43 protein-coding genes and 1 pseudogene (1 of these 44 only partly in view) are annotated in these 57,671 nt (G+C 32.8%); 23 read left to right on the forward strand and 21 right to left on the reverse strand.

Annotated elements, in window-relative coordinates; genetic code table 11:
• The 4 genes from ACXAHM_RS04075 to ACXAHM_RS04090 all read right to left on the reverse strand — a co-directional run.
• Positions 1 to 622: the 5' portion of a PKD domain-containing protein gene (locus tag ACXAHM_RS04075; protein ID WP_474959129.1), read on the reverse strand. The gene continues 140 nt to the left of window position 1, outside the view; 622 of the gene's 762 nt are visible here — the first part of the coding sequence; it begins with the start codon at positions 620 to 622; its stop codon lies beyond the left edge, outside the window.
• 116 nt (positions 623 to 738) lie between these two features.
• Positions 739 to 2,103 (reverse strand): RagB/SusD family nutrient uptake outer membrane protein, encoded by a 1,365-nt coding sequence (locus tag ACXAHM_RS04080; protein ID WP_474959130.1) that lies wholly within the window; start codon positions 2,101 to 2,103, stop codon positions 739 to 741.
• A gap of 6 nt (positions 2,104 to 2,109) precedes the next feature.
• On the reverse strand, positions 2,110 to 5,211 hold the full coding sequence (locus tag ACXAHM_RS04085; RefSeq protein WP_474959131.1) for a SusC/RagA family TonB-linked outer membrane protein: 3,102 nt from the start codon (positions 5,209 to 5,211) through the stop codon (positions 2,110 to 2,112).
• A gap of 299 nt (positions 5,212 to 5,510) precedes the next feature.
• Positions 5,511 to 6,215, reverse strand: coding sequence for a FadR/GntR family transcriptional regulator (locus ACXAHM_RS04090; RefSeq protein WP_474959132.1), 705 nt, complete (start codon positions 6,213 to 6,215; stop codon positions 5,511 to 5,513).
• 392 nt (positions 6,216 to 6,607) lie between these two features.
• Between ACXAHM_RS04090 and ACXAHM_RS04095 the strand changes: the two genes are divergently transcribed.
• Together ACXAHM_RS04095 and ACXAHM_RS04100 are read left to right on the forward strand one after the other, a co-directional pair.
• The gene (locus tag ACXAHM_RS04095; protein ID WP_474959133.1) at positions 6,608 to 8,221 is read left to right on the forward strand and encodes an aminopeptidase P N-terminal domain-containing protein; all 1,614 of its coding nucleotides are present in this window, start codon (positions 6,608 to 6,610) and stop codon (positions 8,219 to 8,221) included.
• 125 nt (positions 8,222 to 8,346) lie between these two features.
• Complete coding sequence (locus ACXAHM_RS04100; protein WP_474959134.1) at positions 8,347 to 8,988, forward strand: polysaccharide deacetylase family protein; 642 nt, start codon at positions 8,347 to 8,349, stop codon at positions 8,986 to 8,988.
• On the opposite strand, the gene ACXAHM_RS04105 is transcribed toward ACXAHM_RS04100, so the two are convergent.
• Complete coding sequence (locus ACXAHM_RS04105; protein WP_474959135.1) at positions 8,975 to 9,418, reverse strand: YkvA family protein; 444 nt, start codon at positions 9,416 to 9,418, stop codon at positions 8,975 to 8,977. The two genes, ACXAHM_RS04100 and ACXAHM_RS04105, sit on opposite strands and share 14 nt — an antisense overlap.
• Before the next feature lie 14 nt (positions 9,419 to 9,432).
• Positions 9,433 to 11,202: a M14 family metallopeptidase gene (locus ACXAHM_RS04110; RefSeq protein WP_474959136.1), complete on the reverse strand. Its 1,770-nt coding sequence runs from the start codon at positions 11,200 to 11,202 to the stop codon at positions 9,433 to 9,435.
• A 122-nt stretch (positions 11,203 to 11,324) separates the two neighbouring features.
• On the opposite strand from ACXAHM_RS04110, the gene ACXAHM_RS04115 reads away from it, so the two are divergent.
• The 8 genes from ACXAHM_RS04115 (at position 11,325) to ACXAHM_RS04150 (ending at position 19,547) form a co-directional block, all read left to right on the forward strand.
• Complete coding sequence (locus tag ACXAHM_RS04115; protein WP_474959137.1) at positions 11,325 to 12,269, forward strand: alpha/beta hydrolase; 945 nt, start codon at positions 11,325 to 11,327, stop codon at positions 12,267 to 12,269.
• 65 nt (positions 12,270 to 12,334) lie between these two features.
• Positions 12,335 to 12,760 carry an acyl-CoA thioesterase gene (locus tag ACXAHM_RS04120; protein WP_474959138.1) on the forward strand — a complete coding sequence of 142 codons (426 nt, stop codon included), beginning with the start codon at positions 12,335 to 12,337 and terminating at the stop codon, positions 12,758 to 12,760.
• A 53-nt stretch (positions 12,761 to 12,813) separates the two neighbouring features.
• Entirely contained in the window at positions 12,814 to 13,692 is an 879-nt protein-coding gene (locus ACXAHM_RS04125) for an alpha/beta hydrolase (protein WP_474959139.1), read from the forward strand.
• Between the two features lie 189 nt (positions 13,693 to 13,881).
• On the forward strand, positions 13,882 to 14,274 hold the full coding sequence (locus ACXAHM_RS04130) for a phasin family protein (RefSeq protein WP_474959140.1): 393 nt from the start codon (positions 13,882 to 13,884) through the stop codon (positions 14,272 to 14,274).
• Positions 14,275 to 14,452: 178 nt separating this feature from the next.
• Entirely contained in the window at positions 14,453 to 15,517 is a 1,065-nt protein-coding gene (gene fbp / locus ACXAHM_RS04135) for a class 1 fructose-bisphosphatase (RefSeq protein ID WP_474959141.1), read from the forward strand.
• Between the two features lie 211 nt (positions 15,518 to 15,728).
• Positions 15,729 to 16,970, forward strand: coding sequence for an MFS transporter (locus ACXAHM_RS04140; RefSeq protein WP_474959142.1), 1,242 nt, complete (start codon positions 15,729 to 15,731; stop codon positions 16,968 to 16,970).
• 4 nt (positions 16,971 to 16,974) lie between these two features.
• A complete protein-coding gene (gene mnmL, locus ACXAHM_RS04145) occupies positions 16,975 to 17,907 on the forward strand; it encodes a tRNA modification radical SAM protein MnmL/YtqA (protein WP_474959143.1) in 933 nt (310 codons plus the stop codon).
• A gap of 704 nt (positions 17,908 to 18,611) precedes the next feature.
• The gene (locus ACXAHM_RS04150) at positions 18,612 to 19,547 is read left to right on the forward strand and encodes a DnaJ C-terminal domain-containing protein (protein ID WP_474959144.1); all 936 of its coding nucleotides are present in this window, start codon (positions 18,612 to 18,614) and stop codon (positions 19,545 to 19,547) included.
• 381 nt (positions 19,548 to 19,928) lie between these two features.
• Here ACXAHM_RS04150 and ACXAHM_RS04155 read toward each other — a convergent pair.
• From ACXAHM_RS04155 to ACXAHM_RS04180, 6 genes and pseudogenes are all read right to left on the reverse strand, one after another.
• Positions 19,929 to 21,281 (reverse strand): annotated as a pseudogene (locus ACXAHM_RS04155) (sodium:solute symporter family protein); the annotation flags it as partial.
• A gap of 360 nt (positions 21,282 to 21,641) precedes the next feature.
• Positions 21,642 to 21,941, reverse strand: coding sequence for a helix-turn-helix domain-containing protein (locus tag ACXAHM_RS04160; RefSeq protein ID WP_474959302.1), 300 nt, complete (start codon positions 21,939 to 21,941; stop codon positions 21,642 to 21,644).
• A gap of 18 nt (positions 21,942 to 21,959) precedes the next feature.
• Complete coding sequence (locus ACXAHM_RS04165) at positions 21,960 to 22,598, reverse strand: hypothetical protein (RefSeq protein ID WP_474959145.1); 639 nt, start codon at positions 22,596 to 22,598, stop codon at positions 21,960 to 21,962.
• Positions 22,599 to 22,669: 71 nt separating this feature from the next.
• On the reverse strand, positions 22,670 to 22,984 hold the full coding sequence (locus ACXAHM_RS04170) for a hypothetical protein (RefSeq protein ID WP_474959146.1): 315 nt from the start codon (positions 22,982 to 22,984) through the stop codon (positions 22,670 to 22,672).
• Positions 22,985 to 23,307: 323 nt separating this feature from the next.
• Positions 23,308 to 23,826: a hypothetical protein gene (locus tag ACXAHM_RS04175; protein WP_474959147.1), complete on the reverse strand. Its 519-nt coding sequence runs from the start codon at positions 23,824 to 23,826 to the stop codon at positions 23,308 to 23,310.
• 157 nt (positions 23,827 to 23,983) lie between these two features.
• The gene (locus ACXAHM_RS04180; RefSeq protein WP_474959148.1) at positions 23,984 to 24,646 is read right to left on the reverse strand and encodes a hypothetical protein; all 663 of its coding nucleotides are present in this window, start codon (positions 24,644 to 24,646) and stop codon (positions 23,984 to 23,986) included.
• Between the two features lie 423 nt (positions 24,647 to 25,069).
• Between ACXAHM_RS04180 and ACXAHM_RS04185 the strand changes: the two genes are divergently transcribed.
• The 4 genes from ACXAHM_RS04185 (at position 25,070) to ACXAHM_RS04200 (ending at position 34,325) form a co-directional block, all read left to right on the forward strand.
• Positions 25,070 to 27,172 (forward strand): T9SS type A sorting domain-containing protein, encoded by a 2,103-nt coding sequence (locus ACXAHM_RS04185; RefSeq protein WP_474959149.1) that lies wholly within the window; start codon positions 25,070 to 25,072, stop codon positions 27,170 to 27,172.
• 677 nt (positions 27,173 to 27,849) lie between these two features.
• On the forward strand, positions 27,850 to 29,937 hold the full coding sequence (locus ACXAHM_RS04190; RefSeq protein WP_474959150.1) for a T9SS type A sorting domain-containing protein: 2,088 nt from the start codon (positions 27,850 to 27,852) through the stop codon (positions 29,935 to 29,937).
• A gap of 385 nt (positions 29,938 to 30,322) precedes the next feature.
• Positions 30,323 to 32,419 carry a T9SS type A sorting domain-containing protein gene (locus ACXAHM_RS04195; RefSeq protein ID WP_474959151.1) on the forward strand — a complete coding sequence of 699 codons (2,097 nt, stop codon included), beginning with the start codon at positions 30,323 to 30,325 and terminating at the stop codon, positions 32,417 to 32,419.
• Between the two features lie 349 nt (positions 32,420 to 32,768).
• On the forward strand, positions 32,769 to 34,325 hold the full coding sequence (locus ACXAHM_RS04200; RefSeq protein ID WP_474959152.1) for an arylsulfatase: 1,557 nt from the start codon (positions 32,769 to 32,771) through the stop codon (positions 34,323 to 34,325).
• Between the two features lie 80 nt (positions 34,326 to 34,405).
• Here ACXAHM_RS04200 and ACXAHM_RS04205 read toward each other — a convergent pair whose 3' ends face one another.
• The 5 genes from ACXAHM_RS04205 to ACXAHM_RS04225 form a co-directional block, all read right to left on the reverse strand.
• A complete protein-coding gene (locus ACXAHM_RS04205) occupies positions 34,406 to 34,858 on the reverse strand; it encodes a hypothetical protein (RefSeq protein WP_474959153.1) in 453 nt (150 codons plus the stop codon).
• Between the two features lie 357 nt (positions 34,859 to 35,215).
• Positions 35,216 to 35,623 carry a GntR family transcriptional regulator gene (locus ACXAHM_RS04210; protein ID WP_474959154.1) on the reverse strand — a complete coding sequence of 136 codons (408 nt, stop codon included), beginning with the start codon at positions 35,621 to 35,623 and terminating at the stop codon, positions 35,216 to 35,218.
• Positions 35,581 to 36,351: a hypothetical protein gene (locus tag ACXAHM_RS04215; protein ID WP_474959155.1), complete on the reverse strand. Its 771-nt coding sequence runs from the start codon at positions 36,349 to 36,351 to the stop codon at positions 35,581 to 35,583. Before ACXAHM_RS04215 ends, ACXAHM_RS04210 begins: the two co-directional genes overlap by 43 nt.
• A gap of 17 nt (positions 36,352 to 36,368) precedes the next feature.
• Positions 36,369 to 37,202 carry an ABC transporter ATP-binding protein gene (locus ACXAHM_RS04220; protein WP_474959156.1) on the reverse strand — a complete coding sequence of 278 codons (834 nt, stop codon included), beginning with the start codon at positions 37,200 to 37,202 and terminating at the stop codon, positions 36,369 to 36,371.
• Between the two features lie 134 nt (positions 37,203 to 37,336).
• On the reverse strand, positions 37,337 to 38,527 hold the full coding sequence (locus ACXAHM_RS04225; protein WP_474959157.1) for a tetratricopeptide repeat protein: 1,191 nt from the start codon (positions 38,525 to 38,527) through the stop codon (positions 37,337 to 37,339).
• Between the two features lie 180 nt (positions 38,528 to 38,707).
• Between ACXAHM_RS04225 and ACXAHM_RS04230 the strand changes: the two genes are divergently transcribed.
• The 5 genes from ACXAHM_RS04230 to ACXAHM_RS04250 all read left to right on the forward strand — a co-directional run bounded on the left by ACXAHM_RS04230 (position 38,708) and on the right by ACXAHM_RS04250 (position 45,165).
• On the forward strand, positions 38,708 to 40,432 hold the full coding sequence (locus tag ACXAHM_RS04230) for a phospho-sugar mutase (RefSeq protein WP_474959158.1): 1,725 nt from the start codon (positions 38,708 to 38,710) through the stop codon (positions 40,430 to 40,432).
• 196 nt (positions 40,433 to 40,628) lie between these two features.
• Complete coding sequence (locus ACXAHM_RS04235; RefSeq protein WP_474959159.1) at positions 40,629 to 40,943, forward strand: hypothetical protein; 315 nt, start codon at positions 40,629 to 40,631, stop codon at positions 40,941 to 40,943.
• A 68-nt stretch (positions 40,944 to 41,011) separates the two neighbouring features.
• A complete protein-coding gene (locus tag ACXAHM_RS04240; protein WP_474959160.1) occupies positions 41,012 to 41,890 on the forward strand; it encodes a hypothetical protein in 879 nt (292 codons plus the stop codon).
• A gap of 208 nt (positions 41,891 to 42,098) precedes the next feature.
• Complete coding sequence (locus ACXAHM_RS04245; protein WP_474959161.1) at positions 42,099 to 44,618, forward strand: family 20 glycosylhydrolase; 2,520 nt, start codon at positions 42,099 to 42,101, stop codon at positions 44,616 to 44,618.
• A 148-nt stretch (positions 44,619 to 44,766) separates the two neighbouring features.
• Positions 44,767 to 45,165, forward strand: a complete 399-nt coding sequence (locus ACXAHM_RS04250; protein WP_474959162.1) for a hypothetical protein — start codon at positions 44,767 to 44,769, stop codon at positions 45,163 to 45,165.
• 69 nt (positions 45,166 to 45,234) lie between these two features.
• On the opposite strand, the gene ACXAHM_RS04255 is transcribed toward ACXAHM_RS04250, so the two are convergent.
• The 3 genes from ACXAHM_RS04255 to ACXAHM_RS04265 all read right to left on the reverse strand — a co-directional run bounded on the left by ACXAHM_RS04255 (position 45,235) and on the right by ACXAHM_RS04265 (position 50,187).
• Positions 45,235 to 46,548: a transposase gene (locus ACXAHM_RS04255; protein ID WP_474959163.1), complete on the reverse strand. Its 1,314-nt coding sequence runs from the start codon at positions 46,546 to 46,548 to the stop codon at positions 45,235 to 45,237.
• 137 nt (positions 46,549 to 46,685) lie between these two features.
• Positions 46,686 to 47,927 (reverse strand): ornithine--oxo-acid transaminase, encoded by a 1,242-nt coding sequence (rocD, locus tag ACXAHM_RS04260; RefSeq protein WP_474959164.1) that lies wholly within the window; start codon positions 47,925 to 47,927, stop codon positions 46,686 to 46,688.
• A gap of 154 nt (positions 47,928 to 48,081) precedes the next feature.
• Positions 48,082 to 50,187 carry an OmpA family protein gene (locus ACXAHM_RS04265; protein ID WP_474959165.1) on the reverse strand — a complete coding sequence of 702 codons (2,106 nt, stop codon included), beginning with the start codon at positions 50,185 to 50,187 and terminating at the stop codon, positions 48,082 to 48,084.
• Positions 50,188 to 50,482: 295 nt separating this feature from the next.
• Between ACXAHM_RS04265 and lon the strand changes: the two genes are divergently transcribed.
• The 3 genes from lon (at position 50,483) to ACXAHM_RS04280 (ending at position 55,215) form a co-directional block, all read left to right on the forward strand.
• Positions 50,483 to 52,948 (forward strand): endopeptidase La, encoded by a 2,466-nt coding sequence (gene lon / locus ACXAHM_RS04270; RefSeq protein ID WP_474959166.1) that lies wholly within the window; start codon positions 50,483 to 50,485, stop codon positions 52,946 to 52,948.
• Between the two features lie 287 nt (positions 52,949 to 53,235).
• Positions 53,236 to 54,225, forward strand: coding sequence for a beta-ketoacyl-ACP synthase III (locus ACXAHM_RS04275; protein WP_474959167.1), 990 nt, complete (start codon positions 53,236 to 53,238; stop codon positions 54,223 to 54,225).
• Positions 54,226 to 54,321: 96 nt separating this feature from the next.
• Positions 54,322 to 55,215: a diacylglycerol/lipid kinase family protein gene (locus ACXAHM_RS04280; protein WP_474959168.1), complete on the forward strand. Its 894-nt coding sequence runs from the start codon at positions 54,322 to 54,324 to the stop codon at positions 55,213 to 55,215.
• A 2-nt stretch (positions 55,216 to 55,217) separates the two neighbouring features.
• On the opposite strand, the gene ACXAHM_RS04285 is transcribed toward ACXAHM_RS04280, so the two are convergent.
• Entirely contained in the window at positions 55,218 to 55,754 is a 537-nt protein-coding gene (locus ACXAHM_RS04285) for a hypothetical protein (protein ID WP_474959169.1), read from the reverse strand.
• Between the two features lie 358 nt (positions 55,755 to 56,112).
• On the opposite strand from ACXAHM_RS04285, the gene gltX reads away from it, so the two are divergent.
• The gene (gene gltX, locus ACXAHM_RS04290; RefSeq protein ID WP_474959170.1) at positions 56,113 to 57,663 is read left to right on the forward strand and encodes a glutamate--tRNA ligase; all 1,551 of its coding nucleotides are present in this window, start codon (positions 56,113 to 56,115) and stop codon (positions 57,661 to 57,663) included.
• Positions 57,664 to 57,671 lie beyond the last annotated feature (8 nt).

The raw sequence follows: 57,671 nt of genomic DNA on the forward strand, positions 1-57,671 counted from the left end.
ATTCTAAAGAAACGTCGTGGAATACAATACCATTATCAGGGTCTTCCAATACAAACTTACCTGCACTAGTTCCCCCAGCTTTACTCACATAATGGAAACTTACATTATAAGTTACACCACCTGTTACTTTAATCGTTTGATCTAAATATTGGCCATCATTTCCAATTTTAGCACCTGTATCTTGATCTGGAGGTGTAGGAGAACCAGATCCTGAAAAGCTTCCCCAAACACTTCTATCACTACATTCGAAACTTTTACAAAGAAACTCTGGTATAAACTCATCCACTACCGATACTGTTATTGTAGTATCTGAAGTTAAGTCATTTCCATCTTTTGCAATTAATCTTACTTCAAATTCACCTTCTCCTGCAAAGCTATGAACTGGGTTTCTTTCCGTCGAAGTATTTCCATCGCCAAAGTCCCATTCAAAAATCCCTGCAGAAATGGAAGTATTGGTAAATAAAATTTCTTTAAAGCTCGATTGACTTGACTTATAAGAGAAGTTTGCTGAAGGTGGTGTTAAATCCTCTATCGAACCAACACCTGGTAATTCATCAGTACACGCAAATAATGTTGCTGTCATAGCACCTGCGATACCTATATATTTTAATAATGATTTCATGATTCCTATTAATGTCTTTCGTAAAATGTAACTTTAGAAAGCAGGTTGGGAAAGTTTATTACTACACGTGCATACCATAAAATAATTCATTCCCAACACCGCTTATAGTAGGTATTTTAATAACCAGGGTTCTGTGTTAGTGCCCCGTAACTCGTATCAATTTCTCTCTGTGGAATTGGTAAAAGAAGTTTTGTACCATTGAATGTAAATCCATTTGCATCCGCAAAAGCACCCATTACTTCTTCTGCTACTCCAAATCGCACTAAGTCATGAAGACGATGGTTTTCAAAACCTAATTCTACTCTTCTTTCATTCAGTAAAAGATCTTTTGTTAAAGTACCTCCAGCTGCAATTGTTGACATCCCTGCTCTTGCTCTTACCATGTTGTAAGCATCAATTGCTCCAGCCTCTGTTGTGATTTCTCCACCGGCTAAGATAGCTTCAGCATACATCAAGTAAACATCTGCCATTCTCATCACTACCCAATCATTACCACATAACCTATTGTCTGCTGAAGAAGTGATATACTTACCATTTTCTTTTACATCATCAGGATTATAAAGAATACCTATTCTTTCAGTGTCTAGAGGATCTACATTTGCTTTGAAGTCATCCGTTACATAGTTTAAGCCACTGTTTTTACCCAATTTTGTAAACTCATAAGAGAAATCTTGTGACTCTTCTGCATTATCATTGATAAATTGAATAGCAAAGATGATTTCAGTATTTAATTCACTGTAGAATACATCACCATAATCCTCTACCAATGCATAACCTCCATTATTCATTACCTCTTCAAGTAATGTTTTAGCACCAGCATAATCGCCCGTAGTTAATTTTACTTTCGCTAAAATCGCTTGAGCAGCGGCTTTTGTTGCTCTACCTTCTTCAATGTTATCTCTAGAAGGTAAACCTGCAATTGCTTCCGTTAAATCTTGCTCGATTTGTTGATATACAGCACTTGTTGCTACTCTTTCTGTCGTTTCAGGATTACCAGGAACAACTACTGAAGTCACTAATGGCACTTCACCAAAACCTCTTGTTAGATTGAAATACATTAATGCTCTCGCAAATTTTGCTTCACTGATGAAGATTGATTTCTTCGCTTCATCTGTTATTACTTCCGCTGAAGCTAATACTTTATTTGCTCTGAAGATTACATTATATGAATCCGTCCAATAAGTGGAAAGTGTACCATTTGTTGGTGAAACAATCATGTGTTCAAACTGTGCCCATTCTCCTTCACTATTCTTTGTTTTAGAGTTATCTGAACGCATTTCTGTTAAAGCAAATTCTCTTTGCACTGTATTTTGCAAACCATCATAAATCGCAAAAACTGCTGCTTCAACTTCTGTTGTATTTTGGTAGAAACCATTGTCTCCAATTGCTGAAACTGGCTTCAAATCCAATTGACTTTCACAAGATGATAGTGTCATAGCACCTATCATCAGTGTTGAAATTATTTTGATATATTTTTTCATTATTTCTTAGAATGATAAGTTTACACCTGCTGAGAATGTTCTGTTGATTGGTGCAGCACCTCTTTGATAACCATATGTCAATGGAGAATTAAGTCCTTGGTTCACACCTTCAGGGTTGTAACCTCTATAATCTTCACCCATGATATAGATTAGATTTTGAGCTGCTACATATACTCTCAAGCTATTAATCCCCACTTTATCGATATACTTATTAGGCACTGTGTAACCAATGTTTAAGTTTCTCAAAGAGATGTAAGATGCATCCATTACAATATTATTTGTAAAGATTCTTTGTACTACTTTATCCGCATCTGGGAAGAAGTTTGGATTTGTTTCATCAGTAATGTAATCTTGGTTTGAGCTAAACTGATTATTAACATACTGAGGGTCCATATTTCTTACTTTAGCACCATGTGAACCTTGGAACATGAAGCTTAAATCAAAGTTTTTATAACTAAATGTGTTAGTAATTGACCAAATCATTTTTGGATATGGAGAACCTAATATTGTTCTATCATCTGGATCAATAATACCGTCACCATTCAAATCTTTTACATAAATATCCTGAGACTCACCATTGATTGGGAAGAATGGATTTTTGATATGATTTAATGGAATTTCCTTTTCAACAACATATCCATAGAAAGATGCTACTGGATGTCCTTCCTTTGCAATCCATTCAGCAGGACGCTTAGAATCTACAGTTGAAATTAAACCATCAGCACCAGCCATACTCACCAATTTATTTTCATTAAATGAAACATTACCAGTGGTAGTCCAAACAAAGCCATTAGAAGCATAATTTGTCGTCATTAATTCAATTTCAATACCTCTATTTTCTACTTCACCTAAATTCACAGTTGCTTCGCTGAAACCTGTCGCTGAAGGAATTGGTCTTTCTAATAAAAGATCTTGACTACTTCTTTGGTATAGATCTACACTTAAATTAATTCTATCTTGAAGGAAACCTAATTCTATACCAGGGTTAATTTCCACTGATTTTTCCCATCTTAATTCAGGATTTGAAAGTGTAGATTGGTTGAAACCAGTATAAACATTACCATCAAATACAGCACCTACAGGTTGTACTAAACCAATTGAAGGATAATTACCAATTGTTCTTAAATCACCATCACTACCCGTCACACCGTAACTAGCTCTGATTTTGAATTTACTGATAATATCATTGTCCTTTAAGAAATTTTCTTCTGATACATTCCAACCAATTGAAGCAGCTGGGAAAACACCATACTTATTATCTTTACCAAACTTAGAACTACCATCTGCTCTCATACTCAAAGAAACAAGATATTTGTTTTCAAAAGCATAATTCACACGACCAAAATAAGAAACTAATGATCTTTGATCAGCTCCAGTTTGAGCACCTACCACATTGTTTGCCGGAATAGTTTGGATATAGTCAAAATTATAACCTGCTGCATCAATTTCACTCCAATTACGATCCCAGAATTCATATGCAAAACCTGCTACAGCATTAAAACTATGTTTCCCAATTTTTTTGTTATAATTTAAAGTTTGCTCTGAAACAATGTGGAATTGATTTAAACGATCATCTGTCGCAGAAGTACCGTTAGCTCCGTTTCTACTTGCATTGATTCCTGTGAAACGTTGGTTTCTTGTGTTTTTATAGTCACCACCTACTGTAGTTCTAAAAGTTAAACCATCTGCAATCTTATATTTTAAATAAAGACTTGTGAAAAGTTTAGTTTGATACTTTCTATATTCTCTTTCTAAAATCTTAGCAATAGGAGAAGCATTTGATGTTGTACTGATATCTGTTCCACCTGATTCTACTGGCATTCCTGCATCTAAATCATAATCATCAAACATTCTTTCCATAGTGTAATCACCTATTTGAGCATCGGCCCAGCGGCCTCCTTCTCTTTCTCTGTTGATAAATTGAGAATTGTATTCATCTACATATTGTGGTAACCAAGGTGACTGACGGATTGCATCATGAACACCTATCGGAAAACGTCTTTGATTACTGTAAGACGGATTTAATTTCAATCCAAAAGATAATTTTTTATTTACTTTAGTATCAACACTTAATCTAAAGTTAATTCTTTCGTAGCTATCTGTAAGAAGTACTCCTTCGTCTTTTAAGTAGTTACCAGAAGCTGAATATTTTGTTCTTTCAGATCCTCCTCTTGCTGATAGAGAGTGACTTTGAATTGTACCGCCATCCATGATGACATCTTGCCAATCCGTTTCTGTTCCTAACTCGTTGATGTATCTCATTTTGTCTGTTAATTCACCATCGTTATTTTCTCTAACGAAAGCATTCCACTCACCAACTGTTTTTAATACATCATTATTAGGCACTTCTTTGATACCGAAATAACCATTGTAGTTGAAAGAAGCTTTACCTTCTCTACCTTTCTTATTGGTAATTAAAATTACACCGTTTGCTCCTCTTGAACCATAAATAGCCGCAGAAGAAGCATCTTTTAAAACTTCGATTGATTCTACATCATTCATATCCAAAGTATTCATGTAATCTTGGTCTACCACCACTCCATCCACTACAATAAGTGGACTTGGGAATGAAGTGATCGAACCAACACCACGCACTCTAATTGTCGGTGCTTCACCCGCAGTAGGGTTTGTCATCTGAATGTTCACACCTGAAACTTGTCCAGAAAGTGCATCATCAATACGTGCAGAAGGTACATCCACCATCTTATCACTCGTCACTTTTGATACGGCACCTGTAAGATGTGATTTTTGAACTGAACCATAACCTACTACTACGATTTCATCCAATTGACTCGCCTCTTCTTCAAGTTCGATATTCAATTCCGTTTGAGTAGTAATTGCTACTTCTTTAGATTTACAACCAATGAATGAAAACAAAATCACATCCGACGGTTTCACCATAAGTTTATAATTTCCATCAAAATCAGTAATTGTTCCTTTGCTTGCCTCTGTTCCTTTTATTACAATTGTAACACCTGGTAGAGCTTGACCTTCTTGGTCTACCACCTGGCCTTTTAGCATATAAGCTTCTTGAGCATAAGTTTCAGATACAGTAAAAAGTATTAGAAAACCTACTGCTGCTAGTAGTATTCTAGATAAGTAATTCATTTTATTTCATTAAAGAGAGATAGCGTTAGACGTACAATGCATAAATCTAATAACGGTATTATTTATACACTAAAAAATGTCTAATTGCTTTAATTTAGATAATTGTATAGCTAGCAGGTATGAATAGGGGTAGATAAAAAATTTGTGTTTACTTTACTGAGTTATTATCTTTAACCCTAAGATAATTCTATGCGGATGATTTTGCCGATGACCCTGTATTGAAAAATCTTAACCTGCATGGATTAGCATTTTCTTTTGTTAATCCATTTTTTTGTATCCTTTCTTATATCATAGGCAGATTATATTTTTGTTTCTAGTATGTCTTTTAAGTGATTAAACATCGCCACTTCTGCTTTTTCGGGATCACGATTTGAGATATGTTCTAATATCGCATAATGTTCCTCAATGGCTTTATTTGGTTTACTTCCCACACAGATATCATTTTCTTTGAAGAAAGTAATGATGTCTGGAGCAACGATCATCATTAAGGATTTCAAAACACTGTTTTTACTAGCTTCAGCAATCTTCATGTGAAACATTAAGTCATGTTCGACTGTATCTTCACCTCTTTTTACCGCATTTTCATAAGCAGACAACGCACTTGAAATGGATACAATATCTTTTTCATCTCTACGCATTGCTGCAAATCTTGCTGTATTTTTTTCTAAGATCACCCTAGTTTCTACTAATGCTTGAAAATCATTTCCTTCAAGATCTAAAACATCAGTGATCAAACCTTCCAAGGCTGTGATTCCAAAACCCGCCACCACTGTTCCACTTTGTGGCAACGTTTTAAGAATTCCATAAAACTCTAATTTTCTAATCGCATCACGAACATGAGTTCTACCTATTCCAAAATGTTCACTTAGTTTACGTTCCGAAGGAAGTTTATCTCCAGGATTAAGTTGACCAGATGAGATCAGCGTTTTGATTTGCTTGATGATCTTATCGACTGGTCTTTCAATCTGAATTTTCTTAAATGTATTGAATACTGTTTGCTCCATTTTTCAATTCCTTATAAACTGGTAGACCAATTTACAAACATTTACATTTCACTTCCAAATTTATTCTCATTTTTCTTTCAAAACGATCTAAATTACTCTTCTACAGCTATTTTAATGTATTATTAGTTTTTATCATCAATAGAATAAGAGCGTGTAAATCTTGTATTTTACTACCTTAATAGCTTGTTTTTTTCTTATAATTCAATTTCAAACCTGTTTTGGTTTTCTTTTTATTAGTTTACCAAAAACTGGTTGACCAATTTTACGAGCTTTATTTTTCTTTTGCAAATATTTTATAAAAAATTGTCTGTTTCACACTTATATTTTGATAAATTAATCGAAATAATGAGGAATAAATTCTTTTTTCGCTTTACAAAAGCTAGATTTAGTCTATGAAATATTTAATCCTACTTTTTACCTTTTTTATCGCTAGCCAACTTACTTTCGGACAATATAAGGATGCTCCAAAAGATTATACTTCTGCTTCTTTTCATCAAAGTCGTAGAGATAGTCTTCGAGCAAAAATGCCAGATAACAGTGTAAGTATATTTTTTGCGAACCCTACGAGAAATAGAGCCAATGATGTCAATTATGTTTATCATCAAGATCCAGATTTCTTTTATTTAACAGGTTATAGAGAGCCCAATGCCGTTTTACTCTTATTTAAAGAAGAAGTTACGCTTAAGGATGGTTCATCTTGTCACGCCTTGATGTATGTGCAACCTAAAGATGAATATGATGAAATGTGGAATGGTGCTCGGTTAGGAACTGAAGGTGTTGCTCAAGAATTAGGTATTCAATGTGTGCGATCCAATCAATCATTACGAAATATAGAAATTGACTTTTCTACTTTTGATCAAATTTTGACTTTTGATCCTCCAAGAGATGTCAGAGATAATATATATAATCCTTATGAATTGTATGACTTTGTCAAAATCATCAAAAAGCAGATTAATTATCCTCAATATTTATCACCTGCAACAGAACATCTTTATAATATGATGCGAGGGGCTACATTACAAAATCAATCAAATGTGGCCAAGAAAATAGGTTCAGAACTTACGCAAGCTGCAATTTTAAGGCTAGATCAAAATATTATCAATTTTCTATCCGCACAGTCTCCTGAACAAAGAGTACAAGTAGGACAAAATTTAGCAACGACCAATATCAGCATCATGGTCTTAGATAGTTTGATGAAAGACTTACGTCAATTGAAAGAAAAAGAAGAAATTGATTTACTCAAGAAAGCTGTAACTATATCATGTGTGGGTCAAAAAGAAGTGATGAAAGCGATTAAGCCAGGGATGTCAGAAACTGAGATTCAAGGTATTCATGAGTTTATCTATAAAAAATATGGGGCTGAGTATGAAGGTTACCCAAGTATTGTGGGTGCAGGTGAAAATGCTTGTATGATGCATTATGTGGCCAATAACAAACCAAAAATGGAAGATGGTGAACTTATACTCATGGATTGTGGTGCTGAGTACAGAGGATATACAGCAGATGTTACGAGAACTATCCCGGTCAATGGGACTTTTTCAAAAGAACAAAAACAACTGTATAATTTAGTTTTAAAAGCACAAGAGGAAGCCATTAAGGCTTGTAAAGTAGGACGTTCCTTTGAAGAAGTTTATGAGATTGCTGCAACAATTATTGGCGAGGGATTATATAAATTAAAAATCACACCTTATCCAGAGGATTATTTTGGTTATTTTCCACATGGTTTAATGCATCATATTGGTTTAGATGTGCATGATAAAGGACATTATACTTCGTTACAAAAAAATATGGTCGTGACCGTAGAGCCGGGTATTTATATTCCAGAAAACAGTGAATGCGATGAGAAATGGTGGGGAATTGGTATCCGTATCGAAGATGATATCTTAATTACGGATGGAGATCCTATTAATTTATCAGCTTCTGCTCCTCGAAAAATTACAGATATTGAGAAGTTAATGAAAGAGGAAAGTGCGTTTGATAAAATTATTCTTCCTAACTTAGAATAATTCTTTAATCTAATACAATAATTTTTACCTCAATTGAGTTAAAAAAGTAGATAATAAAGTATATGAGACTTGTTACTCTTTTTTTAATTCTTATTCTCAACACATCTTTTTTAATTCCGCCTAATGTGTTGACTAACGCCCTTCCTCTCGGTAGCCTTGAAATCGAGAAGCAGGGGTTCAATAAACTCAATTCCTCTTTACATTACGAGCTTAATATTACTTATCCTTTTATTCGTTATGAAGATCAATTTGACATAGAACACAAAATCAACATTGATATTCAAAGTATAATGGCAAAAGCTATTTCTGATTTCATGAGCAAAATGCAAGATGTGAAAGACGAAAAAGGAGCTATTGGATTAAGTTTTCTTACGTTGAATTATGAAGTACATTACCAAGAATACGGTGTTTTAAGTATCACTTTTTCAAAAGACACTTATTATAATGGATTAGAAGATGTACGAAATATAAAACTAGCCTATAACTATGATTATCTCAATAAAAGAAAGATACAATTAGGAGATCTTTTTGTTGCTGATAGTGATTACAAAAATAAGTTATATCATATTTTAAAGGAGAAAGTTGGGCATAAAGGAAAGTTGAAAAAAGACTGTTACAGTATCTTTTCAATCACACATGAAGGGTTGTTATTTCCAATGGATTTCAATCGCTGTAAAGGAAAAAATTGCCCACAAAACGTCATTGTTCCGTGGGCAGAAATAAGTGATATTACTAGTGATTTTGTGAAGGAAATTAATCTTCTATAATTTCTACTTCACCTTCTTGATCTCTAAAAATCAATGCATTCAACTTTTCTACTTCACTTCTATTAAAGTCTTCAAACCATTTTTCCATTCTAGCCAAAGCTCTATCTCTATGTTCTGTTTTTAAGCAAACTGAAACATATCCAATTGCTGCAAATACAACAGAGAAGTCATCTGCAAAACCAATAACAGGAATAAAATCAGGGATTAAATCAAAAGGAACTAATAAGTAACCTAAAGCACCTGCAATAGCCATTTTTGCTTTACTCGGTGTTTCTTCATCGATATACATAAAGAACAATAAAAGCCCTAAATAAACGACCTTCTCCCCTGCTTTTTTGGCAATTTTGAACAGTTTTCTAAGGAATTTACTTTCTTTAAAAGCATCCACATACTTTTCTGTTTCTATATTTTTAAATTCAACTTTCTTCATAATCTCCTTTACATTTACTGTAGCTCACCATATAATTTATAGACTGGATACCTAAGGTAAGACTTTTCTTTTAAGTCTGACTGATCATAGATAAATTCTAATTGCTGGTAGGCTGAATTTTTAAAGTTTTTATCTTCTTTTTTCTTCTTTTCTAATTTACTTTTCAATTCCGGCTGCTCTTGTAACATCTTGTACGCTTTATCTTCAAATACATAAGCTGAGAAATGTTCCTTTTGCTGTAAAATTGGATCAAAGTAATTCCATGCAAAATAACTATCCTTAGCTTCAGGTGTTAAAACTTCCATTAAGAAACGAACGGCAGGTTGATTCGTACTGATCAATAAATCACCTTCATTAAAAGTGACAGTCTCTGTATGAGATGTTGTTTTAATAGTGTGGTGTAAATAATGTCCTTCGTAAGGTGCTCTTACAGTTTGATAGTCTTTGATATACTTTACTTCTACTTCAGCCGTTCTTTTCGTTTTTAAAGGACGCATTTTTACATGGTTTATTTTTAATGCTTTTACCACATTATCCCATGCTTTTGGAAGAATAAAGTATGCAGGTTTTTCTTCGTACTTTGTTACTTTTAACCCTGAGTAAAAAGGGATTTTAGCTTCATATGGAAGTGAACGATCATAATATAATCGAGGTAACCCACTTACATCACTATTTTTATATTTCCCCTCATACCCTTTGAATAATAAAGTATCGACTTTGGTAGAATCTATTGACCATTCAATTGGGAAAGAGGTTAAATGTAAATCATCTTCATTCTTACTTTCTTTTGCCTCTGAAAGAGCATCACCATTTTCTTCTAAAAATTCAATTGCCTTTTTCAAAAATTGATACGTTGCTTCTGTTCTATTTTTAAAAGGTTTCAACATATGCGTTTCAATCACATAACTTGGTGTATTGAACAAAGCCGTGTATCCTGATGAATATCTTGGTGAATCAAAAAACTGAACATATCCTTCTTTAGGGGTTGTTCCCCAAACATTTACATAAGGTACAATATCATACCCTGCCTCCTTCATTTTTTTCTCCATGTAAGGATTCATTTTATGCTTTAAAAAAGCACCAATATCACCCCCTAACTTTTCTTCATGTGTAGCCAAGTAAGTCAAAATATATTGGTAATCAGCTCCATTACTTACGTGTGTATCTATGAATAAATCAGGGTCAATCAAATGGAAAATTTCAGCAAATGCTTCCATATTTTTTGAATCCATTTTAATGAAATCACGATTTAGGTCAAGGTTTTTAGCATTACCTCTAAAACCGTATTCCATTGGTCCTTCTTGATTGGCACGAGTTGTCGAATTTCGATTTAATGCACCTCCAATATTATAAAAAGGAATCACAGCAATAATGGTATTTTCATCCTCAATATTGACTTTTCCTTGAAGCAAATCACGCAATAGCATCATTGATGCATCTACACCATCGGGTTCTCCTGGATGGATTGCATTATTAATTAATAATACATTTTTCTCTTTGATGTCAGAAGGAACAAAAGTGCCTTCAGAAGAATAAATACCTAAACGTAAAGGTTCTCCAATATCCGTTGTTCCATATTCTAAGACTCTAAATGCATCATATGCATCTCCTAGGCGATTAATATAAGCAATACCTTCCTCATAGGTGAAAGTTTCTAACCCTTTACTTCTTTCAAAAGGTGTCAGCCAATCTTCAATTGTTGTTGAAGCCGTTTGCTCTTTCTTCTCACTACAAGAAGCAAAAAATAAGAATAGAGCAGAAATAAAAAAAGTTACTGTTCTCACTATCACTATTTTGATAAATTATTTGTCATTATGCCCATGAATATCCATAAATTAATTGATTCCACAAAGATTATCTATATTGTATATAGAAGAACCAAAACCTATTTTACTATCCCTATTTAATGAAACACCTGTATAGAAAACTAAATATTGCAATTATCACTTTTACTGTGGTCTTGTATGTTGGCGTATCCTATTACTCCTATGATCAATCAGTATTAATTGAAACATATCAAGGAACAAGTAAATTAGAGGAAGAAATACAGGAACATACTTTTGATACTACATGGCTTTCAAAAACTGAACGAGAAGACTTTGTCCTTATTTCTGATTTAGGCTATGAGATTAAAGGCACTTTTTTAAAAGCTCCTATTGATTCATTGGATCTTACTGCTGTAATGGTTCATGGTGTAACTCACGATAGATGGAGAATGATGCGTTATGCTCAAATCTATTTAAAACATGGAATTGATGTTGTTTTATATGATCAAAGAAAACATGGTTTAAGTGGTGGAGATGCTGTTTCCTTTAGTTATTTTGAAAGTCAAGATTTAGAACAAGTTGCTCGATGGGCAAAAACAAAAAGACCAAAAGACACCATACTTGCCCATGGAGAATCATTAGGTGGTGCGACTGTTTGTACACATTCTGGAATAAATGAAGAGACACATACGGTGGATTTTTATATTGCAGATTGCCCTTTTTCGGATACCGAAGAATTATTGAATTTAAGAGCCAAAGAAGATTTTGGTATACCTGACGTAGGGTTTGTAAGTACAACTAGTTTGTTAGCAAAAATTAGATCAGGCTTTTTCTTTTCAGAATCATCACCAATCCAATATATTCGAGAATCAAAAGTACCCTTCTTATTTATTCATGGAAAAGCAGATACTTATATCCCCGTTCAAATGACGAAAGATTTATTTGACGCAAAAAAGAATGGAGAAAAGTATTTATGGTTAGTTGATAATGCCGAACACGCAAAATCTATTTCAACAGCTCCGCTTGAATACGAACGAACGGTGATGAATTATGTTCACACTATCATATCTCAATTAGCTGAGTAAATTTGTATACAGAATAAATGTATGTATATTCACTCAATAATAGTAAAACTTACAATTTAAACTCTATGTCTACCCTAGCAGAAAATAAAACAGGCAAAATCAGTACAACAAAAATCAAAGTTAGAAGTTATCATATTGACAGTTTTCAACATGTCAATAACATGAGATATATGGAATTTTTGGAGGAAGCACGTTGGTCTCACTTTGAAGACAACAAAACGATGATGCTTGCCAAGAAAGAAGATACAGCCTTTGTAATTGCCAATTATAATATCAATTTCTTGTATCCTGCTGTGATGAACCAAGTTTTAGAAATTCAAACTCAGGTCAAAAAAGTAGGAAAATCAAGTGTTACATTTCATCAAACTATTAATATCCAAGGAACTGAACACAAGGCATTGGAAGCGGATGTTGTTTTAGTTGCATTTGATATCAAAACACAGAAACCAAAAAGAATCTCAGAGACAATTATCGACGAGATTTATAATTAAACGATACTTAAATCCCCACATCTATGTCATCCATTCAGCACAGAATTTTAAAGATGGGATTAAACTTTTCATCGATTTTATTCCCTACTAAAGATGTCAACCTTACTTTACTTAGAGAATCAACTGAACTGATCTCTATTGTTGCCCTTTTACCTTGGGGTGTAAAAGCAACAAAATTTAAGATTGAACATTTAAGTGCTGAACGGATTACTCCTATTCGTACAAATCTGTCAAAAAGAGCCATATTATACCTTCATGGTGGAGGCTATGCTATAGGTTCATCACAAACACACCGTCACATGGTAGGTAAATTGGTCAAGGATACACAAGCAGAAGCTTTCTTGATTAATTATAGAAAAATTCCTGAAAATCCTTGTCCCGCGGCAGTTGAAGATGCTTTTCAGGCTTACCAATATATCAAAACACAAGGCTACAGTGATCATGATATTATAGTTGCTGGTGATTCTGCAGGTGGAGGATTGGTTTGTTCTTTATTTTTAATGCTTAAAAAGAAAAGAAAGAAGCTTCCTTTAGCAGGTGTTTGTCTCTCCCCATGGGTAGACCTTCTACATACTGGTGATACCTATGAAAAAAATAAATATGTTGATCCTTTTGTCAAAATTGATGAAATGAAAAGATGGGCCGAAGTGTATGCAGGAGACAAAGCATTGGATGATCCTTATGTATCGCCATTATATGGAAATTTAAAAGGCTTCCCTCCAATGTTGATTCAAACTTCTAAAAATGAGGTACTACATGCTGATAGTATTCGTCTCAAAGAAAAGTTAGAAGAAAAAGGCGCTCAAGTTACCTATCAAGAATGGGATGATTTGATTCATTGGTGGCAATTATTTTGGCGTTTTATCCCTGAATCTGATGAAGCATTGAAAAAAGTAGCGAATTATATCAACCTTCAATTCCCAACTCCGTAATACAATAGAAATACTTATCCATTATTATTTCTTAAAGAAAAAGAGTAAAATGTCTGAATATCTTAGAAATAAATCTTTTTATCAATAAAAAATGATTGTTCATTCATTAATTTTTCTTACCTTTGAAACAAATAATATAATTTAAGTGTTTGAACATTAGAGTTTAACCACAAAAAAATTAATAGCACCATGGAAGAACTATTAAAGAAAGTTGTATATACTGGCGTTGGTATTACAGCATTTACTATCGAAAAAATTACTGAAGTAGTAGACAAATTAGTTGCAGAGGAAAAACTTACTGCGGAAGAAGGTAAGAAAATCGTAGACGAATTTGTGGAAAACACTGAAGCAAAGAAAAACGAATTCGAAGATCAACTCAAAACATTAGCTGAGAAATTTACATCTTCATTGAACATTGACTTAGACAAGATCACTTCAATGTTTAAAGGAGGAGATTCTGAAGAAGTAGAGATTTTAAAAGCTCGTATTGAAGCTTTAGAAGCTGCTCAAGCAAAAGCCTCAGCTCCTAAAAAAGCACCTGCTAAGAAAACTACTGCATCTTCAGAAGCAACAGAAGCATAAGCATTCTGGTACTTTTGTGATGTGTGTGGGCCGACACTACTGTAAGATCTGCAGAATTGTCGGTCTTTTTTTTATACTAACTGCAACCGATTGCAATAATTCATAAATAAATACCTAATTTTACAAGACCAATAATAACACACCGTAATAAACACACATAACTTATTCACCAAATATTATGATGGATAAACTTACCGCTTCTGTCGGTACGGCCTTAGACCGATTCATTGCTCAAAAGCAGGAACAATTTCCTTATGCTACGGGCGAACTATCTCAATTGCTTCGTGATATTGCTTTGGCTTCAAAGATCATCAACCGTGAGATCAATAGAGCTGGACTTTCTGGAATTGAGGGAGGTGTAGGCGCTGATAACGTTCAGGGAGAAGCTCAGCAAAAACTTGACATGATTGCTGATGTTCGTTTTACAAGAGCACTTTCTAAAGGAGGTGAAACTTGTGGAATTATCTCTGAAGAAGTAAATGGTATCATCGATACCGGAAATCATCACGCAAAGTATATCGTAACTATTGACCCGTTGGATGGTTCCTCAAACATTGATGTCAATGTACTAGTCGGAACTATTTTTTCTATCTACAGAAGAAGATCCCCTATTGGTAGACCTCCTACAAAAGAAGATATGTTGCAACAAGGTACTGAACAAGTGGCTGCAGGATATGTATTGTATGGCTCGTCTACGATGCTTGTTTATTCAACAGGTTATGGCGTCAATGGCTTCACCTACGAACCTTCTCTAGGGGAGTATTTCCTTTCTCATCCAAATATGCAATGCAAAGCGGATGGATCTATCTACTCGATCAATGAAGGAGGGTACAATACTTTTAATGAAGGATTAAAAGAGTATATCATTCGTTGTAAAGAAAGAGAATATTCTAGCCGTTATATCGGATCTCTTGTCGGTGATTTTCATCGTAACATGCTGAAAGGTGGTATTTACATCTACCCTTCTACATCTAAATATGAGAATGGTAAGCTAAGGTTATTATACGAATGTAATGCATTGGCTTTCTTAGCAGAACAATCGGGAGCTATGGCAACGGATGGGCATCGTAGAATTCTTGAAATCAAGCCTACAGAATTCCATCAGCGTACTCCTTTTTATGTGGGTTCTCCTAAAATGGTGGAAGAAGCAATGGCTTGTCTAAAGGGAGAAAAAGTTAAAAAAACACTCTCTCCTCCTATCGATGATGAGTTGGTTGTGAAAGAAGCTCAAAATCAAAATTAATACGAGAAAAACGAAAAATTATAGAACGCCAGTTGATGTATTTCGACTGGCTTTTTTTTATTAAAATGATTCTTAATCAACAGATTACCTATTATCCTAATAAACGGTAAGCGATTCTATATTTCATTGTTTTAATTCTAACTTTACATTGAAAACACGCAAAATATGTTCAATTATGGGAACGTAGACTAAATTATCAGAGCAAAACTAAATGATATCAACTTTAAATAGAAAAGAGAAAGTAACACTATACATGCTAGCGGCAGTAAGTTTTACGAATATCTTAGATTTCGTTGTATTGATGCCATTAGGGCATACTTTACAAGAAACATTTTCCATGACACCCATCGAATGGAGTGCTGTGGTTTCTTCCTACACATTAGCAGCAGCCGTATCTGGTTTATTATCCATTTTCTTTATTGATAAATTCGAAAGAAAGAAAATGTTTTTAATGATATATGCCTTTTTTACCCTAGGGACAGTACTTTGCGGTATTGCTCCAACCTATCATTTCCTTCTTTTTGCAAGGTTATTTACTGGTATCTCAGGTGGATTGATTAATGCCGCATTATTTACGATCGTAGGTGATATGCTACCTGACGAAAAACGTGGACGTGGTATTGGTATTCTAATGACAGGTTTTGCGGTTTCCTCAGCTATAGGTGTTCCAATTGGACTCTATTTAGGCGTTACAATTGATTGGCATGCTCCATTTATCATCATTGCGATAATATCTGCTATCCTTTGGGTGGTCTGTTATAAGCGATTAGAGACCATGACTGATCATCTTAAGATTGCCAATAAGCATCCTAATTTCTTCCAACCTTTGATCAGTGTATTAAAAAATGGTCGCCAATTAAAAGGGCTTCTTGGATTGTTCTTGGTATTCTTTGGGCACTTCCTGATCATTCCTTTCTTCTCTCCTTATATGGTAAAGAATATTGGTTTTCTAGATCAACAGTTGACTTGGATTTACTTATTTGGAGGTATAGCGACCTTTTATTTTTCTCCTAAAATCGGCCAATGGTCTGATAAATATGGGAAATATATAGTATTTGTTATCATTTCCTTTGTGACAATTATCCCCACTTTGGTTTTGACAAACGTCCCTAATATGACCATTCCAGTGGTATTGGTATTTTCATCCTTGTTCTTTATTTGTGGAGCGAGATCAATCCCTGCCAATGCATTAATTCTAAATACTGCAGATCCTAAACAAAGAGGGAGTTTTATGAGTATCCGTTCATCGGTTCAAAATCTCGCTCAAGGTTTAGCTTCTTTTTCTGCAGGATTAGTAATCGTAGATAATCCTGTAACTGATAAATTGGAACATTATGATCAAGTGGGTATTTACAGTGTGATTGCGACAATGCTTGGTGTATTAATTTTCAGAAGCATAAGTGATTCTAAAGCACATAAAGAAAGAGAACTACAACAAACCGTAAAACAATAAAATCATGAACTTCCTGTCTAGAAGATATTTTCCGTATTCGCAGCAATTAAAAGACAAGTATGGTGGACGCATTCAAAAAGTTTCCATCCATGCTGAATTTACTTGTCCGAATCGGGATGGTTCTTTAGGCTATGGAGGTTGTACTTTTTGCAATAATGATAGCTTTGTTCCTAACTATCTTCATGATGGTATGAAAAGTATTACGGAACAAATTGATCATGGAATGGAGTTTCTACCTGGTCGCTATCATTCTGCAAAGGCATTTGTCGGGTATTTTCAAGCGTATTCAAATACATATGGTACTTTAGAGTATCTAAAAGAAATCTATTCTGAAGCATTAAGTCATCCTAAAATCGATGGTTTATTGATTGGTACTCGTCCTGACTGTCTTTCAGATGAACAATTGGATTACCTTCAAGAACTTGCTCAAGAGCATTTGATTTTCATTGAATTTGGTATTGAATCTTGCTACAATAAAACGCTAGATCGTGTCAACCGTGGTCATAGTTTTGAAGATTCTGTAGAAGCAATTCAGAAAGTAGTTGATCGTGGTATTTCTGTTGCAGGTCATATGTTATTTGGTTTACCTGGTGAATCGAGAGAAGAAACACTCGCACAGGCTGAAATCTTGAATAAATTACCTTTAGAATCTTTGAAATTCCATCAATTACAAATTGTCAAAGGAACAATCATGGCTAAACAGTTTAAGGAATATCCTTCACAGTTTCCGTTATTCCAACCTGACGAATATGTAGACTTTATGGTCGATTTCCTTGAACGATTACGTCCTGATATCGCTATCCAACGTTTCAGTAGTGATACGCCTATTCATCTTCGTATTGCACCTAATTGGGGTATTCGTCCGAATCAAATTCAATTAATGATTGAAAAAAGATTGAAGGAAAGAGATACTTTTCAAGGAGCTAAGTTTGTGTAAGAAATTGTGGAGGGTTTGTGGTTCGGGAGACACGATGAATCGTGCCTCTACTAGGGGTAGTTTTTCAAATGACTTTATCCATTTTTAACACTGCATTCTTCACTTTTAATTTTTATATGTTTCGGTTTGTGGTTCGGGAGACACGATGAATCGTGCCTTTACAAGGGGTAGTTTTTCAAGTAACTTTATCCGTTTTTACCACTGCATTCTTCACTTTTAATTTTTATATGTTTCGGTTTGTGGTTCGTGAGATACGATGAATCGTGCCTCTACTAGGGGTAGTTTTTCAAGTGACTTTATCCGTTTTTACCACTGCATTCTTCACTTTTAATTTTTATATGTTTCGGTTTGTGGTTCGTGAGACACGATGAATCGTGCCTCTACTAGGGGTAGTTTTTCAAGTGACTTTATCCGTTTTTACCACTGTATTCTTCACTTTTCATTCAAAAAAAGAATGTTTTTTCTAACGTTTGTTAATTTCTATTATACATAATATAAAACTTCCGTATACTATAATAACAGAACTATTGTGTATCATTTATTAAGAAAAATGGCTAAACGATACTATATTGTTTTCGTATACAATAAAACTGTGTATTTTTAGTATACAGTTAGCATTATGGACTAGATTTTACGCCCACATAGATTAAAAATGAACATAAAGAGTTCTATAGTATTAATATAAACTCGAGCAAAAAATAAATATGGAATATATAGATTATTATCAAGTACTAGGAATAGATAAAAGTGCCTCTCAGAGCGATATTAAGAAAGCATATAGAAAATTAGCTAGGAAGTATCATCCGGATAAAAATAAGGATAACGAAGAAGCAAAAAAGAAATTCCAACAGATCAATGAAGCCAATGAGGTTTTAGGTGATGAGGAAAAAAGAAAAAAATACGATAAATACGGTAAAGATTGGGAACACGCTGATCAATTCGAATCTCAAGGATTCGGAGGAGGTGGATTCGGCGGAGGCTTTGGTGGACAAGGTCAAGGCGGATTTGGCGGTTTCGGTGGTTTTGGCGGACAAGGTCAAGGTGGCGGAGACTTCTCTGATTTCTTTAATTCGATGTTTGGTGGCGGAGGAGGTTTCTCTTCTCAACCTAGACCTCAAAAAGGAGGTGACTTTAAAGTAAGCGTTACTTTAGATATCAAAGATATTTATAAGACAGAAAAACGTACTTATAAGATCAATGGTAAAAATATTCGTGTGACGGTTCCTGCTGGTATTGCGGATGGTCAGGTGATCAAAATTCCTGGACATGGTCAAGAGGGTAGAAATGGTGGAACTAAAGGTGATTTATTGATTACTTTCAATATTTCCAATTCTACAGAATTTGAGCGTAAAGGAAATGACCTTTACAAAACTGTGGATATTGATATGTACACTGCGTTATTGGGTGGTGATATTACAATCGATACTTTCGACAGTAAAGTGAAATTGAAAGTAAAAGAAGGTACACAGAATGGAACGAAGGTGAAATTAAGAGGTAAAGGTTTCCCTAAGTATAAACAAGATAATGCTTTCGGCGACTTGTATATCACTTATAATGTGACAGTTCCTACAAAGTTGACGGATAAGCAGAAAGAATTGGTAAAAGAGATCCAATCTTTATCAGAGAAAAAGAATGACTAAAATCAGCTCTTAAGTTGGATTAGGACTCACAATTGTTTAATATTGTGACGTTATAACAAAATTGCATTCACTTAACTCCAACGAGATGGTAGCAATAACTTATTTAGAAATTGCAGCAATGGGCTTTATGGTACCACCATTAGTAGGTGCTATTGCTTATGCTTTAATCACTTTAGGTAAAGACAAAGTATAATTCTTTATTTTACTATAAAGTTAAAAGGCGTTTGAGAAATTAGATCTCAAACGCCTTTTTTTATGTCTTGTATACTCTCAAATAAACTTATAAACGTTTATAGATAAAGTCATAAAGTTCTATTTAAGAAGAGGAATACCTTATTAGGTTAAAATATTTAATAATAATATAAAAAGTAAGGTCTATTTTTAAGCTGCTACCTTATTTGAAATTCCTTTTGCTTTTTGGATAAAATCAACCCCTTTATTCTTTCCATCTTTTGTAAAAAAACTAATGAATACAAACAAGATAAATGAGCAACTGATTCCAATAATAGCTTGATCTAAAGAAGCAATCTCATAAAAGACTGGTAAATCTACACCCAGAGCAACAATGAAATTATAGGATGAAAAACACAAACCAAAAAGCATCGATGCCATAGCACCTTTGCTATTTCCTTTTTTCCAGATAAACCCAAAAACCAAAGGAATGACTACTCCTGTTGTTAAAAAGTCAGAACCAATCCATGAAATCGTCAAGATACTTTTGATATTCATTGCAATTGCTAATGTCAATAAACTGCCGATTACTGTGGTTAATCTTCCCACCAATACCATGTTTTTGGGTGAACTTTTAGGAGCAATATATTTCTTATAAATATCAATTGTCATTGCTAAAGAGCATGTGTTTAGAAGGGAATCCATTGTTGATAAAATTGCTGAACACAATCCTAAAAACATCACTGCGCTCACAATAGGGTTGCTTACCTCACTTATTAAAGTTGCTACAATCCCTCCTTCAGGTAGAACATCATATGCTACACTACTAAACATTCCTGTAAACACGATCATCAGATATAAAGGAATAAAAACAAATAAGCTGTAAAGCATTACATTTTTAGATGATTTGACATCCTTTGCAGCAGAAATTCTTTGCCATACATTAGCTGAAATAACCCATGAAAAACCAAATGTAATAACATAAGCCAAATGATCGGTTACATTATGGAAGAAAGAAGTATATCCATAATTATTATTTGTTTCTGCTACTAGTTTTACATTTTCCCATGAACCCGCTTTACAATAAGAAAAATAACACAATGCAACACTTGTAAAAAGGAAAAATACAAATTGTAAGAAGTCCGTTAAAACCACTCCTTTAAATCCTCCTAGAGTAGCATAACTTAATACGATGACTACTCCTAAAACTGCTCCCATATCATAACTAATGGAGAAATAAGTACTGAAAAAATTTCCCATTACAATAACTTGTACAGAAGCAGCAATGATCATAAATATGATAATGAAAATCGTCAGCAATAATGAAACACTGGCGTTATAACGTTCTTCCATCAATTGTGATTGAGAGATAGTACCTATATTTCTAATGCTTTTTGCCATTAAAAACATTAAGAATGTAGAAAAAAGTACAGACATTCCATATATCCAAAAGGAACCTAACCCTACTTCATACGCTTGATCGACTAGATCAACAGCTGATCCTCCACCCCACCATGAAGCGATAAAAGTAATTGCTAAAAGACTAGTCGGTAATTTCCTAGAAGCAAGAAAAAAGTCTTCACTATTTTTATTTTATTGAATTTTAATCCAATCCCAATGATGGCAAGTACATACATCACCAACAATAAGATGGTTAAATTAGAAGGAGTCATACTGTAAAATTTGTTTGATAAGATAAAATGGTGTAGGTTCTATTCTGCAAATATATCAAATCGAAAATTATTAGTAATTACTAAATTTTAAAATCCTTTACCTACTCTCTCCTATGTTCTAAACATATGTTTATATTTGATATTTTTCATTAGGATCTACTTCTACTTAAGAAGCTATTAAAGAATATTGATCAATATAATTTGAAGAAATTCTATATCTCTTTTTCTAAATATTTTATTTTAAATATTCCTATAACACTGATTTCCTTAATTCAGTTGGTGTTTTTTTAAATGTTTTAATACAATCTTTTGAAAGGTGGTTGATATCTGTAAACCCATATTCATAGGCTATTTCAGTAAAACTTTTATTGGTTTCTGTTATTAGTTGATGAACTTTTATTATTCTGTGTTTTTTATAGAATTTGTAGATAGTCGTTTCAAAAATATTTTTAAAAATCACATTTAATTTGGTATAATTTATACCATATTCTTTTGCTAGTTCTTTTATGGATGGCTTAGTATGTAATGCTTTTAATATATCCTCTTTTATGTTGTGTACTGCTGATAATTAATGGGAGGAAAATAAAAGGTTTTCTACTTTGATATTCTCACTGATCTGATAAACAATATTTTTTGCTATTACACCTAATTCAAGAAGTTTTAAGTTTACCCATTCAAGTCTAAATTTAGGTTCTAGATTTTCGATTAAACGTTTTGTATATGAATTTTTCCAACTCATTAGGCTTACATCGCCAATATGATATATGAAATCATCCATTTCATTTAATTTCTGTATAGCATAATCATTTAATACTTGCTTCTTTACATAAAGTGTTATAAGATGATTGGGTACATCTTTTTTGAATTGTACTTGAATTTTCGCATCATTTTGAAGCATTACAAAACCGTTAGGTACATTGATGACTAAATCTTTTCCTTGACTTTTATAATGAACATCGTGCAAGAAAAAAGATAGCGTAATTTCAAAATTGGTATCTCTATTAAAATAGTGGACTTGGTCAACCTTAGGAGTAAAATAGAAATCTACAATACGATAATCTTCTCCTTCTAGAATAGTAATTATTCCACTACCTAATTCATCATCAATATTAAGTGTATTTCCAGAAATAGTACCTCCAAAAATACTTTTAAGGTATTCTAGATAATTTGTATTCCCTCTATTTTCATCTAGTTGAATAGTTTTCATCAAAATTCTTTTTTTAAAAGAAAATAGGAAAATGTTTTTCATGAAATTCTTTTGACTAAGAATATTAGAATTCAAGTTTTGAAATCCTGATTAGTGATGTAAATATCTCCTTTAAATATCGTTAAGGCAAACTCTTTTTGCTTAGAATTATAATCTATTGATGATGGAGTTCCTAACAAGCTAATAGGATATGTTTTTTGGATAGAAAGTATCGTATCTTCCTCTAATAATTGCCCCTCAATGCTTTTTATTTTCGTTCCAGTAATCAATTCAGGAAACTCTGTTCTACTAGGCCCAAAAAGGTGTGTTTCTCTTTCATAATGTTCCATAGACCAATCCCAATGTTCTGGATTAAATGTAAATCGATGAGGATTACCTACACCCATAAATGAGGTGGCCCAACATTGATAAAAACTTGAACAGCATTGGCTGAAGTTATGATAATGAACTTTATGGATTATGCATTGATTACTTTGTGTCCTTTTGTGATTTCATTACTTCAAAAACATAAGCTTTTTTAATATCCTTATTTCTATAGAATGAAGGTATTAAAATTACAGATCAGTAAAAAAGTTGTCGCACCTAGATTAGAGAAAGTCAAAGCATTGATCACTACTTTAAGTGAATAAGAAAAAGAGATGGTCAAATAGCGTTGTATTTGATCGTCTTTTTCTTTTGATAAAGATATTTATAATACTCTTTCAAGAGGTTAAATCTGATTTTGTATTAATGTAGTCTTTCTTTTTTCGATAATATCACTGATTGACTCCCCTTTTAGTCCAATCCAAACCTCTTGATCTGTTTTTTGAACAGGATCAAATATGTATTTTTTATGGTAGAATTGATCCTCTTTTTCTGATTTCTGAATATACAAAATCGCATATTCATGCTCACTAAATTTTGGTGTACCATAATGATCAAAAGCTATAAATGAAATGGTATCTGAGGCTAAATCATTAAATAAAGGTAGTTCAATTTTATAGACCGCTTTGAATTTCTGATCAAAATTGATATGTTGAAGAGCAACTTTTTTACCATCAAGGCCAATAATTGTATCAGCTGAAGCAGGTTCTCTTTCCATCTTTTCCACCGTAATTCTCCTTCCTATAAATGCGTAAAGGTTAACGTTTTCATCTTCTGAATAGAGACTATTCTCTTTCGTTACTTCAGAAGTGTTACAGCTTATTATGCTGAACAAAAGAACGATACAGAAAAGTAGTTTTTTCATTTGTTGAATTAATTTAAAGAGTGTAGAAATAGCATTAATTTAAAGTTTGTTAGCAAAGCAAAAATATTAATTGTAATTCTTTTTTCATAACTATAAAAAAAGAATTAATCCTTATCAATATAGACACAAATAAAGCCTAGTCCGTTGAAATTAAATTCTATAAAATAGGTAAAACAACTTCTTCTTCGAAAATATTCTTATTTGCTAATTTTTCTGTCACTTCTATTCTACAAGGCAATCTTCTTTTAATTAATTGAGAATATTCCTCTTTTGTTAGCTCACTTATTTTTTTATGATAGAGCAATTCACTTCCTTTTGCTCTGATCTTTTGTCTAATGACATCTAACTTCATTAACTCCTGCTCAAAGTTCTTTATTGGATATTCTTGATCATATTCTAAAAAAATTAAAGCTTTGGTTGGGTGATCTGAAAGATTTCTATTTACACCATTATTAAATACAAACTGTTCATATTCTTTTAAATTAATACTCTCCTTTTCATCAACCGTAACAACATTTTTACTTTTTATATAACAACAAGATGTATTTTCAGCACACCATTCTCTTCCTAATGACAAAGGAATCAAGTTTCCATTGTGCTGTTCAAATAAAAAAATATGATCATTTTCATAACTTTCATATTTCGGGAGGTGAATTAATCTTTTTACTTCAGTAACTAATTCTCCGTAGTTTTTAAAGTCATTTAGAGCAACAACAGAAGCATCTTTATAAACACTTTTAATAGTGTGCTGATTTGAAATACAAGTATGACATCTCACAGAAAGTATTAATATCAAAATGAAATAGAAAACATTTTTCATATCGTTAAAGTAATGAAGTTTAGCTTTTAGTACTAAGATTCTAAAAATCAGATTATACATTTTTGAATAATTATTGATTCAAATAATCCTTTTTCATGACTGAGAAAGGATTATTTAAGAGTATTAAGATTTCTGTACAATGAAAGAGAACAAGCAAAAACAGAAAAAAAGGTTAATTTTTACATTTATTTACATGAATTAACAGTATGTACTATTTTTAGTCAATTTCATAAAAAACTGATAATCAGCAATGTTTATGCAAAATAAAATTACTTCAATTGCTTAATTTATTACAACTTTTGTAGAGTCTATTATACTATTCTTTTATTTAATTCTAAAAACATACGTAGGTATTATACTAACAATAAAACAAAATTCACGGTTATTAACGTATAGAAAGGCAAACCTAATTACACTATTATCATGAAAAAAATACTATTATCTATCCTATTGACCTCAATTTTTTGTGGAGGTTATGCACAAGTTTTTTATAGCCCTAACGATATGTGGGAATCAATTGGATCAAGAGGTAATCTTGATGATTTAGATTCAAATGGCATGGAACCGGGAGGAGAAACATTGCCTTCATGGACAGGTAATTATAACATTATGATTCCAGATGGTGATTCATATACCATTACTGGTAATTATGATCATATGTATTTTGATACATTGATTTTAGCAGGTGAATTAAGGCAAACTGCTTACAATTCCCATTTACATATTAAGACTCTTATTATTACTGAAACAGGCCACTTTAATGGTAATGCCCATACCAATGGTAATTTAAGATTATATGTTGATAATTTAATTTTGCATGACAATTCTAAATTTGATGAACCTTCTCCAGGTCCATGGGATTTTGGTGAAATGACTCACAACGGAAACCTATATGTAGGTACTGGTGTGACATATAATCAACATGGTTCAGAAACAGATTTAATCTCTTATTCTGATATTCAGGGTCTTCCTGGTTCATTTCCAAAATATATTATTAAGGATAATGTAAATGGTGAAATCCCTTCAAAAGTTCATACAATTATTTTATCAGATGATGCTACTATTAATGCTCCTTTGGATCAAACCGATGGTGTATTTAGAATCAGAACACAAGGTCATAATTTGACGATCAATAGTAAAATGAGTAATGATATACGTTTATTTGGTCATTCAAATTCAACTTCTAACCCTTCAACAGTCATTACTTTAAGTAGCAATGCATCAGGTTATTTGCGAATGAGTAATAACAACAGAAGATTTAAAGGTTTAGTCATCAATACAGATTCTATTGTTACACTTGGATCACGTTTCGATATTTATAATAACACTTATAATACATCTGCTTTAACTTTGACCAAAGGTATATTATATACCACATCAACTAATTTATTGTATTTGGATAAAGAATCATTTGTATCAGGAGCCTCTTATGATTGGTCTAATCATAAATCTGGTGGTAGTGATGCTGCCCATATTAACGGTCCAATTGCTAAAGTTATTCATAATAATGCCGCAACAAGAATTGCCTTGGGTATTACAGACGGAAACTTTTATATGATGTTACCTACAGGTAAACATGGTAAATTAAGAGAAGCCGGTGTTGGTAATCCATCTAATATTATTACAACATTTAGAATTGAATATTTTGATGTTGCCCATACTGATTATATGAATCTAGATCCATTAGCTTCATCTAACGAGGTAAGTCCATACGAATATTGGGATGTAGACCGTGTTTCTGGTTCTGCTTCTGCGGAGGTTATTCTTAGTTTTACAGACTATAGTGGTATTGCTTCAGCAGGTTTACCGAATTCAGAAGTACTTCACTATGATGGTACAAAATGGGAATCAAAAGGTAAACAAACCTATTCTGAAAATGATAGTAAAGGATCATTTAGATCAAATGCAGCTTCATCATTTAGTCCATTTACACTTGGTGGTGATGGTTTCCAAAGTTTACCTGTTGAACTAATTTCATTTAAAGGTAAAATCAATGATGAAGAACATGTTGAATTAGAATGGGCCACTGCTGCAGAATATAATAATGATTATTTTGAAATTCAGGCGTCACACGATGGTCGTAATTTCAATAAAATTGGAGAAGTTGAAGGTGCTGGTACATCACATGTAAGAACAAATTATGATTTTATCGCCTTTCATGAAAATGCACATTATTCATTCTTTAGGTTAAAACAAATTGATTTTGATGGTCAATACTCATATTCAAATACGCTTGCCATCTCCAATGAAATTAATGATGGATTACATTTTACTTTATATCCAAACCCTGCCAGTGGTGATGAAATCAATACCTATTTTACTTTACAAAATAATGATCATATTCAAAGTTTAAGAATTTTAGATAGTCACGGTAGAACGATAAAGGAGTTGAGAGAAGAAGATGACGTTACAATGTTTACTCATATTAATATTCACTCTTTACATAACGGTATTTATTATCTGAATTTAAAAACTGCATCAGGTAAACAAGAAACTCAAAGATTTATTGTAAAAGACCATATATAAACCCTCTTTACCTAAACAGCCTGACCCAGGTTGGGCTATTTATTTTTTCACCCAAAACAACACTAGCTATGAAAAAGATATTAATCATATTATTTTTGATACTCATTGTAAAAATAGTATCAACTAAAAAAGTAAGTAATCATAATATTCAAACTTCAAGTATCACTTTAGTGAAAGCAGAGTGAAACTTTATAAATAGTATTCTTTTTAGGTTAAAAAAAATGAAGAAGGTCAAAGCTCTTCATTTTTTTTTGATTTCATATTCAAAAAGTTTCTCAAAGTATTATTACTTACATTTGATTTCTTCTCATAAAGTGCATTTTTCCTTACAGAACATATATTCCCTTCAAACTCATCAAAATCACTTCTACTTAAAATAATACAATATACAGGTTTCTTGATATCAGCACTTTTTCATAAATAAATCATCATTTTTTTGAAAATATATTACAATGTAAGTTTTTAGCTCTCTAGCTTATTTTACATGCATTTCATTGATTTTCAGTCACTTAAATTTATTTTTAATTCTATAAACTTACATGAAAAGATAGCGTAACAACTTGATTCTATGTCGATTAAAGAAAAAGTACGCATATAATATTTCTTAAACATATCCTTAATAATAGTTAAACCGTTACATCAACCAAACCTAATTTTTTAAATAACTCGCTGAAAAAATGAAAAAGATACTATTATTATTACTCCTAATTTTTATTACAAAAGTAAGTATGAATGCTCAAACTTACTCAGTTTCAAATTCTGCTTCTGGATTTATCTACATTGGTACTAAAGGAAGTTTATCTGATTTTGTTGATGAAGATGGAAATACACTACCATCATGGACAGGAAACTATAACATTAGAATCCAATCAGGAAAAAATGTTTACATCGGAAATAGTAGTTCAAACCATGCTCAACCAGTTATTGACACTTTGTTTGTGGATGGTACAATTAATAATACTGCTTACAGAACTACAGTAAACATTGGTACTATCATCGTTTCGGGTACAGGTAATTTTAATGCTGACAATCATTCAGGTGGTCGTTTATATGTCAATGTTGAGGATATTGTTTTAGAAGATGGTGCAGAGTTTGCTGTTCCTTCAGTTGGTTCAAATAGTTATAGTGGGTTAAACTGGTCGGGTAGTATTTCTGTTGCTGATAATGTTACCTTAACTACTTCAGGTGCTTCTAATAATTTAATTTCTCAATCTCAAATTAATGCTTTACCAGGTTCAAACCCAAAAGCTGTTGCTTCGGGTACTCTTTCAGGTGTAGCTTCAGATGTTAATTCAATTATCTTGAGTGGTAACACAGCCATTACTGCAGATTTATCTTCTTCCTCTGCTGATATTTATACTCAAGGAAACGATTTAGTGATTTCAAATGCGATCTCTTCAAACGTTACAATTTATGCTGACGCCTCTTCTGAAGCTTCACCTACTGTAAATTTATTCTTTAATGATAACGCCTCAGGTACAATTACTTTAGCTCCCAATAATAATAGGGTCAGATCTATTACTATGAATACTAATTCAACTGAAGGTATTACTTTAGGCCATCCAATAGATATAATTAATACATCATATAATAACAATGCTTTGACATTAACTAATGGTCGTTTAATTACTACAGAAACAAATGTTCTATTTTTAAATCAATACTCATTTGTCTCGAATGCTGTATATTCATGGTCTGGTCATGCATCAGGAGGAAGTAATAGCTCTTATATTGATGGACCTATTATGAAAACAATAAACTTTTCTGCTGCTTTAAAATCAGCTTTAAGCATTACAGGTAATAATTTCTATATGATGATGCCTGTAGGTAAAAATGGAATATTACGTGAAGCAGGAATAGGAATGCCTACCGCAGATACTCAAACAACATTTAGATTTGAATATATTAATAATACTCACCCTCAATATAGAGATATTCATGCTTCTTCAACTGTTTCACAAGTAAGTGAGTTTGAATATTGGAACATTGATAGAATTTTTGGTTCAGCAAGTGCAGCGGTTGTTTTAACGTATGATGCAAATTCAGGTATTAATAATACGCACGTTTCTAATGCACAAGTAATGCACTTTAACGGTACGCATTGGGAAGATCAAGGTAACCAAACACAACATACTGTTGGTGAAAATATAGGTGCTTTATTATCTACTTCAGCTTCAAGTTTCTCACCATTCACATTAGGTGGTGGTGGTGGTCACGACCTACCTGTAGAGTTAACTTACTTTGAAGCGGAGAAAAATAATGATAACACTATTAGCTTATACTGGGAAACTGCATCAGAAATTGATAACAGTCATTTCGAAATTGAAGCTTCAAATGATGGTAGAAACTTTGAAATGATTGGTGAAGTAAATGGTAATGGTAACTCAAATACAGTAATTGAATATGTTTATCATGTTACTGCTACCGTTGCGACTCAATACAAATGGTTTAGATTGAAACAAGTGGATTTTGATGGAGCTTATGAGTATTCGGAAACAATTCAAGTAGAAGTTTCTAACATTGAATTTACAGATTTAAATATCTTTCCAATCCCAGCCCAAAATACTATCCATACAACTATAGATAATGCAAGTGAAATTACTTCAGTAAATATTCACAATGCATACGGAATGCACGTGAAAGAAGTATCTCCACAAAACATAAATACAATTGATATTTCAAATTTATTAGATGGAGTATATTTCTTAACCGTAACGACAGCCTCAGGTCAAAAAGAAGTGAAAAGGTTTATCGTTAAAAATTAAAAATTAGTTTTTCAGTCGAGTATTAAAAAGACTACTATTTTAGTAGTCTTTTTTTTGTTTATATACTTCTTATGTTTTTCTATACAATGACTGTTTTACCTCATTTCATAAACTAAAGTGTCTTTATTTTATACAAAAATTTTAAATTATTCACATGTAAGATTTATGCTATTTGTAGACAAATCCTATATTATTAGATAATACAAGAGTTTAAATAGTTGCCACGAGTCTATTTTCTTACATAACTAATAAATACAAACTTAGAAATATCCTATTTATAGCAACTCAATTACACACGTTATATATCTTCAATAAAACTTATAATAGATGTAAATTCGTATATAAAGACACAAAACCTAATACACTACTATATACTACTTAACTCATGAAAAAGAATCTAATTTTATTCACATTAATACTGTTTTTTAAAACAGCATTATTCGCTCAAATTTATTCCTTACATAATACCAATACCTATTTAGGAACGAAAGGATCACTTTCTAATTTCAGAGATCCTGATGGTAACTTTCTTCCTTCATGGACTGGAAGACATAATTTAAAAATAGATGAAGGTCAAATTTGTAAGGTTGGAAATAATTCCTCTTGGGACAACGCTATATTAATTGATACATTATTTATTGATGGTACTTTAAGAAATACAGCATATCATGGAAGAATAGATTGTAATGTTATTGTTGTTAGTAGTACTGGATATTTTAAAGGTAAACATCATCATGCTGGAAGAATAAAAGTTACAGTAAAAGATATTATTTTAAAAAATAATGCAAAGTTTGATACTCCTAGTGTAGGTTCAAATGGATTTAGTAGATTAACATGGAATGGTACTTTTTATATTGGCCAGAATGTTACTTTGAATACTTCAGGAGCTCCTAATAACTTAATTTCTAAAGCTGAATTAGATGCTTTTCCTGGGAGTTACCCCAAATTCGGGGCAGGAGGAATTATTGAAAATGTTCCAGAAGATATATCAACTGTTATTTTAAATAGCCCTACCAACCTAAATGCAGATATTTCAGGAAGTGAAATTTCTATTGTTACGCAAGGTCATGATTTAGTGATTAATCAACCCGTAGGTGATGATCTAACTATTTATGCTGATTCATCAAACAATGGTAGTACTCCTTCAATGAATTTATTTTTTGTTGGAAATGCTAGTGGATCAATCACATTTGCTGAAAACACCCAAGCTATACATTCATTAACAATGGATACCCAACACCCTGCTGGTCTTACATTAAAGTCTGCTTTATATATTGCTGATTCAATGTACAACCCTGTTGCCTTAAACCTAAGAAATGGTATAATATTTTCATCAGAGATGAACCCATTAAGTTTAAATGAATATTCTTTTGTTGCAAACTCTGTTACTACTTGGAATGGTCATAGATCAGGTGGTTCTGACTCTTCTTATGTAAATGGAGCTATAATTAAGGAAATTGATTATAATAGTGATTTAACTTCATTTTTTGGGATTTTAGGAGCTGATTATTATTTAATGATGCCTGTAGGTAAAAATGGCCAACTTAGAGAGGCAGGTCTAGGAAGACCCTTACCTGGTTTGACTTCGTTTAGAATTGAATATTTCGAAAAATCACATCCTTACCATAATACAATTGATGAAATGTCTGTTGTAGAAAGAGTAAGTAATCGTGAATATTGGAATGTAGATAGAATTGCTGGTACTGCTGGTGCTAGTGTTATTTTAACTTATAACGAAAACAGTGGTATCCAAAATGATCATATTACGGATGCTCAAGTAATGCACTTTGATGGTACAAAATGGGAAGATCAAGGTAGAATTAATACAAGTTTAGATGGAGAAGATAAAGGTACTTTAGCATCATCTATTGCTATGAGTTTCTCGCCTTTTACTCTTGGAGGATCTGGTGACCATGACTTGCCAGTAGAATTGACTCACTTTATGGCCGAAATTCTTGACAATGGTAATTTATTCTTAAGATGGGAGACTGCTACCGAAATTAATAACAGTCACTTTGAAATTGAAGGTTCTTCTGATAATAGAAACTTCATGATTATCGGACAAGTTGAAGGTAATGGTAACTCAAATGTAAATATTGAATATGATCATGAAATGGAAGGTAACGATATTGAAAATTTCACTTATTTCAGATTGAAACAAGTTGACTTTGATGGAAGTTACGAATTCTCAACAACTATTCACCTTTATAGGAATCATATCGCTACGTTACATGCGAGAATGTACCCTAATCCAAGTCATGGATCATGTCATATTAGTTGTGATGATATTCATAATGATTATTTAGAAATTGTTCAAGTCTATAATAATCAGGGACAAGAAGTATTTCATATCTATCAATCTAATGAACATAGTACAGAGATGGATCTAAATACTTCAAATCTTGACGATGGTATTTACTTTGTCAAAATTAGAACTCACGAAGGACAATCATTGACTGAAAAACTAATGGTACGTAAATAGACTTCTAATCTATTTAGAATAAAATAGTATTTGTATTTTAATTAAATTTAGAAGTGCACTCATATTGAGTTGCACTTCTTTTTTTGTTTGCAATTTAACTTTTCACAAAACCAACTACAACAAACTTAAGGGTATCTCTTTGTTAAATTCATTGATATTTATCAAAAAATAATAGCTGAAATCACTAATTTTAGTTAAACATCAAACAAATTAAATTTTATTTTGTAAGTAAATATTAATGAGTTTAGTTTGTTTAATATCCAACATAGTATATTTGAAATGTAATAACAAAGCACTAATTACTATTGACACAGAATGGTGCAATTACACAAATAACAATTAGATTGATATGAAAAATATATTACTGACAGCCTTGGCCGTATTCGGTTTAATAGGGTCTACTGCTTTTGCAAAAAAAGCTCCAAGCAAACCAAATTTCTTAATCCTTTGGGGTGATGACATCGGAATGTACAACTTATCGTATTGGAACAAAGGTATGATGGGTTACAAAACACCTAACATCGATAGAATCGGTGAAGAAGGTATCGCATTTACAGATTATATGGCTGAGCAATCATGTACTGCAGGTCGTTCTTCTTTCATCACGGGCCAAGCAGGTATTCGTACAGGTATGACCAAAGTAGGTTTACCAGGTGCAGAAAAAGGGCTTACAGATGATACGCCTACGCTAGCAGAGTTGATGAAAGCACAAGGTTATGCGACAGGTCAATTTGGTAAAAATCACTTTGGTGATAGAGATGTTGATCTTCCAACAAACCATGGATTTGATGAGTTTTATGGTAATTTATACCACTTAAATGCAGAAGAAGAACCAGAATTACCTGATTATCCTAAAGATCCTGAATTCAAGAAAAAATTCGGTCCAAGAGGTGTAATCCACTCTTATGCTGATGGTCGTGTATCTGATACAGGTCCATTGACAAAGAAAAGAATGGAAACAATCGACAACGAAGTAATGGATGTTGCTCAAACATTTATCAAAAAGCAAGTGGATGCTGAAACTCCTTTCTTTGTATGGTTCAATACTACACGTATGCACTTCAGAACCCATATCAATAAGGAAGAGGAAGGACTTTCAAACGGACAAGGTATTTATGCTGACGCAATGGTTTCACATGACCAAGTGATCGGTAAAATGTTAGATTTCATTGAAAAGTTAGGTATAGAGGAAAACACTTTTGTAATGTATTCAACAGACAACGGTCCTCACTACAATTCATGGCCTGACGCAGCAGTTACACCATTCCGTGGAGAGAAAAACACAAACTGGGAAGGTGCTTATCGTGTACCATGTTTCGTGAAATATCCAGGACATATTCCTGCTGGCCAAGTTTCAAATGGTATGGTTTCTCACTTGGACTGGGTACCAACAATCTTACACTATGCTGGTAACTATCACATCAAAGAGGATCTTCTAAAAGGTGGTGTAAAAGCAAACGGTAAAGAATTTAAAGCTCACTTAGATGGATACGATTTGGCTGAACACCTTGCAGGTAAAGTAGAATCACCTCGTCATGAATTCTTGTACTTTAATGATGATGCTCAACTGACAGCTATTCGTATGGATGATTGGAAAGTTGTGTTCATGGAACAAAGAGCACATCAGATGGCTGTATGGTCTGAACCATTCGTAGAATTAAGGTTACCAAAAATCTTCAACTTACGACGTGATCCATACGAAAGAGCAGACATCGATTCAAATGCTTATTGGGATTGGTATTTCGATCACGTGCCTTACTTATACATGGCACAAGATAAAGTAGGTGCATTTATGGCAACACTAATGGAATATCCTCCAAAACAAAAAGCAGCTTCTTTCTCTGTTGATCAAATCATTGAAATGATTATGAAACAAACAGAAGCAACAAAAGCTGAACAAAACTAGTTCTGATCCAAGTTCTATTTCTTAGTTTATTATCCCAAAACACCTTCTTTCTAATCGATGAAAGAAGGTGTTTTTTTAGTTTATATTGAAGAATATTTTTCTGCATTAATAAGAATATCCTTCAGCTTAAATGCTTGAAAATAACTGAGTTTTGGATAGTCTATTTCTTGTGTAAGCTTGCGTGAATAAAGTTCTTTCGTATCTAAATGATATATCCAAATTGAAGGTATTGATAGATTTGAATGATCATTCTCAGAAGTTCCCAATAGCATTATTGTATTCTCATTCAACCAAAATGCCTCTTCAGGTGAACAACTTGTACCACAAATAAGTATTTCTATCGCCATAGTATCATCAGCCTCAGATCTTTTCACTAAATACACTTTACTATCTACTTCTCTTCCTCCAAATTCAAACTTATTTTCTTGATTTTTAAATAATTCAAATCCATAACTATCCATATCTACATAATAACTTGAATCTGGAGAGTAACTAAATGTTGAACTAAAGATCTTTTTCTGATCTTCAAGCAAACCATACCTTGATGTAGAAACTAAAGTATTTTCTAAATTTTCTTCTGAAAAATCATTAAAATTAATAGCATAATATGAAAGCCATTGATTGAGTTTCTTATCTTCAATCTGCGTTGAAGTATTACAAGAAAGTATGAAGGTAGTGACAATAAGGAAAAATACTTACTCATTTCTCATGAATTAAAATATAGTATAAAAAGTAATACATAATCAAATTCTGTTCTCATTTTATGTATTCAACAAATGAATCTGATAATATATAAAAAAGCCTATCCTGAAAAAGAATAGGCTTAGCATTATGTTAGTATAATTTGACACTTTGTTGTTTTCTTTATTGACACTAGTAGAAAACTTTAATTATTGATTATCATATTGTTGATATAAATCTGATAGTTCATTCCAAGAGATTCCTAATAATTGAATTTTCTTGAAAAAACTGGGTACATCTTCTTTCATAAATGTAGATTTCTCTACATTTTGAACCATTTTTGATGCCTCTTCTGAGATAAAGTAACCTATTCCTCTCTTATTGTATATGATCCCATCATCTTGCAAAGAAGAATATGATCTTGCTACTGTATTGGGATTGACTTCAAGCTCAACGGCTAATTGTCGTACTGAGGGGATTTTTTCACCTTCCCCCCAGGTTCCTTTCAATACTTTTTCGCAGATGAGGTCCATTATCTGTAGATAAATAGCTTTATTATTGGTAAACTCCATACTTACACCTCCTTCTTTTTGAATTTCATGAATGAAAATAGCCATAAGCCTATAATTAAGATTGCTGCTATACCTTGTATTGCATATCCAAAATTCTGCATAATAGTCTCATTATCAATTGAGAAATTAAAGCTTTGGTTATCCATTCCTTCAGCAAATGTACTAGCGAAAATTGTCCCGCCGATGATTACGATTAACCAAAACACAAATGATATAACTAAAAAGGCTACCGTCGTTTTTAAGAATGCATATTTCTTGAAAAGGATAGATCCTAAAAAGTAAAAAGCTTGATAAAATACAAAACCAAGTAATGAATACATTACAGCATTGATAGGTTCATCAGCAAAGGGTAAATACATATTAAATGTACCTCCAGATAATGACCAACCTAATTTTGCGATACCTTCACCCAATAGAAAAATAGCGGTTACGCCTACTGGATATAGAATGATTGACATTAAGAAAATCACTAAAAACTTCTCTTCTCTTGAAGCTGGTAACGATAAATAGTTTAACGCTCCTCCTTTTGTATTTACTCTATGAAATGACAAACTTGAAACAATTACTCCGCCTAAGAAAAAGAGTAAGGAGAAGATTGTTCCCATAGTTGAAGCATTTACTACTCCTTTATCACCAAAACTACTCGCCATAGCACTAATCGCTAAAATGAAAGCAACAATACCTAACGTACCAATCATGATTGGCTGTTTTAATAATACAATCTCGTATCTTAATAAATTACTTATTCTTCTGATGTTTATTTTTGAATCCATTGTGTTAGTTGATTTTATTAATTTGACAAAGCGGTTACCATTTCTGTTTTTTCACTTAAAACAGCATTGAATAGAAGCTCTAAATTTACTCGACTTACTTCTCTAGAGTTATTTTTTGCGACTACTTTATCTTCAGCAATTCCCTTTTCTACATAGATTACATCCTCACTTAAAACTTTATCGGATGTTGTGAAAATTAATTTTTCAGTGATACTATCTAATGTTTCATTAAAGACTACCTTTCCACTATCCACAATTACGATTGGATCAATTAAGCTTTCAAGATCTCTCACTTGGTGTGTAGAAATTAAGAAAACTCTATCATCACTCATATATTTTGCCACTAACTTTCTAAACTGACTTTTCGAAGGAATATCTAATCCATTCGTCGGTTCATCCATCAATAAAAGACGTGTATTACTTGCTAAACCAATAGAAATTAATGCCTTTTTCTTTTGACCGTATGACATTTGATGTAAGTTCATATTTGGTTCAAGACCAAATTCAGCTACCATTTCAAATAATGCTGTTTTATCAAACTTTGGATAAAATGGTGCTAATACATCTACATAATTTTCTATCGTGATATTTGGAAAAGTCATTTCCTCAGGAATAAAGAAAACTTCTTGCAAAAAGGCTGGAGATGCATCTGATGCATAATGTCCTCCTACTTCTACAGTACCATAGTGTGGTCTTTTCAAACCTGCAATAAGCATTAATAAAGTAGATTTACCTGCTCCGTTTTCTCCTAGTAAACCATATATATTCCCTTCTTTTAGCTCTAATTGAAGATTATCGTATAAAATTTTTCGTTTGGAATAGCCGAACGTTAGATTATTTATATTGATCATTGTTTTGATATTTTAGTGTACTAATTAACTATTACACTACAACATTAGAACATTAATATGATAATTCCAAATTTTGAATAAAAAAAATGTCTTTCCTTTAAGAAAAAGACATTTTAAAGAAATGAATATAAATATCACATACAATGCTTATCTAACATCGTAGAAGCCGAAAGATGTCCCAATCGAACAGCTTCTGACCAAGCTTCACATGCTTTCTGTTCTTTACCTACTTTTGCATATGTATTCCCCAAAATAAAATGAGCATTTTTATTTCTTGGTTGCAAACGTAAAGCCCAATTCAAATCTCGAATGACTTCATTGTACCTTTCTAATTGCATTAAAAGTCTCGCACGTAAGAAGTAAATATTAAAATGTGATTGTGGAATATCGTCTCCATTTAAAATAACTGCATAGGCAGCTCCGTAATTGGTTGTGTATTCTTCAACCGTCATCATTGCCCCTTCTGTTAGAATATCTATTGCTTTTTCAGGTTGATTTAATCCAGAAGAATAAATTTCTGAATAAGCCATATAAGCATTATAATCCCATTTATTCTTTTTCAATAAAGTTCTAAAAGTCACAGCACTGTGATCGTATTCTCTGATATTGAATTGAGAAAGAGCCAAATGCCAAAGCATTTCTTCTGTAAGTACATCATTTGTACTATCTCTTAAATCGGTCAACAGGTGATGTATTTTGTTATAATTTTTATTTTGAAAATATTCTAAAGAAGTGATTGTGAGTTCTTGATGTAGACTATCGTAAAGATTTCGATGGACAGAAGAAAAGTATTGCATATCAAACTTAATACTGTCTAATACAATAAAAGCTTTTACAAAATCTCCATCATCTGCTGCTACAATAGCCCCTTGTAATAAAGAAAATTCATGAGCAATACGCTCCTCATATTCTTTCTCTTTTAAATAGTTATTTGTAAAAATAAAGAGTAATACAACGACAAAAAAACCCATAACAGCTACTCCGCCCCATTTGATCACTTCTTCATCCTCTTTTTTGTGAGAATTCGTTGAATATGCAGGCTGATAATCCTTTGGAAGTGGTTTTCTCCGTTTTTTCTTTTGTTCTTTTCTAATGGTTTTTTCTTCTACATTTCTTTCCTTTTGCAACCAAGTATCATATAAAACTCTTTGATTTTCATCCGATAAGTTTTGATAAGCTGTAATAATTAATTTGAAATACTCCTCTGCGTTTTCTTGGACACTAACATCTGGATGATATTTTTTAGCCATCTTTTTATAGGCTTTTTTAATTTCATCAGCATTAGCATTTTCGTTTATTTCTAGTATTTGATAGTAGGTAAACATCTTAATATATAAACGTTTGTGGGCTGTTAATGTTATTTCAAACGGTTGAAATAAAAAAAATAATAAATTTTATCGATTATGGTCAGATAATAAAATTAATTGATTTAAATCACCTTAAAGATGTAATTGTTTTATGTTAATTTGCAATTATATTCCAATCATATCTTATATAAATTTATAATGGATCAAATAATAAACCAAAACGTTCAAGCTTGGTTAGAAGGACCTTTTGACGAAGCAACAAAAACAGAAATTAAAAGATTACAAGCTGAAGATGAACAGGAGCTAAAAGAAAGTTTCTATAAATCTTTAGATTTTGGGACTGGTGGACTTCGTGGAATTATGGGTGTAGGTACTAACAGAATGAATAAATACACTGTTGGTATGGCTACTCAAGGTTTAGCTAATTATGTAAAAGAACAAGTTAAAGAAGCTCCAAAGGCGGCAATTGCTTATGACTGTAGAAATAACAGTGCTTTCTTTGCTGAAGTTGCTGCAAACGTATTAGCTGCCAATGGTTTTACAGTTTATTTATTTGATGAATTAAGAGCTACTCCAGAATTATCTTTTGCAATTAGAGAATTAGGTTGTCATACAGGTATTGTTTTGACTGCATCTCATAACCCTAAAGAATACAATGGCTTTAAAGCATATTGGGCTGACGGTGGACAAGTTGTTCCTCCACATGATGGAAATATTGTTGCCGAAGTACGAAAAATCGCTTCTATTGAAGACGTGAATTGGGAAGGTGGTGAAGGAAAAGTTGTCAAAATCAACAAAGAAGTAGATGAACCTTACTTAAAAATGTTAGAAGGTTTATGTATTTCTCCTGAAGCAATTAAAGCACAAAAAGATTTAAAAATTGTTTTCACTTCTATTCATGGTACAGGTATTACAATGGTGCCTCGTATTTTAGAGAGACTAGGATTTGAAAATGTACATATAATTGAGGAACAAGCAGTAGTTGATGGTAACTTCCCAACTGTAGTTTATCCAAACCCTGAGGAATCTGAAGCATTATCTATGGCTTTAACCAAAGCAAAAGAAATTGATGCTGATATCCTTTTAGGTACTGACCCTGATGCTGACCGTGTTGGTATTGCCATTAAAAACCATAAAGGTGAATGGACTTTATTAAATGGTAATCAGACCGCTGCTTTATTATTTAATTATGTAATTTCTGCTCGTAAAAAATCAGGTAAAGCACAAGACAACGATTTCGTTTGTAAGACAATTGTAACAACGGACCTAATTGATCGTTTTGCAAAAGCAAATGGAATGCCTTGTTACAATGTATTGACTGGTTTCAAATACATTGCAGAAGTGATTCTTGAAAAAGAAGGTAAAGAAAACTTTATTGTAGGTGGTGAAGAATCTTATGGTTACCTGATTGGTGATGCTGTAAGAGATAAAGATGCCATTGCAGCTTCTTCAATGATCTGTGAGATGGCCGCTTACTATAAGAATGAAGGAAAATCTATGTTCGATCAATTGATTGATATTTATGTTGAACATGGTTACTTCAAAGAGAAATTAATCTCTATCACGAAAAAAGGAATGAGTGGTGCTGAGGAAATTGCAAATATGATGAAAGATCTTCGTGCAAACCCTCCTGCAACAATCAACGGTTCTACAGTTCTTGAAATGAGAGATTACCAATCTTCTATTGCGACAAATTTGGTAACAAAAGAAGAGTCTAAAATCGATCTTCCTAAATCTAATGTGTTACAATTCTTCTTAGAAGATGGTACAAAGATTTCGGCAAGACCTTCAGGTACTGAACCTAAAATTAAATTCTATTTTAGTGTAAATACTTCAATCGCTTCAGCTGATGAATTTGATGCTGCTGATGTAGTTCTTGAAGAAAGAGTTGCTAAAATTATCGAAGATATGAAGCTTAAATAAGCTAACTTATATTTTATAAATTGTAAGCCAATAGCAATGTACATTGTTATTGGCTTTCTTATTTGGAAGCATTAAAAAAAACTATAATTCCCAAAAGAAGTCTTAAGAAGAAGCCAAAAACATCAACTATTCTGTTTGAACAAACGTTTAATAAACTAACTAATAAAATGAATCTTACAGTCTAAATGGATGTGAAATGGTCAAGAAAATCATTCTAAGAGAAGTGAAATTCATACTACTTACACTTTTCCTTATCGCCATCGGTACTATACCTTTTCTCACTGGTTACCTTTCGACAAGTCCAAATAATAATAATCAAGTTCATGAACATATCATTGAATATGAACAACATGTAATTTCTGAAAGTAATATCACTTTCTTCGAAGAAGAGGAAAGTATGAAACCTGTTTTAAATGATTTCATACTCTTTAGCATTTATTGCTACCTCATTATTTTTTTAATATATCCAATTAGGTATTTTATCTATCTAACAAATATGTTACTAAAATAATATTCTCCTTAATTTCATTAATATTTGCAACAACAAACAACTGTTACACATTGTTATGTAACATATAAATGAGTAAATTAATAGTAGATCTATTCACCCAATTACCCTATATGACTACTCATTTCACTATCATTATAAGCAGTATTGTATTTTTTTTATTTACACTCCCCTCCTTTTGTCAAAATTCTCCAAAAACTAAAAGAAAAGGTTCAATATCCATTGCTTGGGGATGGAATTGGACAGATTATTCTGGTTCAGATATTCAATTTAAAGGTCAAGGACATAATTTTACACTTCACAATGTAAAGGCATCAAATCGTCCTTCTGATTTTAATTTCAATACCTACTTTGTTCATCTTACCACTCCACAATACAATCTAAAAATTAGTTATTTTTTAAATGAGCATTGGAATGTCTCTGTAGGAGTCGATCATATGAAATACGTAATGAATCAGAATCAATTTGTAAACATTTCTGGTGAGATCGATATGGACACTGAATATGATGGTCAATATAATAATACTCCTATCCAACTGACTACTGATTTTTTGACTTTTGAACATACCGACGGGCTAAATTATTTGTACTTGGGAATTAATCGGTTTGATGAACTGTTTAATTTAGAGGAAGTGGGTCTAGCAAATATTAGCTTTGGTCTGACCGAAGGATTTTCTGCAGGTATACATTTACCAAGAACAAATTCAAGATTATTAGGAGGAGAACGTCATGATGAATTTCATCTAGCAGGTTATGGATTTGATATCAATCTTGGGCTAAATATCACCTTTTATGATTATTTCTTTTTGGAAGGACAAATCAAAGTAGGATATGTCAATATGCCTGATATTAGATCGACTACGTCAACTTTAGACAGTGCAAATCAAACGTTTTTCTATAGTCATTACAGTATTATGATAGGGGCAAATATTCCTTTAATCAGGTATTAAGAAAGAATATCATAAGAAAAAGCGTAATAAAAAGATCGTCCAACGACGTGTTTTAATGTTCTGTTCATTTAACTACATTTTTATGTTGTTTAACTTAAAAAACATGCCTCTTAGCTAAAAGTTTTCTTTCTACACTTATTATATAATACTTTAGCTTAAACAGAAAACGAGAATATTGACTTTAGGTCAAATACAATACATATATCGTATGATGAAGAAATTTTACTACTACGCATTATTTTTTATATTCATGGCTTTGACTTCTTGTGTTGGAACAAAAGAGCAAAGTTCAAAAGAGCTTGCAATTCATTGGAAACAAAGAGCCAATGATGTAAACGATAAACATGAATCATTCGCAGAACTTACCATTAAGAATATTGGAAATACACAATTGTCAAATAAACATTGGGAATTGTATTTCAACAACAAACCTTGTACACAATTAAATGTAGATTTAGCAGGTAAAGATGTTAATATCGAACATATTAATGGAGACTTCTTTAAAATTACGCCTAAAGATACTTTTAAAGGATTAGCAAAAGGTGATAGTATAGTTGTTCCACTTTATACAAATAGCCCAGTAATAAAATATACGGATAGAGCGCAAGGTTTCTATTTTGTATTTAACAACAAGGACAAAGAATACTTTTATACTCCTGCATATTCATACAGTGATCTTGATCCTTCAATGGCTAAGATGTCTGAAACTGATGATTATGTAGTTGAAACAAAAGAAATTCGCTACACAAAGAATGGATTATTATCAAAAGTTGAATTATCAACTGCTGACAAAATCATCCCTACTCCTGTTTCAGTAAAAGAAGGAAAAGGTACTTTGGATCTTTCTACAATCAAACAAATTGAAGCTCCAAATGCTTTAGCTCCTCAAGCAACATTACTACAAAATTATATTAAGGAAGCAACTGGGCAAACGCTTAATATTGTCGAAAATGCTTCAGAAAAAGCTATTATTTTAAAAAATAAAAAGGTTAAAGCATCAGAAGAATCTTATTCTTTAGCGATCAATAATGATAATATTGAAATCTCAGGTCGTGAAAAAGGACTTGTATACGGTATTCAAACACTAAGAGGTTTATTACCAATTAAAGGTGAGTCAAATGAAATTAAAACAGCAAAAATTATTGACTCTCCTCGTTTTGAATACAGAGGTTTCATGCTTGATGTTGCTAGAAATTTCCAAACAAAAGAATCGATTAAAGATCTTTTAGATGTGATGTCATTCTATAAAATGAATAGATTACACTTCCATTTAACAGATGATGAAGGTTGGAGAATTGAATTAAAGAAATTTCCTGAGTTGACTGAGATCGGTAGTATTCGTAAACATCCTACTTCTGAATTTAGTAATATCCCATCCTACGGGTCTGGTGCGGAAGGTACTGAAAATGTATCCAATGGATATTACACAACAGAAGATTATATTGAGTTATTACAATATGCTGCAGCACGAAATATTACTATTATTCCTGAAGTAGATCTACCTGGTCATGCTCGAATTGCAATTAATGCAATGAAATTTAGAGCGAGTAATCTTAAAGGTGTAGAGCAAAAAGCGGAAGCAGAAAAATATAGACTTCATGATCCAAGCGATCAATCTGAATATTCATCGGTTCAAGGATTTGATGACAATACTATCTGTCCTTGCCAAGAATCTTCCTACACTTTTATTAGTGACCTAATTGGTGAGTTCAAAAGCATATATGCTCAAGCAGGAACTCCATTAGAGACAATGCACTTAGGTGGTGATGAAGTAGCACATGGAGTTTGGGAAAAATCACCAATGTGTAAAGAGTTTATGGTAAAGAATAATATTCCTAATATTGAAGCTTTAAAAGGGTATTATGCCTTGACGTTGGCTGGTATTGCAAAAGAGCAGAATATCAAACTTCAATTATGGGATGATATTTTACATCATGCAGAAGGAATGTCATCAGATAATTTAACGTTAAATGCATGGGACAATTCATGGGGTAATGGTACAGAAGACTTTGGTTACAAAAGAGCGAATGAAGGTTATGATGTAATCCTAACAAGTGTATCAAGCCTATATTTTGATATGGCGTATACTAAAGAAGTAAATGAGCCAGGTTTTTATTGGGGAGATTATAATGACACTAGAAATATCTTCAACTATTTACCAACAAATTTCTTTGCAATTAGCCACAAGTTAAGATTAGGAGGCGTAATCACAGTTGAAGATTTAAAAGATAAAGAAAGATTAACTTCTAAAGGCTTACGTCACATCAAAGGTATTCAAGGTGCACTTTGGGCTGAAACACTAAAAAGCCAACAAGATGAAGAATATTTATTGTACCCTAAATTATTAGCATTAGCAGAAAGGGGTTGGTCTCAATCTATCGTAAAAAGAGGTGACAAAGAAGAAGATATTACAAAACGACTAGATCAAAAATGGAATGTTTTTGCGAATGCAATCGGGCAAAGAGAAATGAACCGTTTGGCTTCTTGGGGTCGTAATTATAGAATTCCTCCAGTAGGTGTTGATCTTCAAGGCGATCAGTTATCTGCTAATGTTGCTTATCCTGGCTTAATCATTAGATATGCTTCAGTGAAGGATTCATTAGATAAAAATTCAAAAGAATTAGTTGCTCCAATCAGATTGGAAGGACCTGTACAAATTGCTGCTTTTGATAAGTTTGGCAATCATGGTCGTATTCAAACAATTTCATTGAGCAAAAAGGCACTATAATTAACTGACAAACAAATTTTCTTGAAACCATTTCTTCTCTATGAGAGGGAATGGTTTTCTTATTTCTAAGCTTCAAGTTAGAATGAAGGTTAATAAGATTTTGGATTACGCAATTATCTTATGAACTTTGTGAAAATTATTCATTGATATGCAAAATACGCCAGAATTAAATAGTCAAGGTAAATACTTAGGTACAATCACTAAGGATTTTATCAAAGTATATTCCGTACTACAAGAAGCTTCTTATCAAGTTAGAAAAAGAAATTTCTCTCAATATCCTATTTTCCCTGTAAGCAAAACAAAAGCTACAGTTGGTCAACATATTGTTGGACCTCAAGAAAAGGAATTCTTAGAGTGGAATTACGGTGTTTCTTTTGCTGAAGAATTTCTTCAAAAAGAACTTATTCTTGCAGATAAATATGAGGAGTTCAAAAAGAATTACAAAAACGCAGATGAATTCTGCTGCCTTTTTGTAATTGATGATGACTTTGTCAACTTTGTATTTATCCCATACCCTGTGGATGAAGAAGGAAACGAAGTGTTATAAATAGATAAACATGAGTCATCCCTTAAATATTGGATTAAACCTTGAATTAATTTCACAATAGGATTTCCATTAATTTAATATGACAGATAAGGCTTTACGAAGTCTGTAAAAAGGAGCTTTACTTCTTTTTCTACCAAACAAGGGGGCATAGATGTTGATTAACCGTTCAACATATTGCCTCCTTTTTTGTATTATTTCCATTAAGAATTCATAAATAAGTAGGGCTATACTGATTAATTTCAATCTTGATTCCCAACCTTGTATACGGATTGATTGAATACCAATTTCTGCTTTACAACATCTAAATATCTGTTCAACCTCCCATCTTTTCATATATGAAAAGAGCATTTCCCATGCTTGTTTTTTTGTTTGAATATCAAGGTTAGTGAGTAAATAAATTGGTGAGCCTGCTCGTTTATATTCCCTTACAACAATTAATGTATATTGCTTATTATTCATTTCAGGATGCTGGACTTTTTTCCATGTAATCAGTTTTCTAGCATTCCTTCTTCGCTCTTTATCATAAGTTACTTTAAAACTTTTGTTCTTCATTCCCCTTGAGATATGATGGGTTAACCGGCTTCCTTTTTCATCCTTTAAATGTTTATTAGATACCCATCTTACAAGAAACTGTTGATCAAAACGATCTGCAAATTCTAAAAGTGTGGTATTTGCGTACCCCCTGTCATATACATGTAAAATATCATTATTGGAATGGTTATCCATATTTTCAAAGCCATACCACATAAAATTTGACCACCATTCTTTAAAGAGTCCTTTACGAGAATAGAGATTGAATTCATAAAGAGATGCGACTTCTGATAGTCCAGTAAGTACAGCAGCTTCGATCTTAAAACCGGGTACATTCACGAATCCTTTCACTGGTGAATTATAATAACCAGGTTTAATTCTAGTTAGTCTTTTAGCTTTACTACTGATAACAGGAGAAAGCCCTTCTAAACGCATAGACTCGTGCTTCTCCAAAACTGATCCGCCCCAAATAAGCAAAGGTCTTACATTCTTTTCTCGCATGTTTTTAATCCGTTCAAGGTTCTTAGATTTGAGAAAAGATTTTATCTGGGTGGAATCCCAGTTTTCACTGTGTAAAAGATTACTAATTCTTTTTACACCTGCTTTGCTATGAGTACTTCCTGAAAGAAGAGTACCAAGATCTGTAAGTAAAAGTGATTTTGTACTATTCTTATTTTCTAAGATACTAATAAAAAGCTCTTCAAAAGTTTTGACTAGACGCGCGTCAAGAGTAGTGTTTAACTCTTCAAGAAGTGTGGAGAGGAAATGTTGACTTTGAGATAGTAAATAACTAATTGGGGTGCCTTGTGTTGTAACAACTTTATTTAGTAAATTAAGGGTAGAGTGAGTCATCTGATTTAATAGTTAAGGTTATTTGGTACATACAATAACTATTTTTTGACTCATATATAAAAATGAGTCATCCTTTTATTCGTATAGTAATACAAATTAGGGATGACTCATGTTTCAATATTTATATTTAAGTTTTCTTATTTCTCAAAATTCATGACAACTTCTTCAATGATTGCAATACAGTCCATAAGCTGTTCCTCTGATATTACCAAAGGAGGAGCGAATCGAATAATATTACCATGTGTTGGTTTCGCCAACAAGCCTTTGTCCATTAAAGCGTAACATATTTTTGTCGCTGTTGAGCTTTCTTCTGTGTCATTTACAAGTAAAGCATTCAATAGACCTTTACCTCTAACACCTAACAGAAGATCTGTTTTTTCACACAACTCTTCCATTTTCGCTCTAAACTTCACTCCAAGATTAAAAGCATTTTCTGTAAGATTTTCATCTTTTAAAACATTCAATGCTTCCATCATAACGGCACAAGCCAATGGGTTACCACCATAAGTAGAACCGTGTTCGCCTGGATTAAAAACATCCATTACTTCTGATGAAGACAACACAGCGGAAACTGGATAGAAACCACCAGAAATTGCTTTCCCTAGAATAACCATATCAGGCTTAATCCCATCATAATCAGAAGCTAATAGCTTACCCGTTCTTCCAACACCAGTTTGTACTTCATCCACCATGAAGAGAACATTATGCTTATTACATAATTCTTGGGCTTTCTTTAAATAACCATCTTCCGGTAAATATACTCCTGCTTCACCTTGAATTGGTTCCAACCATAATCCTGCTACATTAGGATTTTGAAGTACTTCTTTCAATGCTTTGATATCATTGTAAGGTACAATTTCAAAACCTGGCATGTATGGACCAAAGTTCGTTGTAGCTACAGGGTCAGTTGATGCTGAAATAATAGTAGTTGTTCTACCGTGAAAGTTCTTTTCTACACCTACGATGATGGCTTCATTTGAAGGAATACCTTTCTTTTCATAACCCCATTTACGAGCTAATTTGATGGCTGTTTCATTTCCTTCTGCACCTGTATTCATTAGAATCGCTCTTTCAAAACCAAAAGTATCACATAGCATTTTCTCAGCTACACCTAATTGGTCAGAATAGAAAGCTCTTGAAGTAAGCGTTAATTTTGATGCTTGTTTGATCATCACATCCAAAATTCTTGGGTGCACATGACCTTGATTTACTGCACTATACGCTGAAAGGAAATCATAATATTTCTTCCCTTCTACATCCCAAACAAAAACGCCTTCACCACGTTCTAAAACAACTGGTAGAGGAGCATAGTTGTTAGCCCCATATTTCTTCTCTAAAGCAATAGCCTCTTGAGAAGAGATAGTTTTTACATTTTCCATGACAGTTAATCAATTATGATTATAAAGTGTTTATTATATGAATATTAGTATATGTAATATCAAATATGAAAGTTATTACATTACTTTCCAAAAAAATAAGAGTGATGAAATCGAAAATGTTATAATAAAAAATACACTCTTAATGTAAAAAATCTTATTTATCGTCACCCCAATCAATACTTTCATCCTCATCATCCACAGGAACTGAGATACGGTATTCATCAAGGAATATTTTAAATTCTACTCTACGGTTAAGCCTTTTTTCTTCTTCATTTTTAGGGTTTAAAATGATTGGATCATCATCTCCTTTCCCATCTGCTATCACTCTGTCCTCTTCCAATTCACCATAATTAATAATGAACTTTTTAATGGACTGAGCTCTTTCTTTCGAAAGTTTATGATTTGCTTTTGAATTACCGTCTGAATCGGTGTGACCTGTAACAAGCAAACGGTAATTAGGGTGTTTTACCAAAAATTCAACCACTAAATGAAGGTTATTTTCCATCTCTGGTTTTAATTTTGATGAACCTGGATCAAAATCAATAGATGCAAAAGATAAAGAACTATTCACCGCCACAGCTGGTATTTGCACATGCTTATCACCTTCCACAAAGAATATTTCCTCAATCTGGAAAAAGTTATCACCTTCAATCACCAATAAATATTTCTTTTCATTGACCAATTCAAAGTCGAATGATCCATCTTCTCTAATCTCTTTAGGAGAGACTTCTACTCTATCAGATAAGTCTATAATCGTTACGACTCCTTTAAAAACCTCTCCAGTGGTTGGCTCTACTACCCTACCTGAAAAGCGAACGGTATTGTTAGGTTTCGCTTCCATTGGCAATGGAAATGATTGTAAGTCAAGGTTAGGATCTCCTTTTACATTTGACTTCGCATAGTACAATTGTTTTGCTTCTGCGTCTATCGCAAAATAATATTCATCTCCTGGACCATTTACAAGAGGTCCAACGTTTTTTGGTTCTGTGAACTGCCCTTTTACAATAAAAGATTTATAGATATCAAAACCTCCAAAGTTGACCACTCCTAAAGAAGAACTGAAATAAAGAACTGGATACTTCACATGGGGATGAGGACTTAATTCGTTTCCTCTAGAATTAATAAAAGGACCAATATTTTTAGGTTTTCCCCAAATTCCATCTTTTTGTTTTACACTATAATAGATATCACTATTACCAAAACCACCTTTTCTATCAGAAGCAAAAAATAGAGTATCTTCTGTCATTGATAAAGAAGGGTGTGAGTCCCATGCATAAGAGTTTATTTTTGGTCCTAAATTAATAGGTTCACCCCAAGTATCATCTTCTTGTTTTTTAGACATATAGATATCACAATCTCCAAAGCCATCAGGTGTCATACATCTTATAAAATATAATGTTTTACCATCTTTCGTCAGATAAGGTGATCCTTCATTATATTTTGTATTGATTGCTTCAAAAGATTCTGCAGGCCCCCACATGTCAAAGTCCGTTTTTTCAGATATATAAATATCTTCGTTAGCATGCTTAGGGTTAAATTGTTGGTTAAAAGCAGAAGTATCTCTACCACTTCTATTACTAGTAAATAATAATCGATTTTGATCTTCTCCTCCAAGCGTCATTCCATAATCTGAGAAACGAGAGTTCACTTCATCACCCATATCCACTAATACATCTTCAGGAGGAACAAGCGTATCAATTAATGCTCTTTTATCAACTAATCGATAATAATCTTCAAGATTTGCATAAAGTGGTTTTTCAAAAAGGACTAGCTCTTCGTAATGTTTGAGGGCTTTAGAGAAATCTCCTCTATAATGCCTTAATAATAATCGGTAAGTTTCTTTAGCTAGAGCTCTATCCCCTTGGTGTTCGGAAACATTGGCAAGTCTCCAAATCAAATCCATGTCCTCTTTCTTTAAAAAATTTTGTATGCCAAAAGAAGTTACATAGGTGTATAAAGCTTCTCGATAAGGTTCCCATTGTTTATTTCCTTCTAAACGGACAATCTGAGCCAAAGCCTTATCATTTCTATAATAGGGTATACGGTTAATATTAGGGAATTTCAAACCAGGTAATTTGACCACTTTATTAATTGCTGTTGGTTCAAATTCTGAAATTTTTAATCCACTTTCTTTCTGTTCAGTTTTTTCCTTTTCTCCTTTTTTTCTCTTTTTCTTTTTTTGCCCAAAAACTGGGTTCAATAAGAGTATAAAAGTGAGAAACAATAGACATAGTCCGCTTCTAAAGAAGGTAATTCTCATAGTTTATTTAATCTCTCAATAACCTTAAGATAATGAAAGATGTTAATTAAATATATACTTTACTGCAAAAGATATCTTCTAAAGTGAAACATATCTATTTTTAGTAACGAAAAAAAAATTATTTCCGTACAATTGTACAACTGAAAAAAATAATAAAAATTTACGTCCATTGTTGCGCCACTTTTGTCAGTTTTACATGAAAATATGTCAGTATTTATCTTTTGGGTACAATATTGATGTATAAAGGTGATATTGAATGTGCAGAAAGGCATTGAAGACAAGACAAACTCAATTTATGAGAAAAACAAAAGATACATTAGCTCAAGGGCTTTTATCAAATATAAATAATGAAGCTGTTATCTCCGTTATTGCAGAAGATGATAGTGAAGAATACAATTTAGATGGCATTAAGGAGTTAGAAGTACCTATTTTACCTTTACGTAATATGGTTCTTTTTCCTAATGTGATCCTACCTATTACTATTGGGAGACCAAAATCTTTACAGTTAGTTCAAGAAGCATATGAAAATAAAGAATTTATCACTGCTATTGCTCAAAAAGACGCAACGGTAGAAGATCCTTCTTTACAGGATATGCACAAACATGGTACTTTGGTTCAGATTGTAAAAATCTTACAATTACCTGATGGCAACTGTACAATTATCGCTCAAGCAAGAAAAAAAGTTGAACTTATAGATATCACTACTAAAAACCCTTATTTAAAAGGTAATGTGGTGGTAAAAGAAGAAAACTTTGAAAATATAAATTCAGACCAAGAAAAAGCATTAGAGTCTTCATTAAAAGATTCAGCCTATCACTTGTTAAGTTTAAACCGTGATATACCTCAAGAGGCATCTTTAGCTTTAGAAAATATCAAAGGTTTAGAGTTTTTAGCCAATTTTATTGCAACAAATATTACTGCTGATGTTAAGGAAAAAATTAAAATCCTTAAAATCAATGACGGTAAATCCAAAATTGAAAAGCTTCTGAAGTTGATGAACAAAGAAGTGAATGTTTTGGAAATTAAAAATGAAATTGCGGGTAAAACTAACGTAGATATTGATCAACAACAAAGAGATTATTATTTACGTCAGCAAATGAAAGTCCTTCAAGGTGAACTAGGAATGGAAGGTCCTGATCAAGAAATTGAAGAACTTAAAGCACGTGCTGCGAAAAAAGATTGGCCTGAAAACGTTAAAGAACATTTCTATAAAGAATTGGCTAAATTACAACGTTCTAACCCTGCGGCAGCTGATTTCGCAGTATCAATGAACTACTGTGAATTTATGCTAGATCTTCCTTGGAATAAATTGACTGAAGATTCTTTTGACTTAAAAAATGCTCAAAAGATACTCGATAAAGATCACCAAGGATTAGAAAAAGTAAAAGAACGTATTCTTGAATATCTTGCAGTTCTTAAACTAAAGAATGATATCAAAGGTCCTATCCTTTGTCTTTATGGCCCTCCAGGTGTTGGTAAAACTTCATTAGGTAGATCAATAGCCAAAGCATTAGGAAGAGAATATAATCGTATTTCTTTGGGTGGATTACACGATGAGACAGAGATTCGTGGTCACCGTAAGACATATGTAGGTGCAATGCCGGGTAAAATCATTCAGAGTATTAAAAAATCTGGTGTTTCAAACCCTGTATTTATCTTAGATGAGATCGATAAAATAGGTAGCGATTTTAGAGGAGACCCTTCTTCTGCCTTCTTAGAAGTTCTTGACCCTGAGCAAAATAGTTCTTTTGTAGACAATTACTTAGAGGTTGAATACGACTTATCTAAAGTATTGTTTATTGCAACTGCCAACTCGTTAGATACTATCCAACCTGCTCTTAGAGACAGAATGGAAATTATCGAGATCACAGGTTATACTTTCGAAGAAAAAGAAGAGATCGCTAAGAAACATTTAATTCCTAAACAGAGAAAGGAACATGGTTTAAAAGCGAAAGATTTCACAATTTCTCCTAAAGGTTTAAAATTCCTTATCGAAAACTACACACGTGAATCTGGTGTTCGTGGTTTAGAAAGAGTGGTTGGTTCTATCGTTCGTAAACTGGCAAAATCAGTTGCACTAGAAGAGGATTACAAGAAAACAGTTGGGCCTGATGAAATTATTAAATATTTAGGTGCTCCTATTTTCGAAAGAGAGACTTACTCTGATAATGATTATGCAGGTGTTGTTACAGGTTTAGCTTGGACTCAAGTTGGAGGTGAAATTTTATTTATTGAAAGCTCATTAAACCGTGGAAAAGGAAGACTTACATTATCTGGTCAATTGGGTGATGTGATGAAAGAATCCGCAACGACTGCTTTATCATGGTTAAAAGCTAATGCTGATCATTACGATATTGATTATAGAATCTTCGAAAACTATGATCTTCATATCCACGTTCCTGCAGGTGCAGTACCAAAAGATGGTCCTTCAGCAGGTATCACAATGTTAACTTCTATGGTTTCCATCTTTACACAACGTAAAGTAAAAGCTAAATTAGCCATGACTGGTGAAATAACGTTAAGAGGTAAAGTATTACCAGTAGGTGGTATTAAAGAAAAACTCCTAGCAGCAAAAAGAGCTGGAATCAAGGAAATTATATTCTCTGAACGTAACCAAAGAGATGTAAAAGATATTCCAGAAAAATATACTTCTGGATTGAAATTACATTTCGTAAAAGATGCTAAAGAGGTATTAGATATTGCATTATTAAGAGGTAAAGTAAACGATCCTATACAATTTCAACTTCCAAAAGAAGTTTAATTTACTTGCTTATTAGATAAAATGAATGGCTGTTTTAAAGTTTGATATTTAAAACAGCCATTTTTTTATTTAAAAAATCATACTCTATAACATAATGAATATTTATTCACAATGATTTTCCTTATATTTTGATATTAATTGTAAAAATATAATTCTATAAAGGCTTCTAACTTTTCTTAATCAAAAAAAATCCTTTTTTTTGCATCGGAATTTTAAAAATCAGTTCCCCATTTGTACTGATATTTTTTTATTTCATACACACAATTACCACAAAAGTAACCAAACATATGAGTCCAATAAATGCTGCGATTACCGCTGTAGCAGGATGGGTTCCTGAAGACAAATTAACAAACCACGATTTAGAGCAAATGGTGGAAACGAGTGATGAATGGATCACTTCACGCACAGGAATTAAAGAAAGACGAATCCTTAAGTGTGAAAATAAAGGAACATCTACATTAGCAATTAATGCTGTAAATGCACTTTTAGAGAAGTCAAACACAAAAGGAGAAGAGATCGATCTTTTAATTTGTGCTACTTCTACACCTGATATGGGCTTCATTTCAACTGCAAATATTGTATGTGAAGCTATCAATTCAAACGCTATGAGTTTTGATATCTCTGCCGCTTGTTCGGGATTTATCTATGCTCTAGAAATGGCTTCTAACTTTATTAAATCAGGCAATTACAAAAAAGTAGTTGTGGTTGGCGCTGACAAAATGTCATCGGTAATGGATTATTCAGATCGTAACACTTGTATCCTTTTTGGAGATGGTGCCGGTGCTGTAATGGTAGAGCCAAGTGAAGAATATGGACTAATCGATGCTGTAATGCATTCTGATGGTACTGGTAAAGATATGTTGAATGTCAAAAGAGGTTCTGCTTATCCTATTTCTTTACAACAATTAGCAGAAAACGAGCATTATTTCTACCAAGATGGTAAGAATGTATTCAAGCACGCTGTAACAAATATGGCCTCTGCTGCTGCATCAATCATGGAAAGAAATCAATTAGCTTCTGAGGATATTGCTTACCTTATCCCTCACCAAGCAAACTTGAGAATTATTGATGCTACTGCAAAACGAATGAATCTTGATAAAGATAGAGTTTGTATCAACATCGAGAAGTTTGGTAACACTACAGGTGCTACTATTCCATTAGTATTATGGGACTTTGAGAAAAAATTCAAAAAAGGTGACAATCTAGTATTTGCTGCTTTTGGAGGAGGATTTACTTGGGGTGCAGTTTACTTGAAATGGGCTTACGATAGCGAATAAAAATAGATTTATTTTGAAGAAAAGAGATATCAATTGATACAAATTGGTATCTCTTTTTTTATCTTCGTTATTTCAAAACTAATCCACTAACAACAAATGCAAGAAATCGTTTTAATCACAAATCCTATCTCAGGTAATGGTGCTTCTAAAAAAGCAGCAATTTATGCTCAACGTGTTTTAAAAAAGCATGATATCAAAGCAAATATTGCCTATACTGAGTATGCAGGGCATGCGATTAAACTTGCTAATGAGTTGAAAAGCAAATATAAAATCATTGTAGCTGTTGGTGGAGATGGTACTGTAAATGAAGTCGCTCAATCTCTTGTTGGTAGTAATTCTATATTAGGGATTATTCCAAAAGGATCTGGCAATGGTTTAGCAAGACATCTTGGTATTCCAATGTCTTTGAAAGGTGCTATCCAAAGTATTATCAATCAAAAAACTGCCAAAATTGATGCTCCTCAAATCAACGGTGAATATTTCTTCTGTACAGCAGGTGTTGGCTATGATGCTTTAATCAGTCATCAATTCAGTAAAATGAATGGACGTGGTTTAAAAAACTATGTTAAAGCAATTCTAATGGAATTCAAACGCTATAAATCTCAAGTTTATACATTAGATTTCAATAAAGAGAGACATCAAAATGAAGCTTTTGTTATTACTGTTGCAAATGCTGCTCAATATGGAAACGATGCCTATATTGCTCCAACTGCAAAAATTGATGATGAACAATTAGAGATTACTATTTTACCTAAACCTTCTTTATGGATGGGGTTAAATTTTGGCTTAAGACTTTTCAGAAAAAATATACACCTTCATCCAAAAGTCAAACACCTTCAATCCAACGAAATTACTATTCGTATTGGGAATGAAGGTGAGGCTGTGATTGGTCACAAAGATGGAGAGCCAGAAACTTGGACTTCTCCCTTAAAATTTTCTATCGAAAAAGAAGATAAACTTAATGTTATAGTCAATAAAGACAATATTTAAGATTACATAGTTACTTTATAGCCAAATAGTGTATTGACTTCCTCAATTGATTTACTTTCGGCTAAATCTTTGGCTACTATTTTCTTATTTTTAAAAGGATGCTTAGGACCAATACAACTTACAAATCTGTATTTTCTATCAATAAAATCCTCCCCATCCTTTTTGGAAGCACTTAATCCTACTCTACTACTTTGTGCTATGATTTCATAATCCATGTCTTTTTCCTTTAATCCAAAAGGAATTTCGTGTGCATCTACTCCTCCCATAAAATGAAATAATTCAGCGATGACATGCATTGGTCCACTGATAAATTCCTTATCACTTTTTCTTTGAATTCCGCGAATCAAAATTCCACCATAAAAATCTAAGGTACCAAATGTTATTTCTACACCCGCACCATGCACATACCACCTTCCTAAGGTTTTTTGATTTTCATGTTGATAAACATATGGATCTTGATGTTCTGGATGATAAAAATAAAATTCAATTTCTACAATCCTGTAATTTTGTATCCCTGCTTTTAAGACACAGTAATTCATAATGTAGTCCGAGATTCTTTGAAAACACTCTGAAATTTGATGGTCATTAAGATTGTGCTGTAATTTGCGTACTTCTTGTACTAATCTATCGAAAACGAGTCCCATTAATTATTTGATAATTGTTTTTGAAGTTATTTTTTAGGTTTTGTCCTATTCAAAATGTCTAAATCCATCCAAAATAGTAGTCTGAATATACCTTTTTCCTTAGTCTTGTCCTAGATATTATTAAAACTTTCTATAATGTTCTTAAATCAATTCATATTCTTTAAAGTTCATCAATATATTTAAAACATTTTATCGCTTATTTGATTAGCTTTGCAAGTTCAAAAGAGAAAAATAATTTTATCTATATATAAACATGGAAAATAAAGTAAGAGTACGTTTTGCTCCAAGTCCTACTGGACCACTTCATATCGGTGGAGTGCGCACAGCATTATTCAATTACTTATTCGCCAAACACAATGGCGGTGACTTCTTAGTTCGTATTGAAGATACGGATCAGAACCGTTTTGTGGAGGGTGCTGAAGATTATATTCGACAGAGTTTGGAATGGGCAGGTATCATCGCTGATGAAGCGCCTTGGAACCCTGGTGACTGCGGTCCTTACCGACAGTCTGAGCGTAAAGATATCTATAAGGAATATGCTGAACAGTTGGTAAAAGACGGTCTTGCTTACTATGCATTTGATACTTCAGAGGAATTAGAGGAAATGCGTGAGCGTTTAAAAGCGGCACGTGTAAATACACCTCAATACAACTCGATGACACGTACACAGATGACAAACTCTTTAACGCTTTCTGCTGATGAAGTGAAAGCTCGTATTGAGAATGGTGATCCGTATGTTATTCGTTTGAAAGTTCCGAAGAAAGAGGAAATCAGATTAAATGATATGGTACGTGGTTGGGTAATGGTTCACTCTCATACTATTGATGATAAAATTTTAATGAAATCTGATGGTATGCCAACTTACCACTTAGCTAACGTTGTTGATGATCATTTAATGGGCATTACTCACGTTATCAGAGGTGAAGAATGGTTACCTTCTGCTCCACTTCACGTATTACTTTACAAATACTTAGGTTGGGAAGATACGATGCCTCGTTTTGCTCACTTACCATTATTATTAAAACCTGACGGTAACGGTAAATTAAGTAAGAGAGATGGTGATAAAATGGGCTTCGCCGTATTCCCATTAGAATGGAAAGATCCTTCATCTGGTGAAATCTCAAGAGGTTTCAAAGAAGATGGTTTCTTAGCAGATGCATTTATCAACTTCCTTTCATTCTTAGGATGGAATCCTGGTGATGAGCGTGAGTTCTTTACTTTACAAGAGCTTTGTGATGAATTCACGATGGAAAGAGTTACGAAAGCAGGTACTAAATTCGATATTGACAAAGCCAAATGGTTCAACCAACAATATTTGAAGAATAGACCTGATGCAGAACTTGCTCAAGCGTTAATTGATGATATGACTAAAGATGGTGTAGAAACTACTCCTGAAAAGGCAGCATTAGTGGCTAATCAATTGAAAGAGCGTGTGACTTTCCCTCAAGAAATTTGGAGAGATGGTCGTTTCTATTTTGAAAAGCCTGCAGAATACGATAAGAAAACGGTAAAGAAAAAATGGAAACCTGAAGGGGTTGCTGTTTTAGAAGAATATGCTAATACAATTGAAAATGCTGAAAGCTTCACTGCAGATGATGCTAAAGATATTTTCATGAAAGTATTGGAAAACCATGAAATGAAAATCGGTCAAGTAATGCCTGCACTTAGAGTTGCTATCTCTGGTAAAGGAGGCGGACCAGATTTAATGATCATGCAAGAAATTTTAGGTAACAAAGAAGTTGCTGAAAGAATTAAAATTGCCATTGAAAAAATTAATAAGCTAAAAGAGGAAAACCAAGGTTAGTTTATTAA

Source organism: Flammeovirga sp. AWQ4_249 (genome assembly GCF_056161045.1).

Coding starts and splice junctions, on each gene's coding strand:
- ACXAHM_RS04080 (WP_474959130.1), bottom strand. CDS start 2,103: ATGAAAAAATATATCAAAATAATTTCAACACTGATGATAGGTGCTATG.
- ACXAHM_RS04085 (WP_474959131.1), bottom strand. CDS start 5,211: ATGAATTACTTATCTAGAATACTACTAGCAGCAGTAGGTTTTCTAATA.
- ACXAHM_RS04090 (WP_474959132.1), bottom strand. CDS start 6,215: ATGGAGCAAACAGTATTCAATACATTTAAGAAAATTCAGATTGAAAGA.
- ACXAHM_RS04095 (WP_474959133.1), top strand. CDS start 6,608: ATGAAATATTTAATCCTACTTTTTACCTTTTTTATCGCTAGCCAACTT.
- ACXAHM_RS04105 (WP_474959135.1), bottom strand. CDS start 9,418: ATGAAGAAAGTTGAATTTAAAAATATAGAAACAGAAAAGTATGTGGAT.
- ACXAHM_RS04115 (WP_474959137.1), top strand. CDS start 11,325: ATGAAACACCTGTATAGAAAACTAAATATTGCAATTATCACTTTTACT.
- ACXAHM_RS04120 (WP_474959138.1), top strand. CDS start 12,335: ATGTCTACCCTAGCAGAAAATAAAACAGGCAAAATCAGTACAACAAAA.
- ACXAHM_RS04125 (WP_474959139.1), top strand. CDS start 12,814: ATGGGATTAAACTTTTCATCGATTTTATTCCCTACTAAAGATGTCAAC.
- ACXAHM_RS04130 (WP_474959140.1), top strand. CDS start 13,882: ATGGAAGAACTATTAAAGAAAGTTGTATATACTGGCGTTGGTATTACA.
- fbp (WP_474959141.1), top strand. CDS start 14,453: ATGATGGATAAACTTACCGCTTCTGTCGGTACGGCCTTAGACCGATTC.
- ACXAHM_RS04140 (WP_474959142.1), top strand. CDS start 15,729: ATGATATCAACTTTAAATAGAAAAGAGAAAGTAACACTATACATGCTA.
- mnmL (WP_474959143.1), top strand. CDS start 16,975: ATGAACTTCCTGTCTAGAAGATATTTTCCGTATTCGCAGCAATTAAAA.
- ACXAHM_RS04150 (WP_474959144.1), top strand. CDS start 18,612: ATGGAATATATAGATTATTATCAAGTACTAGGAATAGATAAAAGTGCC.
- ACXAHM_RS04165 (WP_474959145.1), bottom strand. CDS start 22,598: ATGAAAACTATTCAACTAGATGAAAATAGAGGGAATACAAATTATCTA.
- ACXAHM_RS04170 (WP_474959146.1), bottom strand. CDS start 22,984: ATGGGTGTAGGTAATCCTCATCGATTTACATTTAATCCAGAACATTGG.
- ACXAHM_RS04175 (WP_474959147.1), bottom strand. CDS start 23,826: ATGAAAAAACTACTTTTCTGTATCGTTCTTTTGTTCAGCATAATAAGC.
- ACXAHM_RS04180 (WP_474959148.1), bottom strand. CDS start 24,646: ATGAAAAATGTTTTCTATTTCATTTTGATATTAATACTTTCTGTGAGA.
- ACXAHM_RS04185 (WP_474959149.1), top strand. CDS start 25,070: ATGAAAAAAATACTATTATCTATCCTATTGACCTCAATTTTTTGTGGA.
- ACXAHM_RS04190 (WP_474959150.1), top strand. CDS start 27,850: ATGAAAAAGATACTATTATTATTACTCCTAATTTTTATTACAAAAGTA.
- ACXAHM_RS04195 (WP_474959151.1), top strand. CDS start 30,323: ATGAAAAAGAATCTAATTTTATTCACATTAATACTGTTTTTTAAAACA.
- ACXAHM_RS04200 (WP_474959152.1), top strand. CDS start 32,769: ATGAAAAATATATTACTGACAGCCTTGGCCGTATTCGGTTTAATAGGG.
- ACXAHM_RS04210 (WP_474959154.1), bottom strand. CDS start 35,623: ATGGCTATTTTCATTCATGAAATTCAAAAAGAAGGAGGTGTAAGTATG.
- ACXAHM_RS04215 (WP_474959155.1), bottom strand. CDS start 36,351: ATGGATTCAAAAATAAACATCAGAAGAATAAGTAATTTATTAAGATAC.
- ACXAHM_RS04220 (WP_474959156.1), bottom strand. CDS start 37,202: ATGATCAATATAAATAATCTAACGTTCGGCTATTCCAAACGAAAAATT.
- ACXAHM_RS04225 (WP_474959157.1), bottom strand. CDS start 38,527: ATGTTTACCTACTATCAAATACTAGAAATAAACGAAAATGCTAATGCT.
- ACXAHM_RS04230 (WP_474959158.1), top strand. CDS start 38,708: ATGGATCAAATAATAAACCAAAACGTTCAAGCTTGGTTAGAAGGACCT.
- ACXAHM_RS04235 (WP_474959159.1), top strand. CDS start 40,629: ATGGTCAAGAAAATCATTCTAAGAGAAGTGAAATTCATACTACTTACA.
- ACXAHM_RS04240 (WP_474959160.1), top strand. CDS start 41,012: ATGAGTAAATTAATAGTAGATCTATTCACCCAATTACCCTATATGACT.
- ACXAHM_RS04245 (WP_474959161.1), top strand. CDS start 42,099: ATGATGAAGAAATTTTACTACTACGCATTATTTTTTATATTCATGGCT.
- ACXAHM_RS04250 (WP_474959162.1), top strand. CDS start 44,767: ATGCAAAATACGCCAGAATTAAATAGTCAAGGTAAATACTTAGGTACA.
- ACXAHM_RS04255 (WP_474959163.1), bottom strand. CDS start 46,548: ATGACTCACTCTACCCTTAATTTACTAAATAAAGTTGTTACAACACAA.
- rocD (WP_474959164.1), bottom strand. CDS start 47,927: ATGGAAAATGTAAAAACTATCTCTTCTCAAGAGGCTATTGCTTTAGAG.
- ACXAHM_RS04265 (WP_474959165.1), bottom strand. CDS start 50,187: ATGAGAATTACCTTCTTTAGAAGCGGACTATGTCTATTGTTTCTCACT.
- lon (WP_474959166.1), top strand. CDS start 50,483: ATGAGAAAAACAAAAGATACATTAGCTCAAGGGCTTTTATCAAATATA.
- ACXAHM_RS04275 (WP_474959167.1), top strand. CDS start 53,236: ATGAGTCCAATAAATGCTGCGATTACCGCTGTAGCAGGATGGGTTCCT.
- ACXAHM_RS04280 (WP_474959168.1), top strand. CDS start 54,322: ATGCAAGAAATCGTTTTAATCACAAATCCTATCTCAGGTAATGGTGCT.
- ACXAHM_RS04285 (WP_474959169.1), bottom strand. CDS start 55,754: ATGAATTACTGTGTCTTAAAAGCAGGGATACAAAATTACAGGATTGTA.
- gltX (WP_474959170.1), top strand. CDS start 56,113: ATGGAAAATAAAGTAAGAGTACGTTTTGCTCCAAGTCCTACTGGACCA.